We start from the raw sequence: 57,671 nt of genomic DNA, 5'->3' as shown, positions 1-57,671 counted from the left end.
GTGGAAGTAACGAAGCAGAGAAAGTATATGGGGGTTATCACCACAAATGGTTCCCAATTGTGCAAGCGACTGCAGCTAATCAAACTAATAACGATTTATTAAAAGGAAAATATGGATTCCTAAAGGACTATTACAATATATTTCTTAATATGCAAAATGAAGGAAGCGTAATGGATTACGCTACAATAAAAACAACCAACACAACTTATTCATCAGTATTTGAAACTGAAAAAGCAGCTACTATGATAATGGGATCATTTTACATATCTAGTTTGTTGAAAGGCACAGAAGCTGGAACTGTAGATTTAGATTGGGGAATGGCCCCTATCCCACAAAGAAAAGATTCTAATGAAGTTATTACGTACGGTGGACCAGCAGGTATGGCTGTCAATAAAAATGCTGCTAATGCTAAGCTAGCAAGAAAGTTTGTGGAATTTTGTAGCGGAAAAGAAGGAGCAAAAGTATTATCTGAAATTGGTATAACTACAGCTTATCAAAATGAAGAAATTTTAGAAACGCTATTTTCTATTCCTGGTATGCCACAAGATGAGATGTCTAAACAAGCATTATATCCTGATAAAAATGGTTTTGAACATGCTGCCAATGCTTCTGCAGCAGAAATTACTAAAGTTTTAGGAGAAGAGCATGACTTGATTATGGTAGAGGACGTTTCATTAGACAAAGGAATCAGTAATATGGAATCACGTATTAAAGGAATTAAATAATTTTATATAGGTTAGAATTAACAGTTTTTATTTATGATTAGCAAAAGCAGTGTCTAACAAGAGCTAAAAGAGGGTCCATAAGTTTTACTCTTCTAAGCAGTTCATTGTATTGTGACCAAACTGCTTTTGCTTTTTTATTTAAGTTAAGCAAACATTTGTTATTAATTAAAGATATAAGAAAGGGGAATATCTATGAATTCAAATCGCCTAAAGAAAAATAAATGGAACAAAAGAAAAAAAACATTAATTTCTTGGAGTTTCATTTTACCAAACTTCATTGGCTTTTTTATATTTACGCTTATACCGATTGTATTTTCTTTTATATTAGCTTTTTCAGATTGGGACTCATTTAGCAAACCTAAATTTATAGGGTTAAATAACTTTAAAGAGCTATTTGGAGATGCTACCTTTTGGATATCTCTTAAGAATACTTTTTATTATTCTATAGGAGTGGTTCCGTTAACGATGATTTGTGCGTTAGGTCTGGCATTATTATTAAATAAAAAAATTAGAGGAATAGGTATCTTTAGAACTATTTTCTTTTTCCCATATATCACTTCTCTTGTAGCGGTTGCTGTAGTCTGGAATATGCTTTTTCATCCGACTATGGGACCTATCAATCAATTTTTACAACATTTTTTTACAACATTACCTGGATGGACATCTAGTTCTAAATGGGCAATGCCAGCCATTATTATTGTAAGTGTGTGGAGAAGTATGGGATATTATATGATTCTCTATTTAGCAGGACTGCAAGGTATTCCAAAAGAATTATATGAAGCAAGTTCTATTGATGGAGCAGGAAAATGGGAACAATTTAGAAATGTTACATTACCATCTTTACGCCCAACTACTTTTTTTGTCTTAATCATGTTAACAATCAATAGTTTTAAAGTGTTTGACTTAGTACAGGTAATGACAGAAGGTGGGCCTGGTAGAGCAACTAATGTATTGGTTTATGAAATTTATAATGAAGCATTTGTTAATTTTAGATTTGGTTATGCTTCAGCTATTTCATTTATTTTATTTATTATAGTACTAAGTATTACTGTGTTTCAATTTAGGATTGAAAAGAAAAATGCTCAAGCATAGAATGGAGGAGATTTTATGGATCAATCAGTTGTTAAAAAAGAAAAAAATAATAAAGTAATAAAAAATATTGTGATTTATATAGCTCTCATTGTTTTATCAATATTTGTTTTAGTACCTTTTATTTGGATGCTATCAGCGTCAGTTAAATCCAGTAATCAAGTTTTTACAGTTCCTATACAATGGATACCTAAAGAATTTCATTTTGAAAACTTTATAAATATTTGGAAAAAAGTTCCATTGACTATGTTTTTTAAAAACACAATATTTTTATCTGTAGTTATTACATTAATTCAATTATTAACGAGTAGTTTTGCTGCATATGGGTTTTCAAAAGCTCAATTTAAAGGAAGAGATGTATTGTTTTTAGCCTATATAGGTACTATAGCTGTTCCATGGCAAGTATATATGATTCCTCAGTTCATAATGATGAAAGGGTTAGGATTAACAGACAATTTATGGGCTTTAATTCTTATGCAAGCTTTTAACTGCTTCGGTGTATTTTTAATGCGTCAATATTATATGTCTATACCTGATGAGTTATGCGAATCCGCTAGAATTGATGGATTATCTGAATGGGGTATTTATTGGAAAATTATTTTACCTTTAACAAAACCAGCTATAGCAAGTTTGACTATAATAACATTTGTTAACACTTGGAATGATTATATGGGTCCTTTTATTTACTTAAATAGTACAGAAAATAAAACAATTCAGCTTGGTTTAAGAATGTTTGTATCCCAGTTTGATGCAGAATATTCTCTGATTATGGCTGCATCAGTTGTTTCAATCATTCCTGTAGCAGTTGTATTTTTATCTATGCAAAAATACTTTGTAGAAGGTATAGCAACATCTGGAATGAAAGGTTAAATATTAGAAAGGTGATGTAAGGTGATTGATGTGAAAAAAAATTTAAATTTAGAGCAAATAGAAAAATTGACTGAGAGAAAAGTACTATGGGAAATTGAACGATTAAAAGGGGGAATCCCTTATATTCCTATTAATGGTGTTTTTAGAAATATGGTGGAAGAGGATATCTCTTGGTGGACAAATGGTTTTTGGGGTGGACAATTGTGGCAACTTTATAATTCATCTAAAAACGAAAAATATAAAAAGGCAGCAGAAAAAAATGAAGAATTATTAGATAAAGCTTTAATGCTATTTGAAGATTTACACCATGATGTGGGATTTATGTGGCAATTAACCTCTGTTGCTAATTACAAACAAACAGGAAATGAAGTTTCAAGAACTAGAGGATTGCATGCAGCGACGCTGCTGGCAGGGCGTTATAATCCAAAGGGAAAATTTTTAAGATGTTGGAATGAAGAAAAAACAGGATGGGTAATCATTGACAGTTTGATGAATGTTCCTCTTTTGTATTGGGCTACAGAAGAAACAGGAGATCCACGGTTCAAGGAGATAGCAGAAGAACATGTTAATACTGTATTAACGTATATGGTTAGACCGGATGGTTCATGCAGTCATATAGCGGTATTTGATCCAAAAACTGGCGAGTATATAAAAGAATTAGCAGGTCAAGGGTATGCGGCGGATTCAGCTTGGACAAGGGGACAAAGTTGGGGGATTTATGGATTAGCTCTTAGTTATAAATATACGAAAAATACAGACTATTTAGTTGCTGCTAAAAAAGTTGCTAATTATTTTATAGCTAACATTTCACAGAGTGGTTATATACCTTTAGTTGATTTTAGAGCACCTAAAGATGATGAGAGACATGACACTAGTGCAGGATTATGTGCAGCTTGTGGATTGTTAGAATTGTCTAGTCATCTAGAAGAAAATGATGCTATATTATATCAAAATATTGCAAAAAAAATAGTAGATAATACTATCAATAAATTTGCAGATTTCGAATTGGATCATGATGGCATAATTGGTGGCGGAACAGTAGCGTTTCATCGAGATGTTGAGAATGAAGTACCTATTATATATACAGATTATTTTTTCATAGAAGCATTGTTGAGATTACAAGGGAAAGAATTTAATATTTGGTAATAAATAATATGTGTAGGAGATTATCATGGATATTCAAATAAACAAGCTTTTTTGTCAACCATTAATGACTGATATTGTAGAAACTAGTCAAGCCATTTTACGGATGGATGCAATACCTTGTTTACCTTATTGTGGCTATAAAACATATTTAGAAGATGGAAATCGTTTGGTATTTGAAAAAGATTATTATTTAAGAAGAAAATATGTTCATGTTTTGGCATTACAATTATTATTTGATAAAAATAAAAGAACTCTTTTAAAATTAGAAGAGTATCTTTGGGAAATATGTAATGAATACACTTGGAGTTTACCAGCACACTTACCTATTTCCCAACATGTTTTCTCTGATGAAGCACGCTTTAATATTGATTTAAATGCTGCCGAGACAGCACAAATGCTAGCAGAAGTGATGGAATGGCATGAGGAAGATTTATCAGATTTAATAAAGGCTAGAATAAAATATGAAGTAATGAATAGATATATAACACCATTTGTTGATAAATCTTGGTGGTGGGAAAATGAAACTAATAATTGGAGTTCTGTAATTGCTAGTTGTACGGGCATGATAGCGATTAGTTTAATTCATCCAGAAGATAGTTTATTTCAAAAGATAATGATAAAAGTTAACCATATGTTACAGACTTTTTTGTCAGGATACGGAGATGATGGAGGGTGTGACGAAGGAGTAGGCTATTGGAGTTATGGTTTCGGTTATTATTGTTATTTTGCAGATAAATACAGGCAGAAATTTAATACTGATTGTTATCTATTAAATCCTAAGTTAAAAAAGATAGCTGAATTTCCTAATAAAGTGAGTTTAGGAAAAGGAAAATTTGTGTCATTTTCTGATTATAATGATTTTGAAATCCCTTCTGGTTTATTAGCTTGGTTAGCTGATAATTATACTGTTTCTCTTATAACAGTTGAACAAGTTAGTAGACTGGATTTTTTTCATACATATCGATGGTTAGATTTGTCACGAAATTTATTGTGGAGTAAACGATTAGTTAGTGAAATATATCACGAAAAAAACACTATTTTCCAGATTTAGAATGGTTAATTATTTCAAATCAAGATTATAGTTTTTCTTTTGCCGCCAAAGGTGGGCATAATTTAGAAGCTCACAATCATAATGATGTTGGAAGTTTTCTAATAGCAGATAAAGAAGAACAATATATAGTTGATCTAGGAGCTGGAGAATATACTAAAGAATATTTTGATTTAAACACACGTTATAATTATGTAAATACTCGGTCTATTAGTCATTCTGTTCCTATAATTAATGGATGTGAACAACGTAGTGGAAACTATAGTTCCAATATATTAAAACAAATAGAAATTAATAATGTAGAAGAGTTTATGATAGATTTAACTGATTTGTATCCATCGCAAAGTAAAATTAGTTCATATATTAGAACTTATAAAATTAATTGTGATTTGAAGCAAGTTATAATAAAAGATAGTATCTCGTTTAAAGAAGAGGAAGAGTATCAAGTCATTCAAACTTTTCCTAGTTATATAAAACCACAGCTAATTAAGGAAAATAGTCAAATAAATTTCGAAGGAAGAGAGCAAAATTTAACGCTGGATTTTGAAAAAAAAGATTGTCATTATAAAATGTCTACTCTTTATTTTAATAGCCACAAAGGATTAAAAAAGAAATTTTATATCAGTCAATTAATCACTAATAAATCGGGAAGAAAATATAGTCAAGAATTCGTTTTAAATCTAAAAAAGATAAATAATTAAAAATTAGATTAAGAGGAGTTAAGATGAAGGTAAGCAATCAATTCTCAATTGAAAATTTAAGCATCATCGATTATTTTTTGAATTTAATGGAGCCTATTCAACATAAACTATCAGATATAGAAAAAGGAAAGTTAATAATAGGAGAAACGGGAACAGTTTATTCTAGGAAAATAGCTGATTCAGAAGGTTTTTTTAGAATTTTGTGGGGGTATAGTGCATACTATATTCAAAATGCTGTTGATGATTTTTTTTATAGCTTATTGTTAGGCATTAAGGAAGGAACTAACCCACATTCTGTTAACTATTGGGGGGATTTAACCGATACTAATCAGCTAATGGTAGAAATGGCTCCATTATCTTTTTTCTTGATAATGCATGAGGAAAAAGTGAAAGAATATTATGATTATGACACATTAACTAACCTTTTTAATTGGTTAAATCAAATCAATAATTATCAACCATGTCAAAATAATTGGTTATTTTTTAGAGTGTTGGTTAATCGGTGTTTAAATAATCTGTTTTTTAAAAATAAAGATAAAGAAATAAAAAAAGATTTAGAAATGATTGACTCTTTTTACATAGGTGATGGTTGGTATTATGATGGTCATTATAGCCAAAAAGATTATTATATTTCTTTTGCTTTTCATTTTTATTCGTTATTAGATTCTGTTATTTGTAAAGACAAAGATCCTGAAAGAAGTAAATTATATAAAGAAAGAGCGGGTGAATTTGCCAAGAATTTTCAGTATTGGTTCGATAAAGAAGGACGAGGGTTACCTTTTGGTAGAAGTTTAACGTATAGGTTTGCTCAAAGTTGCTTTTGGAGTGCAATGATTTTTGCGGAAGTAGAAACATATCCAGTTGAATATTCTAAATACTTTTTAGAAAAAAATTTAGCCTATTGGATGAGACAACCTATCTGTGATAATTCTGGCTTAATGACTATTGGTTATACCTATCCTAATTTAATTATGTCTGAAGAATATAATGGACCTGGCTCTCCTTACTGGGCTTTAAAGACATTTTTAATACTAGGAATTTCAAAAAATCATAAATTTTGGACTATTCAACCTTCTTATCCTAATAATAAACAAGCTAGCTATTTAATTGAAAAAGGTGACATGCTAGTGGAGACAGGTAAGGCCTCGCTTCAAGCATTTCCTATAAGACAAGGAGCACTTCAGCATATAAATGGCTCTATCAAGTATTCGAAATATGTTTACTCAACTAATTTTGGTTTTAATATTTCTAGAGGAGGATCTGGATTAAATAGTTTGGCTTTTGATAATAGCTTTTCCTTATCAGAAGGAGATGAGTTTTTTAAGATAAACACTTTATCTGATGATGCTGAGATATCTGAAGAATATGTTATTCATAATTGGAGACCTTGGAAAGATGTAAGTATAAAAACGATTATTCTTCCAAGTTTTCCATGGCATTTAAGGTATCATATAATAGAAACGGAAAGAAATTTACAATTTGCAGATGCAGGTTTTTCTGTTCCAGATGATATTTACTATAATTGTTCTAAGTCAGATAGTCATCAGATAGTTTTGGAGTCTAGAGTAGGTACAAGTGCTATTTTAAAAATTGCATCAAGTGGAAATTTATTCACTACTAAGACATTAGTTAATACTAATATTTTATATAATAAAGCTAAATATCCTTATATTATAGGTGATCTATCTCCCGGACGACACACATTATGCCATTTGTTCTATGGGGATGACAATAATACATTTAATACAGATGCTATTCCTGATGTTTGGCAAGATGGAGAAGAGTTGGTAGTATTATTTAAAAATGGTATTAAAAAGAAAATATGTATCAGATAACTAGAAGTTAGATATAAAGCACTTTTGTTTAAAGTCAGAAAATGATTTTAAACAAAAGTGCTATTTTTTATCGTATACTGCAAATTATTTGAGGAGAAGAAATAATTATCGAAATTGTAGTTACTGTCTATCTGTAACAGAACATTTGAATGAGGTGTAGGGTTTAATTTTATTTTAAAAATAAGTAATTTTAGTACACTTTGGAATATTCAAGGTTGGTCTAGAAAAAAGAAAAACTCTTAGATATAATAATACTATGATTATAAATATACTATATTATATTTAAGAAGGTGCTATATGAATTTACCACAACCAGTTATCTATGAAGTACCTTATTCAAAAGAAGGATTAGATAATTTAGAAGCAAACGTACAAAATAAATATAAAAAAAATGAAAAAGTTATATTTAATTATCCTACGGTGTACATCATTAATGATTCTTTGAAAAAAGGAGATTATTCTGTTTATGTAGGTGAAACTAATGATATAAAACGTCGAACAAAGGAGCATATAGATATTGATCCTATGTTTCGTCAAGATTGGAATGAACTAGCACAGTCAGATGATGCTCGCATGTTAATTATTGGACACGATTATTTTAATAAGTCATTAACTTTAGACATAGAAAATAGATTGATGCAGTATTTATCTAGCGTTGAATCTGTTAGCACTGTAAACAATCGTCGTACTAATCAACAAAATGAATACTATACCTCTACCCAATTTGAATTTGTTTTTTCAGCTATTTGGGAAAAATTGCATCAACAAAATGAAGTATTATTTCCACCTGAAAAACATCTTAAAGATTCGGCTATTTTTAAGGCATCTCCCTTTCATAAACTAACAAGTGAACAATTAAATGCTCGTGAAGAGATTATATTAAAAATTGTGGCTGCATTAAATCGTGAAAAAGAAGGGCAGTTAATTTTTGTGGAAGGAGAGGCTGGATCAGGTAAGACAGTACTTATGAGTAGTTTGTTTTATGAATTATTTCAACTATCATCAGAAGACTCTGAAAACAAAGTGTTGCATAATATTAGTACTTATTTATTAGTGAATCACGATCAACAATTAAAAGTTTATGAACAAATTGCATCAAAATTAGGCATTGTTTCGAAAAAAAACCAAGATGTAGTTTCTAAACCTACTAGATTTATTAACAATCATGTTGAAGAGGATAAAGTGGACGTGGTGATTGTTGATGAAGCGCATTTACTATGGACTCAAGGGAAGCAAGCTTATAGAGGGAAAAATCAACTAGATGATTTGTTGAAACGAGCTAAAGTTGTAGTGGCAGTTTTTGATCGAAATCAGATACTATCAAGAGAACAATACTGGGAAGAAGACCAATTGTTAGAAAAAATTCATGAAGTGAATTTATCTAATAATCATATTCGTTTAAATAACCAATTAAGAATTAATGCAGATAAATCAACAATAGATTGGATTAGATGTTTAATAGATAAAGGAATGATTAATAATATTCCAGTAGATTCAAAAAATTATGAATTGAAAATTTTTGAAAGTCCTGAAAAAATGTATGATAGTATCAAACAAAAAGCGCAAAATGAAGAGAAAGGAATTTCCCGAATTTTAGCAACGTTTGATTGGGAGTACATTGATAAACGCAAACCTGAGCATGAAGATTATTGGTATGTAACTGTGGGTAATTGGCGTTTACCATGGAATTTACAAGTTAAGCAGACTGCTAAGCAGAGACGAAAAAATAAAGATAAAGCTTGGGCAGAGCAACCTCAAACAATTCAAGAAGTAGGATCCACTTTTACTATACAAGGTTTTGATTTGAACTATGCTGCTGTGATAATTGGTCCTTCTGTGAAATATAGGAATGGTCAGATAGTCTTTGATAGGGAAGCAAGTAAAAATAAAAAAGCAACTCAAATGCGCAGTACTAGTGATGGGAAAAAACTAGATGTTTCTGATTTCTTACTTAAAAATGAATTAAATGTGTTATTAACAAGAGGGGTTAACGGTCTTTATATTTATGCAGTAGATGACGAATTAAGAGAAGCTCTTTTGAAAGCTCAAAGAAAGGAGTATTGAAAATGACTTCACAAAATTCTATGGATAAAATCAATCAGTTTATTGACGAACGAAATTGGCGTCGATTTCATACTGAAAAAGATTTAGCATTATCTATTTCTATTGAAGCAGCTGAATTGTTAGAAATATTTCAGTGGAAAACATCCGATGAAGCTAAAGAAGACTTTGAACATTTAAAAGAAGAGTTAGCAGATGTTTTGATTTATTCCTATATGTTAGCGGATAAACTTGGAGTAGATATAGATGAAATTATTGATGAAAAGCTTATAAAAAACAAGATAAAATATCCAATCGAAACAAATGAATAAGAAAAATTAATAAAATCTAAGTGGACAATATTTAATCAGTCAATCATCCAAGTCAGCAATTAGTCTGACTTGGATGATTTTTTTGTAAAGACTAGCCATTGTTAGTTGTTAAAGTGATGGATGTGCTTTATAGTATATACTATAAAGTGTGTACTAGAAAGGAGAGGGTCAAATGTCTATTCCCTTTGAAAGATTAATTGAGGAAAACAAAGAAATATTTTATGAAGATTTAGATCAAGTCATGCAAATTAACAGTGTGAAAGGAAATCCTACTCACGCAGCTCCTTTTGGAAACGGTCCGAAAGAAGCTTTAGATTTAGTTTTACAATTAGCGAAAACATATGGATTTAAAACAGGTTTAGTTAACGATGCAGTTGGTTATGCTCAGTGGGGAGAGGATGACCAAGATTATATTGGGATTGTTGGTCATTTAGATGTGGTGCCAGAAGGAACTGGTTGGTCAGTGCCACCATTTAAATTAACTAAAAAAGGTAAACGTTTTTATGGACGAGGGGTTTTGGATAATAAAGGGCCAATCCTAGCCTGTTTGTTTGGTTTACATTTACTGAAACAATTAAATTTACCAAAAAATAAAACGATTCGTATTATCTTTGGCACAGATGAAGAAAGTGGTAGTGGGGATATCCCGCTTTATTTAGAGAAGGAAGCTCCTCCAACATTTGGATTTACACCAGACTGTAAATATCCAGTGGTTTACGGAGAAAGAGGGATTGTGAATTACGCTATTCATACTCCGTTTTCTAATGATCAGCTAGAAGAATTAGGGGAGATTATAGGAGATCAAGGCTCTGACCATGTACCAGACGAATTAACGACTACTATATGTGGTAAAAAAGTATCTGTAACAGGAAAAAGAGCTCCTTCTAATGCCCCAAGTTTAGGAGAAAATGCCATAACTTTACTGGCTGAAAAAATTCAGGAGGAACAACTTTTACAGGGAGAGTTAGGAGCATATTTCGCTTGGATCGCCCAAGATTTAGCCCATCAACATGAAGGTCAAGGGCTAGGGATTGATTTTGAAGATGAAGATAGTGGAAAAACAATGATGACTCCTTATCAATTGGAGAAAAAATCAGATGGTTTAGTCCTATCTTTAGCTGTTCGTTATCCTGTTTCTTTGTCTGAAAATCAGTTAACTCAAGCCTTGGTTAAACACTTACCTGATCAAAGCCAAGTAGAAGTAATTCGCCGTTTGGAAAGTTGTGTTCATCCTAAAGAAGATTCTCACATTCAGAAGTTAGTCGAGGTTTATGAGAAGGTGACAGGAGAAGACGGAACGCCGGTAACTACAACAGGAGCTACCTACGCTCGCACAATGCCTAATATTGTGGCATTTGGCCCATCATTTCCAGGACAAAAAGGAATTGCACATAATAAGGATGAGTACATGGATGAAGCTGATTTACTTTTAAACATGAGAATTTATATGGAAGCTATGTGGTCTCTTATTCAATAAAGATCAGAAAAAGATGTTACTTGTAAGAAGTAATATCTTTTTTTATAAAATTAAAACAATTAAATTTCAGTCTATACAAAATAGTATATACTCATTATAATAAACCTATCAAATAAAAACAGTATCGAAAGGAGTAACACAATGGTTTTTGGTGCAATTGCAACATGGCGAATGGCTCATGATGGAGTGGTGGAAGCTATTCAAACATTAAGTAATCAAGGAACATCAGGGGATGCAGTTGAAACGTTAATTAAAACAGTCGAGGATTATCCTTTTTATAAATCAGTCGGTTTTGGTGGCCTGCCTAATGCAGAAGGTATTTTAGAGATGGATGCAGCTTATATGGAGGGAGATACTTTCCAAATTGGTGCTGTGGCAGGAATTACTGATGTTAAAAATCCTATTTCTGTGGCACGAAAGTTAAGTCAAGATAAATTTAATAGTTTTCGGGTAGGAGATGGCGCTAGTAAGTATGCGATGTTAGAAGGCTTTGAAAGAAAAAATATGTTGACCAAACGGGCTCATAGAATTTGGGAAAAACGTCTTAAAGAAATCCACGAAAATAATTTAAATCCTTATGATGGTCATGATACAGTGGGAGCTATTACTTTAGATAAACAAGGCTCTATGACGGCTGGTACGTCTAGTTCAGGTTTATTTATGAAAAAACCTGGCCGAGTAGGAGATTCTCCTCTATCTGGTTCAGGCTTTTATGTGGATAGTGAAATAGGAGGAGCGGCGGCTACTGGCTTAGGAGAAGATTTGATGAAAGGTTGTTTATCTTACGAAATTGTTCGGTTAATGGGAGAAGGTTTAACACCGCAACAAGCTTGTGATCAAGCAGTGTATAGCTTCCATGACAAACTAACCAAACGCTACGGTAAATGTGGGGCTTTTTCATTAGTGGCTATGAACAATCAAGGTCAGTGGGGAGTGGCAACCAATGTTGAATTTACCTTTAGTGTGGGGAATCACTTGGAAACTCCGCAAATTTTTATCGCCAATATGGGAGATAACCATACAACAAACATTCAACCTATCACACAAGAATGGTTAGATGCTTATGAAAAACGGATAAAAGCCCCTATAGATTAAAAGTTAAATTAGTTGGGACATGAAAGGAGCAACACATGAGTCTATTAGTGATTGATATTGGAGGATCTAGTGTTAAAAGCGCCATATTTCAACCAGAGCTACAAGATTTTAAAAAGTTTACTTCTCCTTCCACATTAGAAGAAATGAAAGCAAACATGCATCAGTTAATTAGCTACTACCAAGATAAGTATCAGTTAACTGGTATTTCTTTTAGTGTGCCAGGTATTCCAGATCAAGAGTCAGGTTACGTGAAAGGTGCTAGTTCTCTTCACTACATTCATGAATTTAATTTTAAAGAGTATTTTAAAACAAAGTATCAACTGCCAATCTTTTTTGAAAATGATGCCAATTGTGCATGTAAAGCAGAAGTATTCATGGGAAGTGCTAAGGGAGTGGATAGTGCTCTTTTTGTAGTCATCGGTACAGGAATTGGCGGCGCTATTTTTTTAGATGGAGAAATTCAGCCAGGTTTTCATAACTTTGGCGGCGAATTTGGCATGATGTTAATCGATGGACGTCACGAATGGAGTGAGCTAGGGTCAGCTGTTCACATGGCTCGGAAATTCTCTCAATTAAAACAAAAAGAATATACTGGCGAACAGGTCATTCAACTAGGGGAACAGGGAGAAGACTTAGAAGCAGTTAAAGCCTGTGAATCCTTGTATCACTATTTGGCTCTAGGTCTGTACAATTTGCAATATGTGATTGATCCAGCTTGTATTATTTTAAGTGGCGGAATTACACAACACCCTCAGCTCCTAGCTAACATTGAAAGAAAGCTAGCCGAGATTATGAATTACGGACAAAGATGTCCCGTCAAACCGAAATTAGTAAAAGCACAGTTTGGAAATGACGCTAATTTAATTGGAGCAGGCTTGGTTGCTACTCAAGGGTTAAAGAAATAGACAGTCAAAGGACGAGAAAAGGAGAATACTATGAATGAGAATGTAACTTGGTTTAAAGAAGCAAAATACGGCATGATGATTCACTGGGGACTTTATTCTTTGTTAGCAGGAGAATATAGAGGACAGTCTTCTAGTGCTTATGCAGAGTGGATTCAGTCTAAGTTTCAAATACCTAATCAAGAGTATGAACAACTAGCTACAGCTTTTAATCCTTTATATTTTGATGCAGAAGAAATTGTTTCTTTGGCGAAAGAATGTGGCATGAATTATCTCGTAGTGACAACCAAACACCATGATGGATTTGCTATGTATCACTCACAAGTCGATGACTATAATATTTATGACGCCACACCTTTTAAGCGAGATGTACTAAAAGAACTAGCAGAAGCTTGCCAAAAATATGGGGTTAAGCTAGGCATTTATTATTCACAAGATTTAGATTGGCATGAGCCAAATGGTGGGGGTTATCTGTCTAATCATATCGAAACAGCTGGGACTACTTGGGATAATAGTTGGGATTTTACTGGGGAAAAAGACTTTGATCAATGTTTTAGAGATAAAATCCTTCCACAAATTGAAGAGATTATGACCAATTACGGTGAGATTGTGACAGCTTGGTTTGATATGCCGATGACGGTTTCTAAAGAACAAAGTCAGCTGATTTATGATACGGTAAAAAGTTTGCAACCTAACTGTCTAATCAATTCACGGTTAGGAAATGGTAGCTATGATTATGTGTCTTTAGGAGATAATGAAATTCCGGATAAAAAAGTGGCAGAGTTAGCCGAAGTAGATTACAATTCCGTAGATGGTTTTAAACCTTCTCCTTTTAATCTATACGAAACAGCTGCAACTATGAATGACTCTTGGGGATTTTCATATCAAGATCATAACTGGAAATCACCCGAAACGATTTATACGTATAAAACCCATTTGAATGAGTTAGGCATTAATTATTTGTTGAATGTAGGATTAGATGGTTTGGGAAGAATTCCAATGCAGTCTATCATCAACTTAAAAGAAGTCGCTAAAATGGAAACAGAAAAGCAATAACTATATCAGAAATAAAACAAACGCAAGGTATTAGTTTCTAGTATCTTGCGTTTTTTGGTATGATAAAAAAATAGTTAACAGAACGGGGGAATAAGATGTCAGATAAATTAGACTATTACGAAGGGCTAAGAGAGCTTTCTTACGAACAGTTAGTTCTTCATTTACTACATAAACATGGTGCGGCAACAGATGATTACTTTAAAGAAAAATCTTATGAACACTTTTTAAAAGGTGAAATCAAAAGTATCGCTAAAGGAAATTATAGCCGGACGAAAGAAGGGCTATACTGTCACCACATTCAAGAACTGGCTTATGAAAATTTATCCAACTTAGACTTTATCAAAGGTTATCAGTATCCCTATACATTGCAGAAAAAAGAACAGTTAGTTTATAGTGATTTAGTGGAGCATATTATCTTACACGAAGCTATTGTTAAAGAAACACAAGGTGATTTTGGTTATAAGGGGCTAGTTGTTTATTTGTATCCACAGCTAACAGAGTGGTATATCGAGGGAAGAGTGCCTCATAGGGATTGGATGAAAGCTTGTTTTGACCGAGCTTTTTTAACAAAAGATGAGGCTGAAACATTCTTGGTCAGAAGTATCTAAAAAAGCTTCAACTGTTGAATTTGTCTAACAGTTGAAGCTTTTTATTTGTAACTAGTTAGTCTTTTCTAAACAGAGGAATAGCTAGTCCACCAACTAACACAGCAATAATCAGAATAAAGAGAAAATTATAACCTGAAAAGTTAATGTTAGTGTGCAATTTATGAGTAAGTTGCAGGTACCGAACATAATCAAGGATGAGTGGAGCTAGACTAGTTAAGATGACCATGAAAAAATGAGCAAAGAACAAGCTAGATTTACTTTGAATGGCTAACTGTTTTTTTAAAATAGCGTAAATAAGTGCAATAACAAAAAAATAACCAATGAAAGGGGTAAAGTAACCTAAAAAATTCCATGTAACAGATGATAGGAATAAATGGAAGTTAGTAATCTCTGCGTAGTTAGGTGTTAGTGCCATATTTGTTATGACTAAACCTATAACGAATAGACTTACGCCTAAAGTGAAGGCAATTAAACTTTTGGTTAGTGTTTTAATAATCATACAAAATCTCCTTTCAATCTAAATATACAGGATGATTAGAAATGAGTTATCGGTCTAGCGTTGTAGTGAAACGTTTAAAAACAAGCCTCTTGTGATAACTCAAACAAGAGGCTTGTTTTTTGTTTTTTTATGGTATAATTTAAACGTAAATAATTACTTCGTTGATTAACTAAAGAATCTGCCTTGTTTTTAGACACAAAAAAAGCGCCGAAGCGGCGCCACTTGAAAAGTTGATTACGGACTAAGCCTTATTTTAACTTGCTATGTTGTTTTGAATGCTTCCAACAACTTCATTATAAGCAAATGTTCAAAAAATAGCAAATGAAAATGAATAGGATTTCTAAAAAAAAACGATGTAAACACAAAAGGAGCGGTAAATATGGAGAAAAAACCTTATACAATCGGACTAGACATTGGGACCAATTCAGTAGGATGGGCTGTTTTAACAGAGAATTATGATTTAGTTAAAAGAAAGATGAAAATAAAAGGCAACACAGATAAAAAATATATGAAGAAGAACTTTTGGGGTGTGAGATTATTTGATGCAGGAGAAACTGCAGAAGCACGCCGGATGAAACGGACAGCTAGAAGAAGATTAGCACGTCGTCGTAACCGACTAGAGTATTTACAAGGGATGTTTCAAGAAGAAATGGCTCAAGTCGATCCTAACTTTTTCCATCGATTAGATGAGAGTTTTTATGTAGTAGAGGATAAAGTAGGGGCAAAACAGCCCATTTTTGGTAAAGTCGAAGAAGAAGTTAGCTATCACAAAGATTATCCAACGATTTATCATTTAAGAAAAGAATTAGTGGACAGTAAAGAGCAGCAAGATTTACGCTTAGTTTATTTGGCGTTGGCTCACATTGTCAAATATAGAGGCCATTTTTTAATCGAAGGAAAACTAAGTACAGAAAATATCTCCGTGGCTAAGACTTATCAGGAGTTTGTCAAAGTGTATAACCAAACTTTTGCGACAGATGATAATCTAGGTGCAGAAGTTCCTGAAGACATAGAGTGTGAAGAGTTATTAACAGCTAATTTTTCTCGTGCTAAACGAGCAGACAATGTTATTAAAGAATATCGTAATGAAAAATCTAATGGAACCTTTGCCCAATTTATCAAAATGATTGTAGGGAACCAAGGAAACTTTAAAAAGAGCTTTGATTTAGAAGAGGATGCTAAGTTACAATTTTCATCAGAAGATTTTGAAGAAGAGCTAGAGTTACTGATTGCCCAACTAGATGATAGTTATTTAGAAGTCTTTGAAGCAGCTCAAGCTGTTTATAATGCAGTCGAGCTATCGCAGATTTTAGACCAAACCGATGAACAGACTCGGGCTAAGTTTTCTGCAAGTATGGTGAAACGTTATCGTGATCATGGGGAAGACTTAACATTATTCAAACAATTTATCCGTGAAAATAAACCGAAAGCTTACGGTGAAATGTTTAAAAATGAGGATGGCAAAGGCTATGCAGGGTACATTGCTCATGGTGGTAAAGTATCAAGAGATGAGTTTTACAAAACAGTAAAAAAACTCATACAAGGTCTAGACGGGGCCGAATACTTTTTAGAAAAAATAGAAACGGAAACGTTCTTGTTAAAACAAAGAACCTTTGAAAATGGCGTTATCCCTAACCAAATTCATTTGGAGGAGTTGCGTTATATAATAGAAAATCAAGCTCAGTATTATCCGTTTTTACGAGAAAATCAAGAGAAAATAGAACACTTAGTTACTTTTAGAATTCCTTATTACATTGGGCCTTTAGCTAGTGGACAAAGTGAATTTGCTTGGCTAACTCGGACATCTGACAAACCAATTCGTCCTTGGAACATTAAAGAGAAAGTGGACTACAGTCAGTCTGCGACAGAGTTCATTGAAAGAATGACCGTAAGAGATGAGTACTTACCAACAGAAAAAACCTTGCCTAGACACAGTATGCTATATGAAAAATATACAGTATTTAATGAGCTGACACGGGTGATTTATTTAGATGAGAGAGGGAACAAACACTTTTTCTCTACACAGGAAAAACAAGATATTTTTAATCACTTATTTAAAAAAGACCGTCGTGTGACTAAGAAAAAATTAATCACCTTCCTAAAAACAGAATATCTATTAGAAGTAGCGGATATTAAAGGAATTGAAGAAGCGTTTAACGCCAAATATAATACCTATCATGATTTGCAAAAACTTGGGTTTTCAACTGATTTTTTAGATGAGCCTAAAAATGAAGAGATGTTAGAAGACATTATCAAAATACTGACAGTGTTTGAAGACCGAAAGATGGTACGAGAACAGTTAAAAGTTTATGCTGATCAGCTAGATGCAGCTATTATGACGAAATTAACTAAAAAACACTACACTGGCTGGGGTAGACTATCTAAAAAATTATTAACGGAAATAAAAGATGAACAGACCAACAAATCCATTCTGGAATTTTTACAAGAGGATCCTTACAACCGAAACTTTATGCAATTGATTAATGATACTGACTTATCTTTTAAAAAAATTATTTCACAGGAGCAACAAGAAAAATTAGAAGATGATTTAGAAACTACTGTTTATAATTTACCAGGTAGTCCTGCTATTAAAAAAGGGATTTTACAAAGTCTGAAAATTGTAGATGAGCTAGTAGGAATTATGGGATATAACCCTAGCAATATTGTGATTGAAATGGCTAGAGAAAATCAGTCTACTTCCTATGGTAAAAATAAATCAAAACAACGGTTTAAACATGTTGAAGAGGCTATGAAAGAGTTAGGCAGTAACTTGCTAAAAGAAACAAAAGCCGATAATAACGACTTACAAAATGACCGTCTTTATTTGTACTATCTACAAAAGGGCCGAGATATGTACACAGACAAAGAAATTCCTATTGAAGACTTATCCCATTATGATATTGATCACGTTATACCTAGAAGTTTTACTACAGATAATTCGTTGGATAATTTAGTCTTAGTTAGCTCAAAAGAAAACCGAGGAAAATCAGATGATGTGCCGAGTGAAGAGGTTGTCAGACGTATGAAGCCTCTTTGGATTCAACTACTAAATGCTAAAGCTATATCTAAGCGGAAATTTGACAATTTAACTAAAGGGGAACGAGGCGGTTTAACGGAAGAAGATAAAATGAAGTTTATGCACCGTCAGTTAGTGGAAACAAGACAAATTACTAAACAGGTGGCACAAATCTTACATCAACGCTTTAACCAAGTGAATGAAGTTAGCCGTGTAGATGATCTATCTGTCAAAATTATTACACTAAAAGCTTCTCTAACAAGTGAATTTAGAGAGCAATTTAAGCTATATAAAGTGCGGGAAGTAAACGACTATCATCATGCACAAGATGCCTATTTAAATGGAGTTGTAGGGACAACTTTACTAAAATTATATCCCCAACTTGCTCCAGAATTTGTTTACGGAACATTTATGAAATTTAATTTTTGGGAGGCTAATAAGGCGACAGCTAAAAAGAAACTTTATTCTAATCTGATATCTAATTTGAAAAGTTTACCTGTTACAGATAAAGAAACCGGCGAGATTTTGTGGAGCCAAAAAGACATAAAACAAGTCAAAAAAGTATACCAATATCGTCAGATGAACATGGTTAAAAAAGTGGAAAAGCAAACAGGTGGTTTTTACAAAGAAACCGTCAAACCTAAAGGAAAGTCTAACAAACTAATTCCTCGTAAAAATGGTTGGGACACGACTAAGTATGGTGGTTTTGATAGTCCTGTTGTGACTTATTCTGTTTTGATAGAACATCTGAAAGGAAAAAAACAAGTTAAGACGAAAGATTTAATTGGGATTACAATCGCCCAGCGAGAAGGTTTTGAAAAAGAACCTACCACTTATTTAACTGATTTGGGCTACGTGGAACCTAAAGTTTTGAAAATTTTACCTAAGTTTAGTGTATATGAATGTGAAAATGGTAGAAGACGACTACTAGCTAGTGATGGAGAAGCACAAAAAGGCAATCAAATGGTATTACCTACTCATTTAATGACACTGTTATACCATGCGAAACATTACGGGGATATTTTAGGTAAGAGCACAAAATATGTAGCAGAGCATCGCCAAGAATTTGACGAAATTATCCAACATGTCAAAGTATTTAATGATAGATATACTTTGGCTGATAGTAATATGGATAAAATTCTTGCAGTTTATGCTGAAAAAGGACAATCTGCTAGTGATGAAGAACTATCTAAATCTTTTATCGAATTAATGTCTTTAAACGCTATGAAAGCAGCATCTGCCTTCAACTTTTTAGGTGAGAGTATAGATAGAAGAAGATATACAAGTACGAAGGAATTGTTAGATAGTACCCTAATTCATCAATCGATTACCGGTCTATATGAAACTCGATGGAAGGTAAGTGATTTATAATGGGCTTTCGAACCATTGTTGTTAATGAGCACTCTAAATTATCCTATAAAAACAATCATTTAATTTTTAGATCAGCTGACTGCCGAGAGATGATTCATTTATCTGAAATTGACATTTTACTCTTAGAAACCACAGACATTACAATAACCACCATGCTTTTAAAACGATTGATTGATGAGCGTGTTCTCGTCTTGTTTTGTGATGATAAACGACTACCTGTCAGTCAATTGTTACCTTTTTACGGCCGACATGACAGTAGTTTACAGCTAAGTCGTCAAGTGGAATGGCCTGAAGAGATAAAACAAGATATTTGGACGAATATTATTTATCAAAAGATAAGCAATCAGGCAAAGTTTTTAGATCAATTAGGTCTTCACGAAAAAAGTTCTGCTATTTTAACTTTGCGAAATGAATTGGAGACATTTGATCCTTCCAATCGTGAAGGACATACAGCTCGTATCTATTTTCATGCGTTATTTGGTTCAGAATTTACCAGAGAGCAAGAAACAACGATAAATGCTGGACTTGATTATGGATACACTCTTTTAATGAGTGTTTTTGCTAGAGCAATTGTGACGGAGGGCTGTCTCACTCAGTTTGGTTTAAAACACACCAACCAGTTTAATGACTTTAATCTAGCAAGTGACTTGATGGAGCCTTTTCGTCCATTAGTAGACCAACTTGTTTATTTCAATCGAAATCGGTCATTTAATCAGATAAAGGTAGAATTATTTACGCTATTTAGTACAACTTATCCTTATCAAAAGAAATCCATGTATTTAACTAACATCGTTAATGACTACACTAAAAAAGTGATTAAGGCTTTAAATCAAGACCAGAAAGGAGTTCCTGAATTTAGGATATGAGTTACCGATTTATGCGACTATTATTAATGTTTGATATGCCAACAGAAACAGCTGACGACCGAAAGGCTTACCGGAAGTTTCGCAAGTTTTTAATCAGTGAAGGATTTATTATGCATCAATACTCTGTCTATAGTAAATTGCTGCTAAATGATACGGCTAATAAAGCAATGGTGGCTCGTTTGGAAAAAAACAATCCTAAAACAGGACTGATTACCTTGCTGACAGTAACCGAGAAACAATTTGCTAGAATGGTTTATTTAAGTGGTGAAAAAGATAGTACAGTAGCGAATTCTGATCAACGAGTAATTTTTTTAGGAGATAACTATGCTGAAGATGAATGTTAACTTGTTAGATGTTCCTTTAGAAATCAATGGGGTAGAAACCTTAGTAATTGAAGATACTGCTTGTTTTTCTTCTTTAGTTCGTCTGTTTTATGGCTATGAAGAAGATTGTCCTCTTAAATTAGTTCATGGCAACTATATCCCATTGAAACCTTTGGAACTTATGTTAGTCTCGGATATTTTAGGCTATGATATTAATTCCAGTGCTACATTAAAATTAATTTATACAGATTTAGAGCAGCAACTAAAAGAGTCTCCAGAAGTTGTATCAAAAATTGATCAATTAACAGATAAAATCAGTAACATGATTGGAGATGAATTGCTTAATCATGAACTAGATTTAGAAAAAGATGAGATTACGATTTTAGAGTTGTTTAAAGCATTGGGTGTCAAAATTGAAACGCAAAGTGATACTATCTATGAAAAAATGTTAGAGATTGTCCAAGTATACAAGTATCTAAAAAGAAAAAAATTGTTAGTGTTTATCAATACCTATGCTTATCTAACTGGAGAGGAAATGAAAGAGTTACAGCAATATATCTCTCTTAATCAGATAGATGTTTTATTTTTAGAACCGAGAAAAAGAGAGGGAATTCCTCAGACAGTAGTGGATAGAGATTTTTATATTTATACGGAAAATATGGTATAATATAAGTGACCAATGATCTTTGAAAAATAAATAATTAAATAGATATTGAGGCATTTAAAACTGGATTCTTGCTAGGATGAATAGCGCGATTACGGGATTTTGTTGGATGAAAAAAATCTGACGAGGTTTTAGAGCTATGTTGTTTTGAATGCCTCCAAAACCAAGCAGCTGCTCCAAACTTTATGGCAGGTGTTTTAGAGCTATGTTGTTTTGAATGCCTCCAAAACTAAGAGTTGCGTTTGTTCCCCTAACTGTACGTTTTAGAGCTATGTTGTTTTGAATGCCTCCAAAACAATAATCGCTATTAATGTTGTGTTAGCCTTGTTTTAGAGCTATGTTGTTTTGAATGCCTCCAAAACATAAAGTTTTATTTCTTCTTGTAAATTCTAGTTTTAGAGCTATGTTGTTTTGAATGCCTCCAAAACTGAGAGCAGCTATGAAGATGATGAGTCAATGTTTTAGAGCTATGTTGTTTTGAATGCCTCCAAAACGGCTTGTCTTATGTTCAAGAAGCAACTAGCGTTTTAGAGCTATGTTGTTTTGAATGCCTCCAAAACATCACATTCTGGTCCAAACATATACAGTGTGTTTTAGAGCTATGTTGTTTTGAATGCCTCCAAAACAAGAGTTTTGGTCGATGGATATGTATGATAGTTTTAGAGCTATGTTGTTTTGAATGCCTCCAAAACAATAGATTTTTATGAGTATTCTCGTGATGAGTTTTAGAGCTATGTTGTTTTGAATGCCTCCAAAACTAAAAAAAGAATTTATAGCTATTATAGCATGTTTTAGAGCTATGTTGTTTTGAATGCCTCCAAAACTACTTCTTCCACATCAGAATTTGCACTACAGTTTTAGAGCTATGTTGTTTTGAATGCCTCCAAAACAGAGTTCGAGTTTGATCCAGAATTTAAATTAGTTTTAGAGCTATGTTGTTTTAAGAAAGCTAAAAAAAGTGCAAGTCATGTAAGATCAAAAAAATATATCTAATTAAATTCAAAAGGACACAGAAATTTCTGTGTCCTTTTTTTGACGATGCTAATGTTATTTAATTTTAGAGCTATTTCAAGAGTAACTAAACGAAAAATGTTTATTTTAACACTAAAAACTAAAAAAGTTGGAATGTTAAAAAAGAAAATAAATAGGAAGATGAATATATCTGAAGATTACTTTTGTTATACCAAAGTTTACAATTTGTTAAAATAACAATAGAATTAAGTACGAAAAGTGGTTTATTTGTCTAAAAAATGTACTCTTATTGTTATTCATATCAGTACCATTCTGGTGAAATCATGGTATTATAGATAAGGAAGTCATTTTATTTATTAGGTTCGTGTTAAAAAATGGAGTAAGGAGATGTGCACATGGAGAATTTATTTGCAATAACACCTCTGACTAAGGAATTTTTGACTCATCTCAATCAAGATGAGTTTTTCAAACGGATTGAACAAGCGATTAAGCATATAAACGGGGATGACGCATTAGTGGTGACGCCATATGTTGATCATAATGATCCGCTAGAGGGGTTATTACGTAGTCAAGATCAACCTGTAAAAACTCTTAAAGTATCAGGACCACTGGCTCAAAAGAGTACTATTGGTCGTTATGGGTATTTAGACAATCAAACTCGTTTAGTTGTGGATGTTGGTAGCGTTTTAGGGGAGCAAACCTTAACCAACATTGCTAAAACTCCTTTGATGGCATCTAGTCGCGGGGTAGGAGAGTTATTAAAACAGGCAGTGACCAGTAAAACTAAAAAAATTACCTTTGTTAATTTAGAAAACATTGCTTCTGACTTAGGTATGGGAGTTTTACAAGAATTAGGCGCCACCTTTTATTCTAAAACCTATAGCACAGTAGCTATTAGTGGTGGGAAGTTATCTTCTATCTATAGTATTTCTTTTGAAGATATGGATAAAAAATGGTTAGACTACGAGTATGAATTTATTACACTCATCCCTAAAAATGAAACTTTAACAGGGGAAAATGGGATTGCTTTTAAAAACGCCAAGTTAACAGGTGCTACACCAGAGTTGGCGAAAGCTCTTAATTATGAGTTTGAATCTTTTTCAAAAACCATGGAACAAATGAGTGACCATCAGTTAGCAGAACTGCCTCATGTGACTTGTGGCAATGGGTTTCCAATTGCTTTTTCTTTGTTTTTTTCACAAGTAAAGATTGAAAATCAAAGTCATCTCTACCAAAAAATTATTCAGCACTTATTAGATCAAAAGATTGATTATTATATGGTATATGCACCTTATGTACACTTTAGACAAGAGTTGGCTAAGAAAAATCAAAAGGTATTAATTTTTGGCGATTTAGCTAATTATCCTCATTTATTACCTAATGAGTTGATGTTACCGATTGATTTTGATTTTCTTATTCAAGAGAAAAAATATGAGTTAATGGTCTCCTTGCTAGAAATGTCCTTAAAATTAATGAAAACAGAAAGTTAAAGTCTATTTGACTTTTGAAATGTTAGAGAATATAATGAAATAAAATATAAATAATCGTATGTAAAGCTTAAAAGGAAACTAGTGTAAATCTAGTACTGTACCCGCAACTGTAAAGCTGACGAATTAGGCAACCACGTTAATCTTCGGATTATTGGAAGGGTCTAAGGAGGAGGACGCTAAGTCAGGATACTTTGCTTTAGATACTTTGGCTTTTTCGGGAATAAAAAAGCTTCTTTTTAAATAGCCAGACACTGGCAGACTATCCTTTTTTAGACCAAAAGGATGAACTGAAAGCGTCTTACTCAACGAATAGTTAATAAAAAGAAGCGTATCTTTATTTCCGATACGCTTCTTTTTGTATTTGATTTCGGTACTGACTTGGGGTGACTTTAGCTACTTTTTTAAAAATTTTACTAAAATAGCTTGCTTGAGAAAATCCTAAACTATAAGCAATACTATCAATAGACCAGGTAGAATCTTGTAGTAAAATCATAGCCCGATTAATTTTCTTTTCGTTGATATAGTCAATAAAATTAATTCCTAACTCTTTTTTAAATAATTTGCTTAAGTAGTACTCCGACAAGTAAACATGATTGGCTACTTCATTTAAGGTGATGGCTTCATTTAAATGCTTGTTAATATAGTCAATCGCTTCTTCAATTTCAGAATGGCAATTTTTTGGCAATTCTGTTTGAGGCAATTCAACTAGTCCGATAGGCGGTGTCGCTTCCGCTTGAACGATTGTAGGTTGTTGCTTAGCTGGATGTTTAGTGACCTCTTCATCCACAAAAGCACGAGGAATTGGCTCTGGAAATTGAACGGCAATATGTTTACCCATAATATCTGATAAATAATAATTAATAATGATCGTTAATAGTTCGCTTCCTGCTCGGATTTTTTCTGGAGTTGTCGTCGGCATGTTTTTATAAGCTTCCACTAATAAAGGATTATCTGACCACTCAGTCTTTTCCTTGATAATCGGTTGAAAATTATGCGGTGAAGCAATTTTAGTTTGACCACACAAAATATACCCAATAATTTGCTCCCCTATTTTAACTGGGTAAGAAAAGTCAACTAAGCCGGCGTGACAGACGTATGGAGTGGTTCGTTTATTTTTAATCGAACTTCTACCACCAAACATATCACAATTTTGACATAGTTTTCGAGTGTCCTCATTGTTACGCATTAACTGACAAAACGGAGAAAAGCCATAACCAGCAGTTAGTTCGACGCCTTGAGTATCCACTAAAATAGTTGCTAGACCTGTTGCTTCTGTGAACTCACTTAAAATTTTATCTAGAATTTTTTGGTTGGGTTCAATATATTCTAAATGGTTTGTCATGAATAAAACTCCTATCTTGTAAAATATTGCTCTAAAATGACAATATTTTTATGTTGTTTTTCTATTATAAGCTTTTTTTAAACAAATTTAAAGCCCTATTTTATAAGGGTCTGTTTGTGTTTTCACTTTTTTTCTCATTATCATAAGACAAAATAGTTAAATCATTCTTTTTTTTAATAATTAACACAAAAAAGCTGTGGCTAAAAAGTCACAGCTTTTTTGTGTATACTCGCACTTGTAAGTAACAAGTCGAACGGAGGAAAGAAAATTATGCAACAAGAAGCGTTAGGTTTAATTGAAACACGTGGTCTAATCGCATCTATTGAAGCAACAGATGCAATGCTGAAAGCAGCAAACGTTACATTAGTAGGACAAGAAAAAATTGGTCAAGGTTTAATCACTGTCATGGTAAGAGGAGACGTTGGTGCTGTAAAAGCTGCTGTTGAAGCGGGTGTAAGCGCTGCAGAAGCGATTGGCGAAATCATTTCTCATTACGTTATTCCACGTCCTCACACAGACGTTGAACAAATTTTACCAATTAAAGAAAGCATTAATGAATAATGAGTACACAAGATAAGCTAGTTGAAACGATTGTTGAAAGAATTCTAGCCAATCAAGCAATATTAGATAGTGAATTAGACAGTGATCAGTCAACAGGAGGTCAAGAAAAAATGGCAGGAAAAATGAGTGGTTTAACTGAATTTGTTGGCACTTCCCCAATTGGCGACACAATTGGTTTAGTAATTGCTAACGTAGACGCAAGTCTAGCAGAAGTAATGAATCTTAAAAAAGAATACCGTTCTTTAGGAATTATTGGTTCAAGAACCGGTGCTGGCCCACAAATCATGGCAGCAGATGCAGCTGTGAAAGCAACTAATACAGAAGTAGTCAGCGTTGAATTACCTCGTGATACTAAAGGCGGCGGTGGACACGGTGTGTTAATCGTCTTAGGTGGTTATGATGTATCTGACGTACGTCGTGCAGTTGAAGTAACACTAGATACAACACCTCGTCAATTTGGCGATGTTTACGGAAACGAAGCAGGACATATTGAATTACAATATACTGCTCGTGCTAGTTATGCATTAGAAGAAGCGTTTGGTGCCGAAGTTGGCAAAGCATATGGTCTTATTGCAGGTTGTCCTTCAGCTATTGGGGTTGTTATGGCAGATGCAGCTGTGAAAGCAGCAAGTGTTGAAGTGATTAGTTACGCTTCACCTAACAACGGCCAAAAGTTTTCTAATGAAGTAACACTTCATATTAAAGGAAATTCTGGAGCTGTTAGACAAGCCGTTATAGCAGCAAGAGAAGTTGGTAAAGATTTACTTCACACTTTAGGAAGTGAACCTGTAAATGAATTTCCTTCATACATCTAATTTAGGGGAGGAACTATTAAGATGAAACGATCAAAACGATTTGAAGTATTAGAACAACGTCCAATTCATAAAGATGGTTTTGTAAAGGAATGGATTGACGAAGGCTTTATCGCAATGGAAAGCCCTAACGACCCAAAACCTAGTATTAAAATTGAAGACGGAGTTATTACTGAGCTTGATGGTAAAAAACGTGAAGACTTCGATTTAATTGACTTTTATATTGCAGATTACGGTATTGAAAAAGACAATGCCAAAAAAGTATTAGCAATGGATTCTGTCCAATTAGCTAATATGCTATGTGATCCAAATGTACCACGTTCTAAGATAGTTGATTTAACAACATCTATGACACCAGCAAAAATTGTTGAAGTAGTAAGTCAAATGAACGTGGTTGAAATGATGATGGCTATGCAAAAAATGCATCCAAGACGTCGTCCAGCAACACAATCTCACGTAACTAACTTACGTGACAACCCAGTTCAAATTGCTGCTGATGCTGCTGAAGGAGCTTTCCGTGGTTTCGCTGAACAAGAAACAACAGTTGCGGTTGCTCGTTATGCACCATTTAATGCTATTTCTATCTTAGTTGGTTCTCAAGTAGGACGTCCTGGTGTGTTAACACAATGTTCTGTTGAGGAAGCAGCTGAGCTTGACTTAGGTATGCGTGGATTTACTTCTTACGCTGAAACTATTTCTGTTTACGGTACTGAACCAGTATTTACAGATGGTGACGATACACCTTGGTCTAAAGGTTTCTTAGCTTCATGTTACGCTTCACGCGGATTGAAAATGCGTTTTACATCCGGTGCAGGTTCTGAAGTTATGATGGGTTATGCTGAAGGAAAATCTATGTTATATCTTGAATCACGTTGTATTTTCATTACAAAAGCAAGTGGTGTACAAGGTCTACAAAATGGTGCCGTAAGTTGTATTGGTATCCCAGGATCAGTTCCAACAGGTATCCGTGAAGTATTAGCTGAAAACTTAATTTGCGTAATGTTAGACTTAGAAGTTGCTTCTGGTAATGACCAAGCCTTCTCACATTCTGACATGCGTCGTACTGAAAAATTAATGTGTCAATTCTTACCAGGTACAGATATTATTTCTTGTGGTTACTCTGCAGTACCTAACTACGATAATATGTTTGCTGGTTCTAATACAGACATTGAAGACGTTGATGACTACCTAGTCTTCCAACGTGACTTAAAAGTTGATGGTGGTCTTCGTCCAGTAACAGAAGAAGATACTATTAAAGTCCGTAATAAAGCAGCTCGTGCTATCCAAGCTATTTTTGATGACTTAGGTTTACCAAAAATTACTGATGAAGAAGTAGAAGCTGCAACCTACGCACACGGTTCTAAAGATATGCCTGCTCGTAACTTAGTTGAAGATATGAAAGCAGCACAAGAATTATTAAACCGTAATATTACAGGTGTTGACCTAGTTAAAGCATTAGCTAAAGCTGGCTTTAGAGACGTTGCTGAAAATATGTTAAACATGTTAAAACAACGTGTTGCTGGAGACTTCTTACAAACATCTGCAATTTTCGATGAAAAATTCAATGTTATTTCAGCCGTTAACGACTGTAATGACTACATGGGACCAGGAACCGGCTATCGTCTTGAAGGGGAAGAATGGGAAAAAGTTAAAAACATTTCAATGGCGATTGACCCTCGTTCAGTTTAGGAAATGGAGGAGAAAACAATGTCTGAATTAAACGTAAATGAAGAATTGCTAAGAGCCATTATCCGCGATGTACTTAAAGAAATGCCAACTGATGACTCTGCTGTAACTTTTAAAGAAACATTAAATGATACTCAAAGCCAAGCGGTTGCTACTGAAACAAAAGCACCAGCTGTTGCCAAACAAGTTGATTGGTTCAAACATGCTGGAGTTGCTAAACCAGGAACATCTAAAGATGAAGTGGTTGTAGCTGTAGCACCAGGTTTTGCTGAATTTATGACTGAAAACTTAACAGGTATTTCTCACAGAGATATCTTGCGTCAAGTTATCGCAGGTATTGAAGAAGAAGGTTTGAAAGCACGTGTGATGAAAGTTTACCGAACTGCTGACGTTTCTTTCGTAGGAGCAGAAGGAGATAAATTATCTGGTTCAGGAATTTGTGTAGGTATCCAATCAAAAGGTACTACTATTATTCACCAAAAAGATTTAGCACCATTATCAAACCTTGAGTTATTCCCTCAAGCACCAGTTATCTCTTTAGATACTTACCGTGCTATCGGAAAAAATGCAGCTAAATATGCAAAAGGTGAATCACCAGATCCAGTTCCAACCGTTAGTGACCAAATGGCTCGTGTAGCTTACCAAGCTTTATCTGCATTAATGCATATTAAAGAAACTAAAAACGTAGTTATTGGTAAACCAGCGGAAGAAATTATTGTAGACTTTGCTACGAAGGAGTGATAAGACATGGCAGAATTAGATGAATTAGTTAAAAAAATTGTGGCTGAAATGGGCAATAAACCTGCACCAGTTTCACAACCAACAGAAACACATACAGATTCTGAAAATGAAGAACCTATGGGAGTATCTGATTATCCTTTATACACACAACATCCAGAATTAGTAAAATCTCCTAGTGGTAAATCATTAGAAGAAATTACACTAGATAACGTGATGAGCGGCAACATTAATTCACAAGATCTTCGTATTACCCCTGATACATTACGTCGTCAAGGTGAAATCGCTGAAGCTTCTGGACGTGCAGCTTTAAAACAAAACTTTGCTCGTGCAGCTGAATTAACAGCTATTCCAGATGAACGCTTATTAGAAATTTATGAATCACTACGTCCATACCGTTCTACTAAAGCAGAACTAGTAGGGATTGCTGAAGAATTAGAAACAAAATACAACGCTCACATCAACGGAAAATTTATCCGTGAAGCAGCACAGTATTATGAAGTTCGTAAGAAATTAAAAGGCGATAACTAGTTTAGGAAGGAAGATCAATCATGATGCAAAAAGTAATTGGTGTTGATATTGGTAATTCCTCAACTGAGGTAGCTCTAGCAAATGTTAGTGCAACTGGAGAAGTGGAATTTATTACTTCAGCTATCGTACCAACAACAGGAATTAAAGGAACGAAACAAAATTTAATAGGGATTAAATCAGCTATTGAAACAGTTGTAGAGAAAGCTCATTTACAGTTGTCTGATATTGATTTAATTCGAATTAATGAAGCCACTCCGGTTATTGGTGACGTAGCGATGGAAACTATCACTGAAACAATCATTACTGAATCCACCATGATTGGTCATAACCCTAAAACACCTGGAGGCTTAGGTGTGGGAATCGGTTATACGATAAACATTGCCAGTCTCTATGAACAAAAAGATCAAACAAAGGATTATATTGTCATTGTTCCAAAAGATGTTGATTTTGCCGATGCTGCCAAGCTAATTAATTTATACGTTAAATACGGCTACAACATTACTGGTGCTATTCTTCAAGCAGATGACGGTGTTCTTATCAACAACCGATTAGAACATAAGATTCCGATTGTGGATGAAGTAGCTTATATCGATAAAATTCCACAAATGATGTTATCTGCTGTCGAAGTAGCCGGTAAAGGACAAGTCATTTCACAATTATCTAATCCTTATGGTATTGCAACAGTCTTTAACTTAACGTCAGAAGAAACTAAAAATATTGTACCAGTTGCTAGGGCTTTAATTGGAAACCGTTCAGCGGTAGTCATTAAAACACCTAAAGGGGATGTAAAAGAAAGAGTTATCCCTGCTGGAACGTTAATTGTAGAAGGTGACAGACATACTGAAAAAGTCGGCGTCTCTGAAGGTGCTGAAAAGATTATGAAGGTTATCTCAAGTTTTGATGCAATCGAAAACGTAACAGGTGAATCTGGTACTAATATGGGTGGAATGTTAGAACGTGTTCGTCAAACAATGGCGGAATTAACTAACAAACCGATTAGTGAAATCTTTATTCAAGACTTACTAGCAGTTGATACATTTGTGCCGATTGATGTAAAAGGTGGTTTAGCCGGAGAGTTCTCTATGGAACAAGCTGTAGGGATTGCTTCTATGGTTAAATCTGACAGACTTCAAATGTCTTTAATTGCTAATGAAATAAACAACCAATTCAATATTCCAGTTGAAATTGGTGGAGCAGAAGCGGAAGCAGCTATTTTAGGTGCCTTAACGACTGCAGGAACCAATAAGCCATTAGCTATTTTAGACTTAGGTGCTGGTTCAACAGATGCTTCTATTATTGATCCTTCTGACAAAATCACCTCAATTCACCTTGCTGGAGCAGGGGACATGGTGACAATGTTGATCAATTCTGAGTTAGGAATTGAAGATCAGTATTTAGCAGAAGATATCAAACGATATCCTTTAGCGAAAGTGGAAAGTTTATTCCACATTCGTCACGAAGACGGAAGTGTTGAATTCTTTGACAAAGCATTGCCAGCTAATATCTTTGCTAAAACAGTAGTAATTAAACCAGAAGGCTTTGTGCCAGTTCCTGGTGATTTATCTATTGAAAAGATTAAATTAGTCAGACAAACTGCTAAAAAACGTGTCTTTGTAACAAATACCATTCGGGCATTGCGTCATGTTAGTCCAACAGGTAGCATTCGAGACATACCTTTTGTGGTAATTGTGGGTGGATCAGCACTTGACTTTGAAATACCCCAACTTGTCACAGATGAATTATCTCACTACGCGCTTGTAGCAGGACGTGGGAATATCCGAGGAGTGGAAGGCCCTCGTAACGCGGTTGCGACTGGGTTGATTCTTTCTTACGCTCGTTCAAGGAGGCAATAGTTATGACAAAACCAGCTATCAAAGTAGTGAGTTATGTTGATAAAGAAATACTAGCCCCTCTTTTGTACGGCATGGAAGAAGAAGAAATTCCGTTTGAAATTTTTGAGTTAGATAGTGGTTATGACCTTTGTCATGCTGCCTACCAAGCAGCGGTAGAATCTTCTTTATCAGTAGGAGTGGCTATGGATCAACATACCGTCATTCTTCATTATAAGAGTCTACCAGAACAAGAGCCTTTGTTTAAAGTCAGTACAAATGACTTAGCAGAAGTGATGAAGCTTGGGACAAATGCAGCAAGACTAGTTAAGGGCATCCCCTTTAAACCACTAAAGGAGGTGTAGAACATTGGATGCAGTCGGAATGATTGAAGTTGTTGGATATGCCTGTGCAGTAGTAACTGCTGACGCTATGGTGAAATCTAACAATATTAAAGTCATGGACATTGAAAAAGCAAAAGGATCTGGCTGGGAGAGCATCAAGATTATGGGAGATGTTGCTTCTGTGGCAGATGCTATAGCAGTCGGAAAAGAACGTAGCATGCGAGATGGTAAATACGTTACGTCATTAGTATTACCAAGAGCAGCGACTGATGTTGTTGGAGCTTTTATGACGCCTAGTCAAACTGAAAAGGAAGTAGTAAAAGAAGAAACTCCAGTGGCAGAACCTGTTTCTGAACTAGATGACCATGAAACAATCGAGGAAAAAGATGTGGTTGAAGCATCTAAAGAAGAGCAACCTACTGAAGCAGTTGAAGAAGTAGAGTTGACAAGTAGCGCTGTTTCTGACGTTGAGTTAGTGACTGAGGACAAAGAACCTCAAGAAGTAGCTAACGAAGAAGTAGTAGATGAAACATATACATGTAATTTATGTAAAGATCCAAAGTGTTCTCGTAAAAAAGGCGAACCACGTAAAGCATGTATGCATTATGAAGAGTTAAAAAATAAAAATTAATAGTAAATTTTAGGAGGAATTTTCAATGAATAACGCATTAGGAATGATCGAAACAAAAGGTTTAGTAGCAGCAGTTGAAGCAGCAGACGCAATGGTGAAAGCAGCTAACGTAAGTTTATCAGGTTATGAAAAAATTGGTTCTGGTTTAGTAACAGTTATCGTTCGCGGTGATGTTGGTGCAGTTAAAGCAGCAGTTGACGCTGGTACTTCAGCAGCAGAAAACGTTGGCGAAGTTTACGCTTCATACGTAATCCCTCGTCCTCATACAGATGTAGAAGGAATTTTACCAAAACAAGCTTAATTTGAGTTTGATAAGATTCACAAAAAAGAAGTAAAAAAGTTAGGATGAATAAACGATGAACGAAGAACAATTACGTCAGTTAATTCGTAAAATTATTGCTGAAGAATCAGGCAATAGCAATGTAATCCCAATTGGTGTATCTAATCACCATGTCCACGTGACAGAAGAGGATTTTAACATTTTATTCCCTGGTCAAAAAATGACAAGCAAAGCCCCTTTGAAACAACCAGGGGAATTTGCTTCTGAACAAGTTGTAACAGTTGTTGGCCCTCGTGGCACAATTGAACGTGTTCGTATTTTAGGTCCTTGTCGTGCTCATTCACAAGTTGAATTAGCTCGTTCTGAAGGCAGAAAAATTGGAGTGAATGTTCCAATTCGTATGTCAGGTGACCTAGCTGGAACACCAACAGTTATTTTAAGAACAAAAGATGGCGAAGTAGAAGTACAAGGTACAATTGCTGCTAAACGTCACATCCACATGAGCAACAAAGATGCTGCTCGTTTAGGTGTTAAAAAAGGCGATGCAGTGAAAGTAGCTATCGAATCTGATCAACGTCGTACGATTTACGATGATGTTATCGTGCGTCCAGATGAAAAATTTGTTTTAGAAATGCATATTGATACAGATGAAGCAAATGCAGCAAACGTTGGAAAAGATACAGTTGCTTATCTGGTTAAAGAAGACTAACTACTAAAATGTGCCAATGGAGGAAGAATTTTGAACATCAAATCAATCAATCAACAGCTAAATAATTTTCACGAATTAGTGGAGAATAAAGATTTAGTCAAACAAATCAAACAGCCTAAAGGATTGAAAACAGGGGTGGATTTAGGAACCTCTTCAATCGTATTGGTTGTATTAGATGAGTCAAATCGTCCTCTTTTTGGTGCTTATGAGTATGCCAAGGTTGTACGAGATGGAATTATCGTCGACTATCTTAATTCCGTTAGAATTGTACGGAAATTAAAAGAGGAAGCTGAAGCAAAATTAGGTGTTAGTTTAACGACTGCTAGTGGTGCCATCCCACCAGGAACAGGGGAGAACAGCGAAAAAGTTGTTGCTAATGTTTTAGGGGATGCAGGATTTGATGCGTCAATCATTATTGACGAACCTACTGCTGCTGCTCGGTTTTTAAACATGACAGAAGGCAGTGTTATCGATATTGGTGGTGGGACTACTGGTATTAGTAATTTTGAAAAAGGTCAATCTGTGGCTATTTTTGATGAGCCAACAGGTGGGTATCACATGTCGTTAGTCGTTTCAGGCGCTTTTTCAGTCCCAATTGATGAGGCTGAATTATTGAAACGAAATCGTGCCAAAGAAGTGGAAGTATTTGGGGCGGTAAGACCAGTTGTTGAAAAAATGGCAACCATCGCTGCTCGCTATGTAGTAGCTTCTGAACAAGCACCGGTTGTTGTGGTTGGCGGGGCGACAAATTTTAAAGAATTTGTCCATACATTTGAAAAAATTATGAAACGTCCAGTTATTCGGCCGCAATACCCAGAATTTGTCACACCAATAGGCATCGCAATGTTTGATCAGGAGTGATGACATGAATGATGAAGAAATAAATCGTTTAGTTCAAATGATTGCTTCTAAGTTAACTAGTCGAAAAGATCAACATTTGACAGTTAATCATCAAGAACAATTTGAATTAGTAGCTGCACCGTCTAAAAGTTTATTTTTAAATTACGATCATGTATCGGTTAAAAATATTCAAGTGAGTTTAATAAAGGATCTTTATGAATTTCGCACAACTAACCCTTGGGTAGAATGGTTATTAACTGGTTTGTCCTATCAAGTTTCAATTGAACTAGATATAAATCAAGCGGTTATGCCTTTTATTCCTTGGAAAATGTTGACAAGATGGCCAGTTACATTTAAACACGGTGGCAATAAAATATATGGGTGTGAATCTCTTCATTTAAAACGAGAAGATATTTGGGATATCCCAGATCAATCTATTCTAATTAAAACCAATCAGCAAAAATTAACAAGCGAAGCACAAGAACTAGCTGTAAAAAAAGATTTACAGTTGATAGAAAGGGTAGATCAATCATGTATATGGGGCGAGTAGTTGGGAGTATTGAGGCTAGTCAAAAAGATGAGTCATTAGTTGGTAGAAAATTAATGATTGTTCAACAAGTTAATAGTGACGGAGAAGCGCTGAAACAAGAAGTTGTAGCTGCTGACACAGTAGGTGCAGGTATTGGCGAATACGTCTTACTTGTAAGAGGGGCTGGCGCAAGAAAAACTCAACGAGATAACCGTGGCCAACATGATGTTCTAGATTGTGCTATCGTGGGGATTATTGATCGCTTCAATAAATAAGGATGTGAGACAATGGCAATTTATACCAAAACAGGTGATAAAGGTTCTACTAGTTTATTTGATGGTGAGCGAGTAAAAAAATACTCTAACCGAGTAGATGTTTACGGCACATTTGATGAATGTAATGCTGTTATTAGCGTAGCAGAAAAATTTAGCCAGATTCCTAAGAATAAGGAGTTTCTAATTAAATTACAGTATAAAATGTTTCAATTATCTGGTGAAATAGCCACTGCTGATTCTAACAAATTTGCAGCACACAGTGAACAAATCACCCAAGCAGATATTAAAGAACTAGAAAACCTTATTGATGTATATACTGAGTCTTTGCCAAAGATCAAAACATTTATTTTACCAGGCTCTAGTTTAGCAGGTGCGCATTTACACTTAGCTCGCACTGTGTGTCGAAGAGCTGAGCGTATGTTGATCCAACTTTCTGAAGAAGTAGAGATTCGACCTGAAATTAGACAATATACAAATCGTTTATCTGATTGCTTGTATATCTTAGCTCGTTCAGAAGATCATTACCAAAAACAAGAAGATCAAATAGACGAAATTATTAAACGATATCAAGAACAAGTAGGTGAACAACGTGGTAAGTAATGATTTGGAAGGAAAAGTTGAAAAGGCTCTTGCATATTTAAAAGCTGAAACTTATTTCGAAAAAGATAATTTACATCGCGTTATCGATGTAGCAGAACAAAAAGCACAAGAAATTAACGTACCAGTTACTATTTGTATTAGTGATATGAGCGGACATCCTAGAATGTTCTATCATATGCCAGAAGCTAATATTGTGAGTATTACTTTAGCTCCTAAAAAAGCTAATACAGCAATCATGATGCGTAGACAAACAAAAGATTTAAATAAAGATACTGTTCCAGGCGGAGAGTTATATCAAATGGAAACCATGCTAAATGGTGAAATTGTGACTTTCGCTGGAGGAATTCCATTAATGAGTCATGGTCAAGTTATTGGGGCTATTGGCGTTAGTGGCGGTTTAGTAGATGAAGATCAATTAATCTGTGAAACAGCAGTTAAAGCATTTTTTGAAGGAGAATAAGACATGAACTTAGAAGAACAAATTAGAAAAATTTTAGCAGAAGAATTAACAAAATCTGAAGGTACACAAGCACCTGTTGCAACAGGCAACAAAGGTATTTTTACTAACGTGAACGATGCAGTTGCTGCAGCTAAAGCTGCTCAAGAAATCTTTGTAGACTGCACAATCGAAACACGTGACAACATTATCCAAGCAATTAAAGATGGTTTCACTCCATTATTAGACTACATTGCTGAAGAAATTGTTAAAGAAACTGGCATGGGTACTAAAGAAGCAAAAGTTGCTAAATTACAAAATGCTTTATACAACACACCTGGTACTGAAGACTTATCTTCAGAAATCGAAACTGGTGACGGTGGACTTGTTATGTACGAATACGCACCTTACGGCGTAATCGGAGCTATCACTCCAAGTACTAACCCTGTTGAAACTGTTATTGCTAATGCAATCATGATGTTAGCTGGCGGAAACACTGTTTACTTTAGTGTTCACCCAGGAGCTAAAAACATTTCTCGTTGGGCAGTTGAAAAAGTAAATGAATTTATCTTTGACGCTGTACAAATGGAAAACTTAGTGGTTTCTATTGACAAACCATCTATCGAAGCTGCTCAAGAATTAATGAAACACCCTGACATTGCTGCTTTAGTTGTAACTGGTGGTCCTGGTGTTGTTCACCAAGCTATGATCAGTGGTAAAAAAGCAATTGGTGCTGGTGCTGGTAACCCTCCTGCAATGGTTGACGAAACTGCTAATATCGATTTAGCTGCTCACAACATTGTGACATCTGCTGCTTTTGATAACAACATTTTATGTACAGCTGAAAAAGAAGTTGTAGTTGTTGAATGTGTGAAAGATGAATTAATCAAAAAAATGCAACAAGAAGGGGCATTCTTAGTAACTGACCCTCGTGACATCGAAAAACTTGCTAGCATTACTTTAAGAGAAAATGGCACACCTAGCCGTAAATTCATCGGTAAAGATGCTACATTTATCTTAGATGAAGCTGGTATTAGTTATACAGGTAACCCAAGCTTAATCATTTTAGAAACTCCTAAAGATCACGTGTTAGTAGTGAAAGAAATGTTAATGCCTATCTTACCAATCGTTTCTGCTAAAGATTTTGATGAAATGTTAGCAGTAGCTGTTGAAGTGGAAGGTAACTGCCACCATACAGCATCTATCCACTCTGAAAACTTACCACATATTAACCGTGCAGCTCACAGAATGAATACTTCAATCTTTGTAGTTAACGGACCTACTTATGCTGGTACAGGTGTTGGTAGAACTGGTGCTTCTGCTCTAACTATTGCAACACCAACTGGTGAAGGTACTACTACGGCTAAATCATTTACTCGTCGCCGTCGTCTAAACTCACCTGAAGGTTTTTCAATGAGAAGCTGGAAATAATTGTTAACCACACGGAGGGGATAAAATGGATGAATTAATAATTCCAACAAAAATTTATTCCGGAGAAGATAGTTTAAATGTACTATCTTCTTTCCGAAATATGGATATTTTAATGGTCTGTGATAGTTTTCTACCAGGCACAGATAACTTGAAAAAAATTGAAGCACATTTAAAGGGAAATTCAGTTGAAATTTTTTCTGATGTAAAACCTGATCCTCCTTTAGATAATATCATGAAAGGTGTAGACGTCTTTATAGCTAAAAAACCAGATGTGGTGATTGCTATTGGTGGCGGTTCTGCGATTGATACAGCAAAAGCAATTCGTTTCTTTGGGGAAAAATTAACCAATAAAGAAGTGGCTTGTTTTGTGGCTATACCAACAACAAGTGGAACTGGTTCAGAAGTGACGAATACATCTGTTATATCAGATACTAAAAATGGTGTGAAATTCCCATTAATTCGTGCTCACTTGATTCCTGATATTGCTATCTTGGAACCAACTCTAGTTATGAGTGCACCTGCTAGTGTCACAGCTTTTTCTGGGCTAGACGTTTTAACACATGCCCTTGAAGCCTTAGTATCAAAAGATGCTAACTTATTTACAGATGCACTAGCTGAAAAAGCTATTCAAGTGATTACAAATCAACTTGTAGATACATACAAAGATGGTCACAATGTTGAATTGCGTAAAGCTGTTCATGAAGCATCTTGTTCAGCTGGTTTAGCATTTAATACAGCTGGTTTAGGGATTTGCCATTCTATTGCCCATCAATTGGGAGCAAAATTCCATGTACCACATGGTTTAGCTAATGCCATGTTACTCCCATATGTTGTAGAGTTTAATGCCCAAGATCCTGATGTTTGTCGCAAATATGCTGAAGCTGCAACTAAAGCTGGCATTGGTCCAAGTACGTTGTCAGACAAATTATTAGTGAAACGCATTCAAAAGAAAATTTTCTCTATGATGCGTGACATGAAATGCCCTATGACATTAAAAGAATTTGGAATTAATCCAAGTGATGTCCAAAAAGAAATGGATTGGTTAGTATCTCATGCAAAAGCAGATGGTACTTATCCAGGTAATCCTATTGAACCCACAGATGAAGATTTAAAACAAATTATAAAAAAAGTAATGGCATAATAAATAAGGAGTCTATGTATGGTTGAGTATATTGGTGAATTATTAGGAACAATGATTTTAATTGCATTAGGTGTTGGGGTTGTTGCTAGTGCAAATTTACAAAAAGGTTACGGTAAAGGTTCAAATTGGCTATATATCTCCCTTGGTTGGGGATTCGCAGTAACATTTGGTGTTTATGTATCAAGTTTTATTGGTTCACAAGGTCATTTAAATCCAGCTATTACCATTGCATTTGCAATGTTTGGTTTATTCCCTAAAAATCTGGTGTTAGGTTATGTTATTGCCCAATTTATTGGGGCATTCTTAGGAGCAGCGCTTGTTGCTATTCATTTCCATACCCATTTTGAAGCCAGTCATAATCCAGAGGAAGGTAACTCAGTCGGCGTATTTGGTAGTGGCCCATCTATTCCTAATCCTCTATTTAACTTTTTAAGTGAGTTAATTGCCACATTTGTTTTTGTTTATGTTTTATTAAACTTAGGTGACTTTACAGAAGGTTTGAAACCACTTATTGTTGGATTACTTATTACTTCTGTAGGGATCAGTTTGGGATCAACAACTGGTTATGCTTTAAACCCAGCTCGTGACTTTGGGCCACGTTTAGCTTACCAAGTGTTACCAATTCCAAACAAATCTGATGCTAACTGGGGCTATGCTTGGGTTCCAATCGTAGGACCAACTGTCGGCGCCATTTTAGCTTGTGTATTGTTTAAAGCCGTTTAATTAACGGTAGGGTTGTTAAGTTAGGTTTATTTTTTAGGAAGAATTGAGGTAAACTATGAGTACAAAAGTTATGGCAATTAATTCTGGTAGTTCATCACTTAAATTTAAGTTGTTTGAAATGCCTGAAGAAGTTGTAATCACAGAAGGAGCCTTTGAGCGTATTGGACTATCTGGTTCAGTATTTGGTTATACATATAAAGGCGAAAAAACAAAAGAACAAATGGATATTGCTAATCATGAAATGGCAGTGAAACATTTGCTAGATACATTGATTGAGCAAAATATTATTGAAAGTTATGATGAAATTGTAGGGGTAGGTCACCGTATTTCTCATGGTGGTACTTACTACCAAGATGCAACGTTGATTGACGATTTAGTAGAGCAACATATTGAAGAACTAAGTGTGTTATCTCCACTTCATAACCCTGTTAACTTGATTGGTATTCGTTCATTTAAAAATGTTTTACCGCATGCAAAACAGGTAGCTATTTTTGATACATCTTTCCATCAAGGTATGCCTGAAAAGAATTATATGTATGCATTACCATATAAATACTATGAAGAGTATAGTATTCGTCGGTATGGATTCCATGGCCCTAGTCACCAATATGTGACAGAAGAGGCGCTTAAATTTGATCCAGAACATACGAAAAAATTAATCGTTTGTCACATTGGTAGTGGTGGTAGTATTGCTGCAATGGTAGAGGGACAATCTATTAATACTTCAATGGGCTTCACTCCATTGTCAGGTTTGGTTATGGGGACAAGAACTGGTGACTTAGATCCACAAATTCTTCCATTTATCCAAGAAAAAGAAGGATTGAGTCCTCAAGAATTGCGTAAAATGATGCATGAAGATTCAGGTTTATTAGGATTATCAGGTATTTCTAGTGACTACCGAGATGTAGAAGAAGCAGCTGATAATGGTAATGAACGAGCTAAAATGGCTCTTGAAGTATTTGCACAACGTGTTATTTTCTACATTGGTGCTTATGCTGCTCAAATGAACGGAGTAGATTGTATCGCCTTTACAGCAGGTGTTGGGGAACATTCTGATCGTTTAAGAAAATATGTTTGTGATAGTCTATCTTACTTAGGCGTTGAAATTGACGAAGAGAAGAACCATGAAAATGCTTGGTCACTTGAAACTGAAAATAGTAAGGTACGAGTTTTAGTTATTCCAACGGATGAAGAAGTAGTGATTGCTCGCGACGTTATGCGAATTGCAAAACTATAATTTATTCCAGTTATACATGTTTCGTAAGTTAAAATAAATATGAAAGTCTATTGATATGAATCACTCTCCTAAAGTTTTTTAATCCAATGCTATATTTATTTTAATTTATATATACAAGCACTTTATAGTTTTATAAAGTGTCAAACTACTAAGTGTCAAGCCAACACTTAGTAGTTCGGGCTAAAAAACTATGTTGATAGTTTTTTAGCCTTTTTTAATGAAAGATATAATTAGACCAAATAGGTTAAACTGTCTATAATAGTATTAGATTTAGCCTGAATCCTGTGAGGAACAAGCAAAAGGCGAGGCTTTTGTAAAGGAGGTAACCTAGTGCGGAAAATTATTTTAATGGGGGCGGTTGAGTGTGGAAAGACAACGTTGTGCCAACGAATTCACGGAGAAGACATCCAGTACAATAAAACACAAGCTGTTTCTTTTTACCCTGAAATGATCGACACTCCTGGAGAATTTATTTTACACCGTCAATTTAATCATGCTCTTACTGTGACGGCAGCTGATGCACAAATTATTGGACTTGTTCAAAGCGTTAAAGAGCAAGAACAAGTATTTTCACCAGGATATGGTTCGATTTTCCCAAAAGAAATTATTGGTATTGTGACCAAAACAGATTTGGCCCAAGATCAAACTGAAATTGACAATATCGTCAATCAACTAAAAACAGCAGGTGCGCAACAGATTTTTCTAGTTTCATCCTATACAGGAGAAGGCATTTCTGAGTTGGTTGAGTTTTTAGATAAACAAGAATAAACATCCTTTCGTTAATTAAAATCAGAATAAAGAGTAAGGAGCGATTGTTTTGGATAATCAAGGAGATAATAAACAACGAGTTATTCAGGAATATGTGCCAGGGAAACAGGTCACATTGGCCCATATTATTGCGAGTCCAGATAAAGAAATCTATACTAAATTAGGTTTAACAGCTAGTGTTGGAAGTGCTATTGGAATTTTGACCATTACCCCAAGTGAAGCAGCTATTATTGCAGTAGATATTGCGACTAAAAGTGGCAACATCGAAATTGGTTTTATCGACCGGTTTAGTGGCTCTGTAGTAATTACTGGAGATATGAGTTCTGTTGAGTCTGCATTGCTGCAAGTCATTACCTCTCTTAAAGAGATTTTAGGCTTTTCAGTAGCGTGTAAAATCACCCGAACTTAATGAAAGTGTTAAAGGCAATTACTCAAGTATGAAGATCAAACAAGCACTCTTTAGCTAGAGTGCTTGTTTAGTCAAATGGGATAGATTATTGTAGAATATAAATAGAACAAAAGAAAGGAGGAGAGTAAAATAGTGTGTGTCTACGCTATGGATAATGATGAATGAACAGCAAAAAACATCTAGTAAACAAGATCCTTTTTCTAAAAGTCATCCTTTCGTCAATTTGTTCTATTTTGTCTGTGTGATTGGTGTGAATATGTTTTTAGTTCATCCGATTATTTTAGGCTTTTCACTAATAGCAGCTAGTTTATATACTGCTAGATTACATAGTTGGCAATCAGTTTTTCGGCAGTTTTTTAAATTTTTATTGCCAAGTATGATGATTGTTCTTTTCTTTAATGTGTTGTTTAACCATAACGGAGAAACAGTGCTGTATCGTTTTAGTAACGGAAAACCTATTACCTTAGAAGCGATGGTTTACGGAGGACTGCTATCAGTAGTATTAGCTGTGACGATTTTATGGTTTCGTTGTTATAATCAAGTGATGACCAGTGATAAGTTTATTTATCTGTTTGGACGGATACTTCCAGCTAGCTCTTTAGTCATTTCCATGGTCTTTCGGTTCGTGCCAAAATTTTCCAGACAAGTGACTTTAGTACGTCAAGGTCAACAAGCTCTAGGGAGAGATGTAACAGACGGTACCTTGAAAGAAAGATTGAATCATGGTTTTTCTATTTTTTTAGTAATGATTACGTGGGCTTTAGAAAATGCGATTGATACTGCTGATTCTATGAAAGCTAGAGGATATGGCTTATCAGGGCGATCTTCTTTTAGTGTTTACCGACTAACTAGGAGAGACTGGTGGCTGTTAACTATTTTAACTTCTTCTTTTGGTTATTTTATGTACACTGTTGTCATAGGAACTTTTTCTATGACCTACTACCCTAAAGTTCAATTATCTGTTTGGCCGTTAACTTGGACTTCGGCAACTGGGATGATAGCCTTCTTCTTATTAATCAATTTACCAGTATTATTGGCTTATGTTGAAGAAGCTTATTTTAAGCGACTGAGAAAACAGGCCAAACATCATGTCAGATTACCTGATTACTTTAAGCAATAGGAGCGTATATGATGATGAATTTATTAGAAGTGAAACAGTTTTATTTTTCTTATCCCAATCAGTCCACTCCTATTTTAAAGGATGTTAATTTTTCTATTGAAACAGGTAGTTTTAATGTGCTTTTTGGAAAAAGTGGCAGTGGTAAAACCACCTTGCTTCAACATTTAAAACCACAATTAGCTCCTGTTGGTCAAACTCAAGGGGAGATTTTATTTTTAGGAAAATCTGTAAAAGAGTTGAGTTTAAGGACACAAAGCCAAGATATTGGTTATGTGCTACAAAATCCAGATAATCAGTTGGTAACAGATAAAGTGTGGCATGAATTAGCTTTTGGGTTAGAAAATCTTGGATATGATACGGAGACGATTCGTTTACGTGTAGCAGAGATGGCTTCTTATTTTGGTATTCATAATTGGTTTGATAAAAATGTAGCAGAATTATCTGGTGGTCAAAAACAAATTTTAAATTTGGCAAGTGTCATGGTGCTAAATCCTAAACTGTTGATTTTAGATGAACCAACTTCTCAGCTAGACCCGATTGCAGCTAAGGATTTTTTAGAAACAATTTATAAAATCAATCAAGATATTGGAACAACGATTGTTATGACTGAACACCGACTTCAAGAAGTGTTTCCAATAGCAGATCAAGTATTGTTATTAGAAAAAAATAAACCTTTAATTCACGGGACTCCAAAAGAAGTTGGTCAAATTTTGCGAGAAACGAAAGGGGATATGTTTTTAGCTATGCCTATTCCCATGCAAATTGCTGCCTCTGTGGAAAAACAGGGAACAGATTTACCTTTAACTGTACGTACAGGAAGAGCCTGGCTAGATAGCTTAGATTTAAAAGAAAAACTGATAGAAGAAATTTCCCCAGTTACTAGTGACTCTAAAAAGATTGTCTTAGAAGCAAAAGATGTGTGGTTTCGTTATGAACAAATGAGTCAAGATGTGATTAAAGATTTAAGTCTGAAAATTTATCAAGGAGAATTTTTTGGCTTAGTCGGGGGAAATGGTACTGGAAAAAGTACTGCTTTATCTTTATTAGGTGGGATTAGACAACCTTACCGAGGAAAAATTAAAGTAGCTGGACAAAGTATTCAAAAATATGATGGACAGGCCCTTTACCAAAACTTATTAGGGGTATTACCACAAAATCCGCAAAATCTATTTATAAAAGATACTGTACTGGAAGATTTATATGAAGTAGTTGGTGGCATGGAAGATAAAGATCTGCCTTATTATGCTATTTCTATGACTAAAAAACAGATGGTAGAAGGTATTAGTAATCTGACCCATTTAACTCACTTATGGCAACAGCATCCTTATGATTTAAGTGGTGGAGAGCAGCAGCGATTAGCTTTAGCTAAAATACTTTTACTAAGACCGACTATTTTATTATTAGATGAGCCGACAAAAGGCTTAGATGATTTTTATAAAGAAGAATTAGGTCAGATACTTCAACAGCTCAACGGACAAGGGATTACGATTGTAATGGTATCTCATGATATTGAATTTGTAGCAAACTATGCTCATCGTTGTGGCTTGTTTTTTAATGGAAATTTAGTGAGTATTCAGCCAACCCGCGAATTTTTTGCAGGAAATCAGTTTTATACCACCACAGCAAATCGCATGGCTCGGCAATATTTTCCTAATGGGATTACATTAAAGGATGTGGTAGGATGTATCAATCATCAAAAGAGTTTTTAAAAGCTTTATATGAAGATATGGAACAACCAAATCAATTAGAGGAAGAAGCTACCCCTCTAACGACTAAAGATGTTTCAAGCTCTGCTACCTCTCACTCTCGTCCTGGTTCTAAAGGGATACCAGTGACTTCACCGAAAAAAAACAAGTTAAGTTTGCGAGTAAAACTTGTGAATATCTTCTTGCTGTTACTAGTTCCATTTGTGATTTATTTTGGAGGTAAACTGACTAACAGAAATTATTTAGCGGTCAGTGTGATGCTATTAATAATTGGAATGGTGCCCTTTTTTTTCGCATTTGAGGACCGAAAACCTTCAGCAAAAGAATTGGTGCTATTAGCAGTCTTGGTCGGAATTGCTGTAGTGGGACGAGGGATATTTTTTATGCTCCCGCAGTTTAAACCTATGGCAGCAATTGTGATTATCAGTGCTGTTAGTTTAGGAGCTGAAACAGGTTTTTTAGTAGGGTGTTTATCAGCGCTTATTTCTAATATGTTCTTTAGTCAAGGACCTTGGACTCCCTGGCAAATGTTTGCCTTTGGGATGGTGGGATTTGTAGCAGGTTTAATTTTTCACCGGCGTAAACAAGTCTCACGCTTAGAACTTAGTTTATTTGGTTTTATCAGTATTTTTTTGATTTATGGCTTAATTATGAATCCTGCCTCAGTGATTATGTACACAAGTGACGTCACATTTGGGGCAGTCATAACATCATTCGTTTCCGGTGCACCCATGGATCTAATCCATGGGGGATCTACTGCTATTTTTCTATTTATTTTAGCAGATCCTTTCTTAAAAAAATTAGAAAGAATTAAACAAAAACACGATATTATTTAGGAGGAAATAACATGAAACAATCTATTAAAAAAATATTTTTAACTCTGACTTTAATGGTCGGATTATTTACCTTAGTTGCTTGTGGTAACGGAGAGGCAGATAAGAAAGCTGACACACCTAAAAAAGACGATCAAGTGACGGCTACGATTATTTTACAAGAAGATAGTAAAGAAATAACTAAAAAAGAAGTAGAAGTTAAAAAAGACGAATCTTTGTATGATGTTATGGAAGATAACTTCAAATTAGAAGGAAAAGACGGTTTTATTACAAGCATTGATGACCATAAACAAGATGAAAAAGCTCAAAAATATTGGACTTATACGATTAATGATGAACAAGTCAATAAAGGAGCAAAAGACATTAAGCTAAAAGATAAAGATAAAGTAATCTTTAACTTAGCAGCAATGGGTGAGTAGATAGACCGAGTTAACGAATGATGAATAGATAATCCCACTAAAGAGTGTATTCTTTAGTGGGATTTTTGGTTATGCTATAATAACATTATCAAAATGATAGGGATAAAAGTTTAGGATAAAAAGGAGGTATCTATGATTAAATTAGTGATAACAGATTTAGATGGAACGTTTTTAAATAGTCAAGGAAGTTTCGATAAATCGTTATTTAAACAAGTGAAAGAGCTGATGGATGACCGGAAAGTCAAATTTGCGATGTGTACCGGTAAGCAATGTGAGCGTGTAGAGGAACTATTAGGAGAAAATTGGGCACAAGATGTGTGGATTTTAGGTGATAGTGCTACACGCATTAAATATAGGGGCGAGTACGTTTACCAATCTTTTTTACCTAATTCAATTGGATTAACATTGATTAGTCGTTTAGAAAATATTCCAAATAGTGGGGTAATCATTGCTTGTACGACTAAAGGGGCTACTATTTTAGAGACGACTCCCCCTGACTTAATGGAAAAAGTGAGAAAGTCTTATAGGAATGTCCTAACGGTGAAAGATTATCAAGCTATCCAAGATGATTTTGTTAAAATAACTTTATATGATCCTTTAGAACAATGCTTTGAAACGATAAAATCTTTACAAGACATGGAAGAACAGGCTTATATGGTAGCGTCAGAAGCTGCTTGGATTGATATATCTAATCAGGGAGTTCATAAGGGAACTACTGTAAGAAAACTACAAGAGATGCTAGACATAACGCCAGCAGAAACTATGGTTTTTGGTGACGGGTTAAATGACCGAGAGTTATTATTGTCTGGTGGTTACCGATTTGCAGTGAGAAATGCCTTTGATGAAATCAAAGATATGGCAGACTACATAACTTTGTCTAATGATCAAAACGGGGTGTTAGTAGCTATCCAAGATTTTATTTCTTTGCAACCTAGCCTTTCTAATTAAAAGGTTTTATACGTTATATATAATAAGTATAAAACTATATTTTTTGTTATGTTTAATATATTTATTGACTTGTTAAATCAATCGTGCTAAATTTTAAAGTACATTTTTTAAAATGGACTCCTTGCTAGTAAGGACTAGACTCCCTGTTTAGAAAATCGATGGTTGCTGCAAATCGGTGATAGTTTAGTTTCTGAATTACACAAATGAGGCACAAGTAAATAGATTGTATCAAGAGGAAAACAAGCGATTGTTTTTAAAATTAAGGTGGTACCACGAGTTAATTCGTCCTTAGCTAATTTATTAGCTAAGGACTTTTTTATTAATTTTTATTCAGAAAGGGAAGATGTTGATGAAGTGTGGAGGGATTATTAATTATGGCAACACAACTCAATTAGCTAATAAATAAAAAACTAAGGAGAGAATGTGTATGCAAAGAAATAAACAACCAAGTGTTTTAGAAGCAAGTATTATGTTAGTCATCGTCTTTATCAGTATTGCCACAGGTGTTATTGGGTTAGGTGTATCTCCCAATGTTGCCATCTTATTTGCCATTGGACTTGTGATGATCTATGCAGTGGTTAAAAAGATGCCTGCTAGTCAGTTACATGAAGGCATTATAAAAGGACTGACTCCAGGGCTGATCCCTATTTTTATTTTTATCTTAGTTGGTTCTTTAATTGCGGTTTGGATTCAAGGAGGGATAATCCCAACGCTGATGGTAGTTGGGTTTAAATTGATCGATATTAGATGGTTTGTTCCCTCAGTATTTGTCGTGTGTTCGTTAGTGGGAAGTGCTGTTGGCAGTGCTTTTACAGTGATGTCTACGATTGGGATTGCTTTTTTTGGTATTGGGACTACTCTTGGCATTTACCCACCTTTAGTTGTGGGAGCTATTGTGTCAGGCTCTGTTTTTGGCGATAAAATGTCTCCTTTGTCTGAGTCAACTAATTTAACTGCGGCAGTAGTTGAAGCTGATTTATTTAAACATATCAAACATTTAATGTGGTCTACAGTGCCTGCTTTTATCCTATCTCTTTTATTATTTTCAGTGTTAGGTTTGAATCATCGACAAGTAAATTTACAAGAAATTAATCACATTATTAACCTGTTAGAAAAACAATTCACTATTTCTTGGGTAGCAGTCATTCCTGTTATATTGATGCTTGTCTGTGCTTGGAAAAAAGTACCAGCTATATTGACTATCCTATTAAATATTGGAGTGACTATCGTGTTCATTATTTATCAACAACCAAAGATAAAAAGTCATCAGCTTGGAGCATTAATAGAATCTGGTTACCTATCCAAAACAGGCAATCAACAAATGGATCTATTATTATCAAGAGGTGGAATTGAAAGTATGCTGCCTACAGTGTCTTTAATCATTCTTACGTTGTCACTAGGTGGTTTATTAATGGAAACAGGTTTAATTAGTCAAGTGATGAGTTTGGTAAGTAAACACTTATCCTCCACTTCTAGTTTAATCATGGCTACATTACTTTCAGGGATTGGAGTCAATCTGTTCATTGGAGAACAATTTTTGTCAGTTATTTTACCAGGTAATGCCTTTAAAGAGCTTTACAAAAAAGCTGGATTAGATCCCGTTGTCTTGGGCCGGACTTTAGAAGACGGAGGAACTGTGATTAACTATTTAATTCCTTGGGGGATTGGTGGCGGTTTTGTGGCAGCTACGTTTGGTATCCCCACAATGACCTACTTACCCTTTGTATTTTTTAGTTTGCTATCACCAGTGTTTTCTATTGTTAGTGGAGTAACTGGTTTAGGGATAACCTATAAGACTAGCAGTTCTAATATTTTAACCAAAAACTCTGTTTAGATTTTCTAACTGTTAAGGTGTTAGTTTCTCACAAGAGGTGTTATCCACAATGATAGCCACAAATTTTTCAGCAGCCAGTGATAAGGGAACACTTTTTAAATGGCAAATCCCAATAGCTCGTTTAGGAATGGTTTCTTGTAACTTAATTTCATGTAAAAGCTGTTGCTGAAGGTATCCCATGGAGAATTCTTTAGTCACACAGGCAATGCCTAAATTAATTCTAGCTAAATCTAGTAAAAGGTCATGGGCACCTAGCTCAAATTCTGGTGACACTTGTAAATCATGTTCTGCTAAAAAGGCATCCATAAATCGTCTAGAGGTAGAGTTGGTTTCTAAGCAAATCAAAGGATGTTTGAGTAATTCTTCTAAGGATAAAGGTTCCGTTAGCAAATGCTGATATTCTTTTCCACAAACAAAAGTATCTTGGACTTGTTTACAGGGAATAAGGGATAATTTGGGATCTGTTACTGGAAAATTACAAAGAGCTACATCGATTTCGCCTGTTTTTAGTAACTCACATAACTCCATGGTAGTTCCGTTAACTAATTTAAAAGTAATATCTGGATATTCTTTGTGAAATTTCTCTAAGTAAGGTAGAAGGAAATAGCGAGAAATAGTATCTCCTACTCCGATTGCCATTTTTCCAGCAGTTAATTCCTTAAAGGCTTGCATTTTTTTCTCCCCAGCATCGATTAAAGATAGGGCAGAGTGAACGTGATCGTAAAGTAACTTTCCTTCTTGGGTTAGGGTGACCCCTTTCGGAGTTCGGTTAAATAGTCTAATATCTAGATCTTCTTCTAGTTGAAGGATAGATTGACTAACAGCTGGTTGAGTCAAGTAAAGAGATCTAGCTGCTTTTGAAAAACTGTTATTTTCTGCGACGGCTTGAAAAATTCGATATAAATCTAGTTTGATTACCATATAAGCTCTCCTTATATCTATTATAGTAGATATTCATTTTACTTATAGCATAAAACCATGTATAGTACAAGGGTAGTTAAATTTTAAAACGACGCAAGACGTAAAAGGAGCGAGTTTTTAGTGGAAAGAACAGTTGGTACAGTAACAAGAGGTGTTCGTTGCCCAATTATTAACCAAGGAGATAGTATCGAACAAATCGTAGTGGATAGTGTCTTGAAAGCATCACAAGCAGAAGGGTTTGCTCCACGAGATAAAGATATCGTGGCAATCACAGAGTCTATTGTAGCTCGTGCACAAGGCAATTATGCAACGATTGATCAAATTGCAAAAGATATTACAAATAAATTTGGTAATGATACAGTTGGTGTTATCTTCCCAATTCTAAGTCGTAATCGTTTTGCAAACTGCTTACGAGGTATTGCTCGTGGCACTAAAAAAGTAGTTTTAATGTTAAGTTATCCTTCTGATGAAGTGGGAAATCATTTAATTTCTCTTGATATGTTAGATGAAAAAGGAGTTAATCCTTGGACAGATACTTTAACTGAAAGTGAATTTCGTGAATTGTTTGGCTATAACAAACACAGATTTACTGGTGTGGACTACATTGAATATTATAAAGAATTAATTACCAATGAAGGTGCAAAATGTGAAGTTGTCTTCTCACAAAAACCTAAAACTATTTTAGACTACACGAAAAGTGTTTTAACTTGTGATATTCACACACGCTACCGTACAAAACGTATTTTAGAAAATAATGGGGCTGAAAAAGTCTTTACATTAGATGATATTCTTGCCGAATCTGTTGATGGTAGTGGTTTTAATGAAAATTATGGCTTACTAGGTTCTAATAAATCAACAGAAGAAAGCATTAAATTATTCCCACGGGATTGTCAACCAGTTGTGGATGCTATTCAAAAAGAATTAGCTGCTAAAACTGGCAAAAACATTGAAGTAATGGTTTACGGAGATGGTGCGTTTAAAGATCCAGTTGGAAAAATTTGGGAGTTAGCAGATCCAGTAGTTTCTCCTGCTTATACAAAAGGATTAGACGGAACACCTAACGAAGTAAAATTAAAATATTTAGCAGACAATAACTTTGCTGATTTAAGTGGTAAAGAATTAGAAGAAGCTATTAAAAAACATATTAACGAAAAAGATGACGACTTAGTTGGAGCGATGGAAGCTCAAGGAACTACTCCTCGTCAATTAACAGACTTAATCGGTTCTCTAGCTGATTTAACATCAGGTAGTGGAGATAAAGGAACACCAATCGTTTATATTCAAGGTTACTTTGATAACTTTACTAAATAAGCAATGACTTAGTAAAGAACAGGCTATTTATTAAGATAGCCTGTTTTTTTATGGGAAAAATTGACAGAATAGGGTTATTCCTATAAAATCTTCTTCTTGTATAACAAAATAATAAGGAGATGACCTTATGTCAGCTTTGTTGAAAAAAGCCAGTAGTAAATTATTTTTATTGCTTTTCTTATGTGGGTATATTGGCGGAATTGTAACGGTGTTGGGAGTTAAAACCTCTTATGTAGCAGTTTTTGGTGTGACAGCCTTACTCATGTATACCCAGCTACCTACCTATATGGACTCTAAAGTATTCAATGCTTGTTTGTTTCCAGGTTTATTTATAGGAACAGTGATAAGCTCTCAAGTTTTAATGAGTCAATTGTTTATTGGCTTCAAATTACTAGTGTTACTCATCTATTTAGTCGCTACTCTTTTTTTATTAGCACCAGGTTTACTTGGTAAAAGCTATGTTCCTTTTCTGTTTCTTTTTGCATTAAATTTAGGTGTGCCAGGAGATGTGACACAACAATTATTAGCTGCTTTACTTGTCGGGATCAGTGTGTCTGCTGTTTACTTATTTCAACATAAAAAGGAGGCCCATATTCCTTTAACTAAATCTTCCTTTGCACCTTTTCTAAAAGCCTGTCAAAAGCATAAAAAGTTTCTACTATTATTAGGTGTTGGAACTGCTCTGTTTTCCGTAATAGGTCTTATGATTCGAGATACTCGGTTTGTTTGGATTGGGGTAACTCTTATGTCAGTGTTAGAGCTAGAGTGGCAAGATACTAGGAAAAAAATGTTTCACCGACTTTTAGGAACTGTATTAGGGATTGGCTTATTAGGAATTATCTATACTATTTTGCCAACTGGCCTGTTACCTATTTTCTTCTTAGGTTTTAATTATGCTTATATGTTTGTGGAAGATTATTTAATTAAAATGATTTTTATTACAGTCAATTCGATTAAAGCAAACATGGTGATGTTTCAAATGAGTTTACCTATTTTAATTTGGCAACGATTTATCTTTGTTTCAATCGGGATAGGCATTGTTTTATTTTTAATGGGAAGCGTAGCTAGTTACCGAAAAATAGCTAGAAGCTAGTTCGCTAGCTAAATCATTAACCAAGTGTTTTAATAGAAGGAAGAATAAAAAAGAAGGTGATTACATGAAAATCACTGTAGAGGAACTTTATCATCTTTTATTGAAACACTTAGGAGATCCAGGTTGGTGGCCGGCTGATAGTTTGTATGAAATCATGATTGGAGCTATCTTAATTCAAAATACTAATTGGCATAATGTTGCTCTCTCACTAAGGAAACTTAAAGAGCGCCAATTGTTAATCCCTCAAAACATGTTTCAGTTATCTGCTGAAGACTTAAAACCCTTGATTCGTTCAAGTGGTTTTTATCAAGCCAAAAGTCGAAGTATTATCAGTTTGACAGATTGGTTAAGTCAGTACCAGTTTGATTTAGCTAGTATTAGCCAAAAACCAATCAAAGAATTAAGGCAAGAACTGTTAGAGATTAAAGGGATTGGAAATGAAACAGCGGATGTGTTGTTACTGTATGTGTTTCAAAAGAATGTCTTTGTTGTAGATACCTATACTAAACGTATTTTTAATCAATTAGGCTATTTAGACACTAAACAAGATAGATTGTTTCAACAGAAGGTTGAAACAAATTTATCCCTAACTTTGTCTGAACAACAAATGTTTCATGGTTTATTAGATGAGTTTGCTAAACTATATTTAAGAAAAAACCGAGAACAATGGGACACTAGTTTCTTAGCCGATTACCAATTAGATTTATAAAAAACCTTTGCTTTAACAAGTTAATGTTAAAGCAAAGGTTTTTTTCTATCAGAAGAGAGTTATTAGGACTGATTATCCGCAAAGTATTCTTCTGTATATAATTTCCCCCACTCCTGCATATGTTGGATAATTGGCTGTAAAGTTTTCCCAAATTCAGTATATTGATATTCTACGTGAGGAGGAATTTCGGGGTATTGAATGCGAGAAATTACCCCATCTTCTTCTAGTTCACGCAATTGTAAGGTTAACATACGTTGAGTAACAGTAGGAATAAGTCGTCTAAGTTGATTAAATCTTTTAGGACCATCTAACAAATGGTAAAGAATAATTCCTTTCCATTTTCCTCCCACAATATCAATTGCCAATTCTACAAAACAACCATTCATATCTTCCCATTGCTGACTACAATTCACTTGTTTTTCATGCCGATCTAGCACATTAACACCTCCATTCGTTACAAAAATGATACTATCCTACAAAAATGTGCGTTCTTGTATCGTGATTGATTCTAATTTAACATGAATAAGTACCAGGTGACTATTAAAGTTGCTTGTTAATAGAAAAGGAGTCGGTATTGATGCATATTTTAACAGTCGTGGCACATCCACGGGAAAATTCTTTAACAATGGATGCGACGAAACAATTTATTAATGGGTTGAAGAAGAAGGGTCATACAGTTGAGGTGTTGGATCTATACCGTGAAGAATTTGATCCTGTCATGATTGAAAAAGACGAACCAGATTGGAGTCGAGGAGATTTACATTATTCTAAACGAGTAATGGAAGAAATTGACCGATTAAATCAAGCAGATGGGTTAGCTTTTGTTTTCCCAATTTGGTGGTATAGTATTCCAGCTATCATGAAAGGCTACATTGATAGAGTTTGGCAATATAACTATGCTTATGGCAATCATAAATTACCTCATGAAAGAATACAGTGGATTGGTTTAGTGGGAGGTTCAAAAGAAGGCTTTGAAAAAAGAAGTTACGATAAATTAGTGAAACACTATTTAAATATTGGTCTTTCTCAGTTTGTTGGGGTAGATACATCTCGAGTAAATCTTTTGTACGGTACACTAGAAGCAAGCTCTGAAGCAGAACAAAAAGCGTATTATACATCATGGATGAATGAGGCCCATCAATTAGGTCTTGAATATGATAGCTTTGAATCGGAACAAGATAAAATTGATTATTAGGAGATGATCCTATGTTTAAAAATAATGTGACGTATCAGAGAACTTTCAAAAAAAATAAATTAACCTTGGGGATGTTTGTTCCAATTGATGCTTACCCAGGCGATTTTACTAAGGATCCGTTAGAGTCACAAATTAAACGGATTCAACAATTAGAACAAGCTGGGCTAGCTGCTATTTGGATGCGGGATATTCCGATGCTAGACCCTATGTTTGGAGATGCAGGACAATTATATGATCCATTAGTTTATTTGCCGTTTTTAGCTGCCCATACCCAACAAATTGGATTAGGTATTGGGAGTTTAATCTTACCTATAAGACATCCTATCCATTTGGCTAAAACAACTGCATCTATTCAAGCTTTATCTAACAACCGCTTATTACTAGGAGTTGCAAGTGGTGATCGTCCCATGGAGTTTCCAGCTTTCCACATTTCTATGGAAGAAAGAGGCCAGTTATTCCGTGAAGCGATGACATCGATGAGAAAAATCTGGCAAGAAAGTTTTCCTAGAATTGAAACAAGTCAAGTTTCTTTAGTAGGAGAAGGGGATATTTTACCTAAACCTTCTGTAGATATTCCTATGTTTGTAACAGGATCTAGCAGACAAACTGTTCAGTGGATTGGTGAAAATAGCGACGGATGGATGTATTATCCTCGTAATCTTTATTTTCAAAAAAGAGCATTAGAAGACTGGGATAAAGCAACAAATGGTGTATTTAAACCTTTCCTTCAATCTCTCTATATTGATTTAACAGAAGATCCAGATGAACAACCTACACCTATTCATTTAGGATTTCGTTTAGGCCGCAATCCTCTTATTGATTTTCTAGAACAATTACAGACTATTGGAGTCAATCATGTCTTACTCAATATCAAATACTCTACACGCCCAGTTTGTGATGTTTTAGATGAATTAGCCAAATACGTTATCCCAAAATTTCCTATAAATGAGTAGCAATATTCACATACAAAAAGACTGGCTAAAAACCAGTCTTTTTGTATGGTTATGATTAGGTAGAAATAAATAATTAGGCTAAAATAAAGAAGAAAAAATAAAAAGGAGGTGTAGGTAGATGGATAATTTTTTAAAAGAATTCCGTTCATATATCGTAAGGTATATAGATGAAGGAGACCATTTAGCTTATAAAATAGGGATTACTCTTGGCTTTATCTTACTATCCATTATGATTTATCAATTAATTAATCAGCTACTGCTTAAAAGATTAGCGAAAAAAGAAATAAAAAAAGTACATGGTGCTAGAGGCATTATCAAATTAACGCTTTTTGTAGTGAACGTTTTATTTGTTTTACTAATATGGAACAGTAAAACAGAAACCTTTATCATTCTTATTTTAGTGAGTGTCTTAGTTATGAGTTTAATTTTAAGAGGGATGCTAGATAATATGATTGCCTTTTTTCTTATTTTAAATCGCCATTATATTGAGCTATACAATAGAATAGAAATAAACGGGATGAAAGGAGAAGTAATTAAAATCAATGTGTTTAATTTCAAGCTGATGGAGTTAAATAATTGGTTTGATTCTGACTCACCGACTGGGAGAGTGATTACCATACCCAACAAAGTGTTACTTGATTCCCCTTTTACTATCTATGAAGAGTTGACTGCTTTCGTTTGGAATGAAGTCCGTTTTACCCTCACTGCTGATAGCGACTGGCAAAAGGCGTTAAACATTTTAAAGCAAGTAGGAGAAAAACAGTACCAATTAGTAATGAATCATGAGTACGAAGATGTTTCTGACAAAGAGAAAAGTTTTGCTTATTTTGACATGTTTGATGGCACCCCAGTTCCTTCTGTGGACTTAGACTTAACAGAAAAAGGTATCACTTTGTATCTAAATTATTTAGTTCATTATAAAAATGGCACAAGTACCAAAACACGACTATATAAAGAAATTTTAACCGCTTTTAGCCAGCAGAATATTACATTAATGAATGGACGATATGATATTAAGCAAATTTAAAAGGACAAGAGACTGGTTCTCTTGTCCTTTTGATTTAATATAATAGACGGTTCCAAAGTGGTTTATCTCTTTTAAGGTATTTTTGTGTTAGTGATTCAGTGGTATCAATAGCATGAGGGTACGTTCCTGGAATTAAAATTTCTACTTCTATTTGAGAAAAGTCAATTAAAAAAATTAACCCTCTTGCAAAAGTCATCGCAAATAAAAACCGTTGACAGTCTTCAGATAAACTGCGACGTAAGCCACCTTTTAACCAATCAACTGTAGAGCCTACAAATTTAACTTTCCCGTTAATTTTATAGCGGTATAAGCCTATTTCTCTAAAATAAGGGGAAAAGTTAGCCGCTTGTAAGAATCCTAGTGATTGCCATTGATCGTCCCAGTAAGCTAAAGGGTCAGTGGTTTGGGTTGTCCTTCTTTTTTTAGTAAGTGGATGGTTTAGATTCCATACATGTGTCATTTCCATGAAAATCAGTCCTTATTTTTATTGTTAGAAAACAGATAGATTATAATTAGAGTTTTCTAATCTTTTAAAGGTATTTTATCATAATTAATTTAAAAAGCAAGTAGAAAGCTTGACGAAGACTGTTAGAGCAGGTTTTGGTTTAAAGGGTTATCTATTTTATCTTGACAGAAGAGAGAAGTTTGTTAAAATAAGACTTACAATTAAATCGTTTTAGAATATAAAGAGTTTGGTGAGTGATTACACACAATGACCCAACAGCAACATGTCTAAGTAATTTAGATAATGTGCTCCAATGTAAGCTGATATTCTCCTAGAAAAACCGTTCGGAGGATATCTGAGCGGTTTTTTTGATTATTCTAAAGGAGGAACTATCAGTGGAGAATCAACCAAAAGAAGTGACAAAAGGAGCTAGTGTGGCAAGTCAAATATTAGCTAAAATGAATGAGGACAGAGAAAAGAAGAGATTAAAACAACAGGAACTGGAAGAACAAGGTTACAGGGCAGATGACGTAAAAGCTGTTAACAAGAAACAAAGTATAGATACCTGTCAGGAACTATCACATTTAGATATAAAAATGATGGATCAGGATGGAAAAGTAATGAGTAATCAAAAAATATTTTTCGATAAAGAAATTCATCAACTTGTTTTTAGTTTAAGTTTATAAAAAATAGGCTAAGGGGTTTGTGAAAATTAGTAAACTCCTTAGTCTATTTTTTATTTTTTTATTCTAGAATAAAGAGATATATTTTTTTCCTACTATATTATGACTTGTTTTTTTATATTGTTTATTTTCCTGAAATAGAAGCTCTTTTTTAGATAGATAAAGCATATATAGAAAAAAATCAGAAAAAAACAAGATTCTTTCAGAAAAAGACTTGCAATTCTTTTTTTTGTTTGATATAGTATTACTTGTCGTTACGAAAGACAAAAACAAATTAAAAAAAAGATTTGTTATTAATTTTAAAAAGTTGTTGACAAACTTAAACAAGAATGATATTATTAAGTAGTTGTCGAAACGCAACAAATTAGACCTTTGAAAACTGAACAAAGAATAAGACGAACCAAATGTGTAGGGCGTTTTTACAAGATGTAAAAACAAACTTATATTATTTATAGTGAAGTCAATTCGCTAGCAAACAAAATTGAGCTAAATGTCTT

The 57,671-nt window shown here is 34.5% G+C and carries 58 protein-coding genes, 1 CRISPR repeat array and 1 riboswitch (1 of these 60 running past the window's edge); of the genes, 53 read left to right on the top strand and 5 right to left on the bottom strand.

What is annotated here, in order from left to right:
• From C7P63_RS07240 to C7P63_RS07175, 14 genes are all read left to right on the top strand, one after another.
• On the top strand, window positions 1-725 hold the 3' portion of the coding sequence (locus C7P63_RS07240) for an ABC transporter substrate-binding protein (protein WP_125943501.1). Its footprint begins 559 nt before the window's first position; only the last 725 of its 1,284 coding nucleotides appear in the window; its start codon lies off the left edge, out of view; it ends in the stop codon at window positions 723-725.
• Window positions 726-917: 192 nt separating this feature from the next.
• A complete protein-coding gene (locus C7P63_RS10335; protein ID WP_125943500.1) occupies window positions 918-1,817 on the top strand; it encodes a carbohydrate ABC transporter permease in 900 nt (299 codons plus the stop codon).
• A gap of 126 nt (window positions 1,818-1,943) precedes the next feature.
• On the top strand, window positions 1,944-2,684 hold the full coding sequence (locus C7P63_RS10330) for a carbohydrate ABC transporter permease (RefSeq protein WP_424580147.1): 741 nt from the start codon (window positions 1,944-1,946) through the stop codon (window positions 2,682-2,684).
• Between the two features lie 21 nt (window positions 2,685-2,705).
• A complete protein-coding gene (locus tag C7P63_RS07225) occupies window positions 2,706-3,830 on the top strand; it encodes a glycoside hydrolase family 88 protein (RefSeq protein WP_243640819.1) in 1,125 nt (374 codons plus the stop codon).
• Window positions 3,831-3,855: 25 nt separating this feature from the next.
• Complete coding sequence (locus C7P63_RS07220; RefSeq protein WP_125943498.1) at window positions 3,856-4,881, top strand: hypothetical protein; 1,026 nt, start codon at window positions 3,856-3,858, stop codon at window positions 4,879-4,881.
• Window positions 4,848-5,579 carry a heparinase II/III domain-containing protein gene (locus C7P63_RS07215; protein WP_125943497.1) on the top strand — a complete coding sequence of 244 codons (732 nt, stop codon included), beginning with the start codon at window positions 4,848-4,850 and terminating at the stop codon, window positions 5,577-5,579. Before C7P63_RS07220 ends, C7P63_RS07215 begins: the two co-directional genes overlap by 34 nt.
• A 23-nt stretch (window positions 5,580-5,602) precedes the next feature.
• The gene (locus tag C7P63_RS07210; RefSeq protein WP_125943496.1) at window positions 5,603-7,414 is read left to right on the top strand and encodes a DUF2264 domain-containing protein; all 1,812 of its coding nucleotides are present in this window, start codon (window positions 5,603-5,605) and stop codon (window positions 7,412-7,414) included.
• A gap of 297 nt (window positions 7,415-7,711) precedes the next feature.
• Window positions 7,712-9,478, top strand: coding sequence for a DUF2075 domain-containing protein (locus C7P63_RS07205; RefSeq protein WP_125943495.1), 1,767 nt, complete (start codon window positions 7,712-7,714; stop codon window positions 9,476-9,478).
• A gap of 2 nt (window positions 9,479-9,480) precedes the next feature.
• A complete protein-coding gene (locus C7P63_RS07200; protein WP_243640818.1) occupies window positions 9,481-9,786 on the top strand; it encodes a nucleotide pyrophosphohydrolase in 306 nt (101 codons plus the stop codon).
• 172 nt (window positions 9,787-9,958) lie between these two features.
• A complete protein-coding gene (locus C7P63_RS07195) occupies window positions 9,959-11,263 on the top strand; it encodes a Sapep family Mn(2+)-dependent dipeptidase (protein ID WP_125943494.1) in 1,305 nt (434 codons plus the stop codon).
• 141 nt (window positions 11,264-11,404) lie between these two features.
• Window positions 11,405-12,358, top strand: a complete 954-nt coding sequence (locus tag C7P63_RS07190) for a glycosylasparaginase (RefSeq protein ID WP_165863797.1) — start codon at window positions 11,405-11,407, stop codon at window positions 12,356-12,358.
• A gap of 35 nt (window positions 12,359-12,393) precedes the next feature.
• Window positions 12,394-13,263 carry an ROK family protein gene (locus tag C7P63_RS07185; RefSeq protein ID WP_125943493.1) on the top strand — a complete coding sequence of 290 codons (870 nt, stop codon included), beginning with the start codon at window positions 12,394-12,396 and terminating at the stop codon, window positions 13,261-13,263.
• Between the two features lie 30 nt (window positions 13,264-13,293).
• Complete coding sequence (locus C7P63_RS07180) at window positions 13,294-14,316, top strand: alpha-L-fucosidase (protein ID WP_125943492.1); 1,023 nt, start codon at window positions 13,294-13,296, stop codon at window positions 14,314-14,316.
• A gap of 95 nt (window positions 14,317-14,411) precedes the next feature.
• On the top strand, window positions 14,412-14,924 hold the full coding sequence (locus C7P63_RS07175) for an SAV1803-related protein (protein WP_125943491.1): 513 nt from the start codon (window positions 14,412-14,414) through the stop codon (window positions 14,922-14,924).
• A 55-nt stretch (window positions 14,925-14,979) separates the two neighbouring features.
• Here the strand turns inward: C7P63_RS07175 and C7P63_RS07170 are convergent, their stop codons facing one another.
• Window positions 14,980-15,423 carry a hypothetical protein gene (locus C7P63_RS07170; protein WP_125943490.1) on the bottom strand — a complete coding sequence of 148 codons (444 nt, stop codon included), beginning with the start codon at window positions 15,421-15,423 and terminating at the stop codon, window positions 14,980-14,982.
• Window positions 15,424-15,802: 379 nt separating this feature from the next.
• Between C7P63_RS07170 and cas9 the strand changes: the two genes are divergently transcribed.
• From cas9 to C7P63_RS07145, 5 genes are all read left to right on the top strand, one after another.
• Complete coding sequence (gene cas9, locus C7P63_RS07165) at window positions 15,803-19,810, top strand: type II CRISPR RNA-guided endonuclease Cas9 (protein ID WP_125943489.1); 4,008 nt, start codon at window positions 15,803-15,805, stop codon at window positions 19,808-19,810.
• The gene (cas1, locus tag C7P63_RS07160; protein WP_125943488.1) at window positions 19,810-20,676 is read left to right on the top strand and encodes a type II CRISPR-associated endonuclease Cas1; all 867 of its coding nucleotides are present in this window, start codon (window positions 19,810-19,812) and stop codon (window positions 20,674-20,676) included. Before cas9 ends, cas1 begins: the two co-directional genes overlap by 1 nt.
• Window positions 20,673-21,020, top strand: a complete 348-nt coding sequence (cas2, locus tag C7P63_RS07155; protein ID WP_125943487.1) for a CRISPR-associated endonuclease Cas2 — start codon at window positions 20,673-20,675, stop codon at window positions 21,018-21,020. The genes cas1 and cas2 overlap by 4 nt, the downstream gene beginning before the upstream one ends.
• Complete coding sequence (csn2, locus tag C7P63_RS07150) at window positions 21,001-21,666, top strand: type II-A CRISPR-associated protein Csn2 (RefSeq protein ID WP_125943486.1); 666 nt, start codon at window positions 21,001-21,003, stop codon at window positions 21,664-21,666. The genes cas2 and csn2 overlap by 20 nt, the downstream gene beginning before the upstream one ends.
• Window positions 21,667-21,791: 125 nt before the next feature.
• A CRISPR array of direct repeats spans window positions 21,792-22,553; the repeat unit is 36 nt; unit sequence GTTTTAGAGCTATGTTGTTTTGAATGCCTCCAAAAC.
• Window positions 22,554-23,030: 477 nt separating this feature from the next.
• Entirely contained in the window at window positions 23,031-24,125 is a 1,095-nt protein-coding gene (locus C7P63_RS07145) for a glycerate kinase (protein WP_125943485.1), read from the top strand.
• 46 nt (window positions 24,126-24,171) lie between these two features.
• Window positions 24,172-24,338: riboswitch (cobalamin riboswitch) on the top strand.
• Window positions 24,339-24,459: 121 nt separating this feature from the next.
• On the opposite strand, the gene C7P63_RS07140 is transcribed toward C7P63_RS07145, so the two are convergent.
• On the bottom strand, window positions 24,460-25,467 hold the full coding sequence (locus C7P63_RS07140) for a PocR ligand-binding domain-containing protein (RefSeq protein ID WP_125943484.1): 1,008 nt from the start codon (window positions 25,465-25,467) through the stop codon (window positions 24,460-24,462).
• A gap of 270 nt (window positions 25,468-25,737) precedes the next feature.
• Here C7P63_RS07140 and C7P63_RS07135 point away from each other — a divergent pair, with 270 nt between their 5' ends.
• The 27 genes from C7P63_RS07135 (at window position 25,738) to nhaC (ending at window position 48,837) form a co-directional block, all read left to right on the top strand.
• The gene (locus C7P63_RS07135) at window positions 25,738-26,028 is read left to right on the top strand and encodes a BMC domain-containing protein (RefSeq protein ID WP_125943483.1); all 291 of its coding nucleotides are present in this window, start codon (window positions 25,738-25,740) and stop codon (window positions 26,026-26,028) included.
• Window positions 26,028-26,843 (top strand): propanediol utilization microcompartment protein PduB, encoded by an 816-nt coding sequence (pduB, locus tag C7P63_RS07130; RefSeq protein ID WP_125943482.1) that lies wholly within the window; start codon window positions 26,028-26,030, stop codon window positions 26,841-26,843. The genes C7P63_RS07135 and pduB overlap by 1 nt, the downstream gene beginning before the upstream one ends.
• Before the next feature lie 21 nt (window positions 26,844-26,864).
• Window positions 26,865-28,529: a propanediol/glycerol family dehydratase large subunit gene (locus C7P63_RS07125; RefSeq protein WP_125943481.1), complete on the top strand. Its 1,665-nt coding sequence runs from the start codon at window positions 26,865-26,867 to the stop codon at window positions 28,527-28,529.
• A gap of 18 nt (window positions 28,530-28,547) precedes the next feature.
• A complete protein-coding gene (locus tag C7P63_RS07120; protein WP_125943480.1) occupies window positions 28,548-29,267 on the top strand; it encodes a propanediol/glycerol family dehydratase medium subunit in 720 nt (239 codons plus the stop codon).
• 6 nt (window positions 29,268-29,273) lie between these two features.
• A complete protein-coding gene (locus C7P63_RS07115) occupies window positions 29,274-29,795 on the top strand; it encodes a diol dehydratase small subunit (RefSeq protein ID WP_125943479.1) in 522 nt (173 codons plus the stop codon).
• A gap of 23 nt (window positions 29,796-29,818) precedes the next feature.
• The gene (locus C7P63_RS07110) at window positions 29,819-31,648 is read left to right on the top strand and encodes a diol dehydratase reactivase subunit alpha (protein WP_125943569.1); all 1,830 of its coding nucleotides are present in this window, start codon (window positions 29,819-29,821) and stop codon (window positions 31,646-31,648) included.
• A 2-nt stretch (window positions 31,649-31,650) separates the two neighbouring features.
• A complete protein-coding gene (locus C7P63_RS07105; protein ID WP_125943478.1) occupies window positions 31,651-31,989 on the top strand; it encodes a glycerol dehydratase reactivase beta/small subunit family protein in 339 nt (112 codons plus the stop codon).
• Window positions 31,990-31,993: 4 nt separating this feature from the next.
• On the top strand, window positions 31,994-32,599 hold the full coding sequence (locus C7P63_RS07100) for a BMC domain-containing protein (RefSeq protein ID WP_125943477.1): 606 nt from the start codon (window positions 31,994-31,996) through the stop codon (window positions 32,597-32,599).
• A 25-nt stretch (window positions 32,600-32,624) separates the two neighbouring features.
• Complete coding sequence (gene pduA / locus C7P63_RS07095; RefSeq protein ID WP_125943476.1) at window positions 32,625-32,900, top strand: propanediol utilization microcompartment protein PduA; 276 nt, start codon at window positions 32,625-32,627, stop codon at window positions 32,898-32,900.
• A 55-nt stretch (window positions 32,901-32,955) separates the two neighbouring features.
• Complete coding sequence (locus C7P63_RS07090) at window positions 32,956-33,588, top strand: phosphate propanoyltransferase (protein WP_125943475.1); 633 nt, start codon at window positions 32,956-32,958, stop codon at window positions 33,586-33,588.
• A 27-nt stretch (window positions 33,589-33,615) separates the two neighbouring features.
• Window positions 33,616-34,449 carry an ethanolamine utilization protein EutJ gene (gene eutJ / locus C7P63_RS07085; RefSeq protein ID WP_125943474.1) on the top strand — a complete coding sequence of 278 codons (834 nt, stop codon included), beginning with the start codon at window positions 33,616-33,618 and terminating at the stop codon, window positions 34,447-34,449.
• Between the two features lie 4 nt (window positions 34,450-34,453).
• Entirely contained in the window at window positions 34,454-34,978 is a 525-nt protein-coding gene (pduM, locus tag C7P63_RS07080; protein ID WP_125943473.1) for a PduM family microcompartment protein, read from the top strand.
• The gene (locus C7P63_RS07075) at window positions 34,960-35,232 is read left to right on the top strand and encodes a EutN/CcmL family microcompartment protein (RefSeq protein ID WP_125943472.1); all 273 of its coding nucleotides are present in this window, start codon (window positions 34,960-34,962) and stop codon (window positions 35,230-35,232) included. Before pduM ends, C7P63_RS07075 begins: the two co-directional genes overlap by 19 nt.
• A 12-nt stretch (window positions 35,233-35,244) precedes the next feature.
• Complete coding sequence (locus C7P63_RS07070; RefSeq protein ID WP_125943471.1) at window positions 35,245-35,832, top strand: cob(I)yrinic acid a,c-diamide adenosyltransferase; 588 nt, start codon at window positions 35,245-35,247, stop codon at window positions 35,830-35,832.
• Window positions 35,822-36,292, top strand: a complete 471-nt coding sequence (locus tag C7P63_RS07065) for a GlcG/HbpS family heme-binding protein (protein ID WP_125943470.1) — start codon at window positions 35,822-35,824, stop codon at window positions 36,290-36,292. Before C7P63_RS07070 ends, C7P63_RS07065 begins: the two co-directional genes overlap by 11 nt.
• 3 nt (window positions 36,293-36,295) lie before the next feature.
• Window positions 36,296-37,699, top strand: a complete 1,404-nt coding sequence (locus tag C7P63_RS07060) for an aldehyde dehydrogenase family protein (RefSeq protein WP_125943469.1) — start codon at window positions 36,296-36,298, stop codon at window positions 37,697-37,699.
• 25 nt (window positions 37,700-37,724) lie between these two features.
• The gene (locus C7P63_RS07055; protein ID WP_125943468.1) at window positions 37,725-38,840 is read left to right on the top strand and encodes a 1-propanol dehydrogenase PduQ; all 1,116 of its coding nucleotides are present in this window, start codon (window positions 37,725-37,727) and stop codon (window positions 38,838-38,840) included.
• A gap of 18 nt (window positions 38,841-38,858) precedes the next feature.
• Window positions 38,859-39,563 (top strand): MIP/aquaporin family protein, encoded by a 705-nt coding sequence (locus C7P63_RS07050; protein WP_125943467.1) that lies wholly within the window; start codon window positions 38,859-38,861, stop codon window positions 39,561-39,563.
• A 55-nt stretch (window positions 39,564-39,618) separates the two neighbouring features.
• Window positions 39,619-40,800 carry an acetate/propionate family kinase gene (locus tag C7P63_RS07045; protein ID WP_125943466.1) on the top strand — a complete coding sequence of 394 codons (1,182 nt, stop codon included), beginning with the start codon at window positions 39,619-39,621 and terminating at the stop codon, window positions 40,798-40,800.
• 330 nt (window positions 40,801-41,130) lie between these two features.
• Window positions 41,131-41,568 (top strand): EutP/PduV family microcompartment system protein, encoded by a 438-nt coding sequence (locus C7P63_RS07040; RefSeq protein WP_125943465.1) that lies wholly within the window; start codon window positions 41,131-41,133, stop codon window positions 41,566-41,568.
• Window positions 41,569-41,617: 49 nt separating this feature from the next.
• Window positions 41,618-41,977 (top strand): BMC domain-containing protein, encoded by a 360-nt coding sequence (locus C7P63_RS07035; RefSeq protein ID WP_125943464.1) that lies wholly within the window; start codon window positions 41,618-41,620, stop codon window positions 41,975-41,977.
• 136 nt (window positions 41,978-42,113) lie between these two features.
• Window positions 42,114-43,097, top strand: coding sequence for an energy-coupling factor transporter transmembrane component T (locus tag C7P63_RS07030; RefSeq protein WP_125943463.1), 984 nt, complete (start codon window positions 42,114-42,116; stop codon window positions 43,095-43,097).
• A gap of 11 nt (window positions 43,098-43,108) precedes the next feature.
• Complete coding sequence (locus tag C7P63_RS07025) at window positions 43,109-44,806, top strand: ABC transporter ATP-binding protein (RefSeq protein ID WP_243640817.1); 1,698 nt, start codon at window positions 43,109-43,111, stop codon at window positions 44,804-44,806.
• Window positions 44,779-45,639: an ECF transporter S component gene (locus C7P63_RS07020; RefSeq protein ID WP_125943462.1), complete on the top strand. Its 861-nt coding sequence runs from the start codon at window positions 44,779-44,781 to the stop codon at window positions 45,637-45,639. Before C7P63_RS07025 ends, C7P63_RS07020 begins: the two co-directional genes overlap by 28 nt.
• An 11-nt stretch (window positions 45,640-45,650) precedes the next feature.
• Window positions 45,651-46,055 carry a DUF4430 domain-containing protein gene (locus C7P63_RS07015; RefSeq protein WP_125943461.1) on the top strand — a complete coding sequence of 135 codons (405 nt, stop codon included), beginning with the start codon at window positions 45,651-45,653 and terminating at the stop codon, window positions 46,053-46,055.
• A gap of 132 nt (window positions 46,056-46,187) precedes the next feature.
• Window positions 46,188-47,003 carry an HAD family hydrolase gene (locus C7P63_RS07010; protein WP_125943460.1) on the top strand — a complete coding sequence of 272 codons (816 nt, stop codon included), beginning with the start codon at window positions 46,188-46,190 and terminating at the stop codon, window positions 47,001-47,003.
• 427 nt (window positions 47,004-47,430) lie between these two features.
• Window positions 47,431-48,837, top strand: coding sequence for a Na+/H+ antiporter NhaC (nhaC, locus tag C7P63_RS07005; RefSeq protein ID WP_125943459.1), 1,407 nt, complete (start codon window positions 47,431-47,433; stop codon window positions 48,835-48,837).
• A 12-nt stretch (window positions 48,838-48,849) separates the two neighbouring features.
• Here nhaC and C7P63_RS07000 read toward each other — a convergent pair whose 3' ends face one another.
• A complete protein-coding gene (locus C7P63_RS07000; protein WP_125943458.1) occupies window positions 48,850-49,758 on the bottom strand; it encodes a LysR family transcriptional regulator in 909 nt (302 codons plus the stop codon).
• A 120-nt stretch (window positions 49,759-49,878) separates the two neighbouring features.
• On the opposite strand from C7P63_RS07000, the gene C7P63_RS06995 reads away from it, so the two are divergent.
• From C7P63_RS06995 to C7P63_RS06985, 3 genes are all read left to right on the top strand, one after another.
• Window positions 49,879-51,069, top strand: a complete 1,191-nt coding sequence (locus C7P63_RS06995; protein ID WP_125943457.1) for a coenzyme F420-0:L-glutamate ligase — start codon at window positions 49,879-49,881, stop codon at window positions 51,067-51,069.
• A 127-nt stretch (window positions 51,070-51,196) separates the two neighbouring features.
• Complete coding sequence (locus C7P63_RS06990; protein WP_125943456.1) at window positions 51,197-52,162, top strand: FUSC family protein; 966 nt, start codon at window positions 51,197-51,199, stop codon at window positions 52,160-52,162.
• Between the two features lie 64 nt (window positions 52,163-52,226).
• Window positions 52,227-52,871: an endonuclease III domain-containing protein gene (locus C7P63_RS06985; protein ID WP_125943455.1), complete on the top strand. Its 645-nt coding sequence runs from the start codon at window positions 52,227-52,229 to the stop codon at window positions 52,869-52,871.
• A 62-nt stretch (window positions 52,872-52,933) separates the two neighbouring features.
• On the opposite strand, the gene C7P63_RS06980 is transcribed toward C7P63_RS06985, so the two are convergent.
• Entirely contained in the window at window positions 52,934-53,308 is a 375-nt protein-coding gene (locus tag C7P63_RS06980; protein WP_424580145.1) for a winged helix-turn-helix transcriptional regulator, read from the bottom strand.
• Window positions 53,309-53,448: 140 nt separating this feature from the next.
• On the opposite strand from C7P63_RS06980, the gene C7P63_RS06975 reads away from it, so the two are divergent.
• The 3 genes from C7P63_RS06975 to C7P63_RS06965 all read left to right on the top strand — a co-directional run bounded on the left by C7P63_RS06975 (window position 53,449) and on the right by C7P63_RS06965 (window position 56,046).
• On the top strand, window positions 53,449-54,066 hold the full coding sequence (locus C7P63_RS06975; RefSeq protein ID WP_125943454.1) for an NAD(P)H oxidoreductase: 618 nt from the start codon (window positions 53,449-53,451) through the stop codon (window positions 54,064-54,066).
• A gap of 11 nt (window positions 54,067-54,077) precedes the next feature.
• Window positions 54,078-55,019, top strand: coding sequence for an LLM class oxidoreductase (locus tag C7P63_RS06970; protein ID WP_125943453.1), 942 nt, complete (start codon window positions 54,078-54,080; stop codon window positions 55,017-55,019).
• A 118-nt stretch (window positions 55,020-55,137) separates the two neighbouring features.
• Window positions 55,138-56,046: a mechanosensitive ion channel domain-containing protein gene (locus tag C7P63_RS06965; RefSeq protein WP_125943452.1), complete on the top strand. Its 909-nt coding sequence runs from the start codon at window positions 55,138-55,140 to the stop codon at window positions 56,044-56,046.
• 34 nt (window positions 56,047-56,080) lie between these two features.
• Here the strand turns inward: C7P63_RS06965 and C7P63_RS06960 are convergent, their stop codons facing one another.
• Entirely contained in the window at window positions 56,081-56,512 is a 432-nt protein-coding gene (locus tag C7P63_RS06960) for a hypothetical protein (protein ID WP_125943451.1), read from the bottom strand.
• A gap of 374 nt (window positions 56,513-56,886) precedes the next feature.
• On the opposite strand from C7P63_RS06960, the gene C7P63_RS06955 reads away from it, so the two are divergent.
• Complete coding sequence (locus C7P63_RS06955; RefSeq protein WP_125943450.1) at window positions 56,887-57,177, top strand: hypothetical protein; 291 nt, start codon at window positions 56,887-56,889, stop codon at window positions 57,175-57,177.
• Window positions 57,178-57,671: the final 494 nt, after the last annotated feature.

This window comes from Vagococcus humatus (assembly GCF_003950325.1).
GTDB lineage: Bacteria > Bacillota > Bacilli > Lactobacillales > Vagococcaceae > Vagococcus_C > Vagococcus_C humatus.
Note: the sequence above shows the minus strand (reverse complement) of the source record. Positions and strands in the feature narration are given on the sequence as shown.

What these genes read in the sequence shown, in the direction of transcription:
- C7P63_RS10335 (WP_125943500.1), top strand. Translation starts at nt 918, where the DNA reads ATGAATTCAAATCGCCTAAAGAAAAATAAATGGAACAAAAGAAAAAAA.
- C7P63_RS10330 (WP_424580147.1), top strand. Translation starts at nt 1,944, where the DNA reads ATGCTATCAGCGTCAGTTAAATCCAGTAATCAAGTTTTTACAGTTCCT.
- C7P63_RS07220 (WP_125943498.1), top strand. Translation starts at nt 3,856, where the DNA reads ATGGATATTCAAATAAACAAGCTTTTTTGTCAACCATTAATGACTGAT.
- C7P63_RS07210 (WP_125943496.1), top strand. Translation starts at nt 5,603, where the DNA reads ATGAAGGTAAGCAATCAATTCTCAATTGAAAATTTAAGCATCATCGAT.
- C7P63_RS07205 (WP_125943495.1), top strand. Translation starts at nt 7,712, where the DNA reads ATGAATTTACCACAACCAGTTATCTATGAAGTACCTTATTCAAAAGAA.
- C7P63_RS07200 (WP_243640818.1), top strand. Translation starts at nt 9,481, where the DNA reads ATGACTTCACAAAATTCTATGGATAAAATCAATCAGTTTATTGACGAA.
- C7P63_RS07195 (WP_125943494.1), top strand. Translation starts at nt 9,959, where the DNA reads ATGTCTATTCCCTTTGAAAGATTAATTGAGGAAAACAAAGAAATATTT.
- C7P63_RS07190 (WP_165863797.1), top strand. Translation starts at nt 11,405, where the DNA reads ATGGTTTTTGGTGCAATTGCAACATGGCGAATGGCTCATGATGGAGTG.
- C7P63_RS07185 (WP_125943493.1), top strand. Translation starts at nt 12,394, where the DNA reads ATGAGTCTATTAGTGATTGATATTGGAGGATCTAGTGTTAAAAGCGCC.
- C7P63_RS07180 (WP_125943492.1), top strand. Translation starts at nt 13,294, where the DNA reads ATGAATGAGAATGTAACTTGGTTTAAAGAAGCAAAATACGGCATGATG.
- C7P63_RS07175 (WP_125943491.1), top strand. Translation starts at nt 14,412, where the DNA reads ATGTCAGATAAATTAGACTATTACGAAGGGCTAAGAGAGCTTTCTTAC.
- C7P63_RS07170 (WP_125943490.1), bottom strand. Translation starts at nt 15,423, where the DNA reads ATGATTATTAAAACACTAACCAAAAGTTTAATTGCCTTCACTTTAGGC.
- cas9 (WP_125943489.1), top strand. Translation starts at nt 15,803, where the DNA reads ATGGAGAAAAAACCTTATACAATCGGACTAGACATTGGGACCAATTCA.
- cas1 (WP_125943488.1), top strand. Translation starts at nt 19,810, where the DNA reads ATGGGCTTTCGAACCATTGTTGTTAATGAGCACTCTAAATTATCCTAT.
- cas2 (WP_125943487.1), top strand. Translation starts at nt 20,673, where the DNA reads ATGAGTTACCGATTTATGCGACTATTATTAATGTTTGATATGCCAACA.
- csn2 (WP_125943486.1), top strand. Translation starts at nt 21,001, where the DNA reads ATGCTGAAGATGAATGTTAACTTGTTAGATGTTCCTTTAGAAATCAAT.
- C7P63_RS07145 (WP_125943485.1), top strand. Translation starts at nt 23,031, where the DNA reads ATGGAGAATTTATTTGCAATAACACCTCTGACTAAGGAATTTTTGACT.
- C7P63_RS07140 (WP_125943484.1), bottom strand. Translation starts at nt 25,467, where the DNA reads ATGACAAACCATTTAGAATATATTGAACCCAACCAAAAAATTCTAGAT.
- C7P63_RS07135 (WP_125943483.1), top strand. Translation starts at nt 25,738, where the DNA reads ATGCAACAAGAAGCGTTAGGTTTAATTGAAACACGTGGTCTAATCGCA.
- pduB (WP_125943482.1), top strand. Translation starts at nt 26,028, where the DNA reads ATGAGTACACAAGATAAGCTAGTTGAAACGATTGTTGAAAGAATTCTA.
- C7P63_RS07125 (WP_125943481.1), top strand. Translation starts at nt 26,865, where the DNA reads ATGAAACGATCAAAACGATTTGAAGTATTAGAACAACGTCCAATTCAT.
- C7P63_RS07120 (WP_125943480.1), top strand. Translation starts at nt 28,548, where the DNA reads ATGTCTGAATTAAACGTAAATGAAGAATTGCTAAGAGCCATTATCCGC.
- C7P63_RS07115 (WP_125943479.1), top strand. Translation starts at nt 29,274, where the DNA reads ATGGCAGAATTAGATGAATTAGTTAAAAAAATTGTGGCTGAAATGGGC.
- C7P63_RS07110 (WP_125943569.1), top strand. Translation starts at nt 29,819, where the DNA reads ATGCAAAAAGTAATTGGTGTTGATATTGGTAATTCCTCAACTGAGGTA.
- C7P63_RS07105 (WP_125943478.1), top strand. Translation starts at nt 31,651, where the DNA reads ATGACAAAACCAGCTATCAAAGTAGTGAGTTATGTTGATAAAGAAATA.
- pduA (WP_125943476.1), top strand. Translation starts at nt 32,625, where the DNA reads ATGAATAACGCATTAGGAATGATCGAAACAAAAGGTTTAGTAGCAGCA.
- C7P63_RS07090 (WP_125943475.1), top strand. Translation starts at nt 32,956, where the DNA reads ATGAACGAAGAACAATTACGTCAGTTAATTCGTAAAATTATTGCTGAA.
- pduM (WP_125943473.1), top strand. Translation starts at nt 34,454, where the DNA reads ATGAATGATGAAGAAATAAATCGTTTAGTTCAAATGATTGCTTCTAAG.
- C7P63_RS07075 (WP_125943472.1), top strand. Translation starts at nt 34,960, where the DNA reads ATGTATATGGGGCGAGTAGTTGGGAGTATTGAGGCTAGTCAAAAAGAT.
- C7P63_RS07070 (WP_125943471.1), top strand. Translation starts at nt 35,245, where the DNA reads ATGGCAATTTATACCAAAACAGGTGATAAAGGTTCTACTAGTTTATTT.
- C7P63_RS07060 (WP_125943469.1), top strand. Translation starts at nt 36,296, where the DNA reads ATGAACTTAGAAGAACAAATTAGAAAAATTTTAGCAGAAGAATTAACA.
- C7P63_RS07055 (WP_125943468.1), top strand. Translation starts at nt 37,725, where the DNA reads ATGGATGAATTAATAATTCCAACAAAAATTTATTCCGGAGAAGATAGT.
- C7P63_RS07050 (WP_125943467.1), top strand. Translation starts at nt 38,859, where the DNA reads ATGGTTGAGTATATTGGTGAATTATTAGGAACAATGATTTTAATTGCA.
- C7P63_RS07045 (WP_125943466.1), top strand. Translation starts at nt 39,619, where the DNA reads ATGAGTACAAAAGTTATGGCAATTAATTCTGGTAGTTCATCACTTAAA.
- C7P63_RS07025 (WP_243640817.1), top strand. Translation starts at nt 43,109, where the DNA reads ATGATGAATTTATTAGAAGTGAAACAGTTTTATTTTTCTTATCCCAAT.
- C7P63_RS07020 (WP_125943462.1), top strand. Translation starts at nt 44,779, where the DNA reads ATGTATCAATCATCAAAAGAGTTTTTAAAAGCTTTATATGAAGATATG.
- C7P63_RS07015 (WP_125943461.1), top strand. Translation starts at nt 45,651, where the DNA reads ATGAAACAATCTATTAAAAAAATATTTTTAACTCTGACTTTAATGGTC.
- C7P63_RS07010 (WP_125943460.1), top strand. Translation starts at nt 46,188, where the DNA reads ATGATTAAATTAGTGATAACAGATTTAGATGGAACGTTTTTAAATAGT.
- nhaC (WP_125943459.1), top strand. Translation starts at nt 47,431, where the DNA reads ATGCAAAGAAATAAACAACCAAGTGTTTTAGAAGCAAGTATTATGTTA.
- C7P63_RS07000 (WP_125943458.1), bottom strand. Translation starts at nt 49,758, where the DNA reads ATGGTAATCAAACTAGATTTATATCGAATTTTTCAAGCCGTCGCAGAA.
- C7P63_RS06990 (WP_125943456.1), top strand. Translation starts at nt 51,197, where the DNA reads ATGTCAGCTTTGTTGAAAAAAGCCAGTAGTAAATTATTTTTATTGCTT.
- C7P63_RS06985 (WP_125943455.1), top strand. Translation starts at nt 52,227, where the DNA reads ATGAAAATCACTGTAGAGGAACTTTATCATCTTTTATTGAAACACTTA.
- C7P63_RS06975 (WP_125943454.1), top strand. Translation starts at nt 53,449, where the DNA reads ATGCATATTTTAACAGTCGTGGCACATCCACGGGAAAATTCTTTAACA.
- C7P63_RS06970 (WP_125943453.1), top strand. Translation starts at nt 54,078, where the DNA reads ATGTTTAAAAATAATGTGACGTATCAGAGAACTTTCAAAAAAAATAAA.
- C7P63_RS06965 (WP_125943452.1), top strand. Translation starts at nt 55,138, where the DNA reads ATGGATAATTTTTTAAAAGAATTCCGTTCATATATCGTAAGGTATATA.
- C7P63_RS06960 (WP_125943451.1), bottom strand. Translation starts at nt 56,512, where the DNA reads ATGGAAATGACACATGTATGGAATCTAAACCATCCACTTACTAAAAAA.